This window comes from Nakamurella deserti, assembly GCF_003260015.1.
Classification (GTDB): domain Bacteria; phylum Actinomycetota; class Actinomycetes; order Mycobacteriales; family Nakamurellaceae; genus Nakamurella; species Nakamurella deserti.
The window spans coordinates 1-57671 of record NZ_QCXS01000001.1 but is presented as its reverse complement, the minus strand read 5'-3'; the positions used below and the strand labels follow the sequence as shown (position 1 = coordinate 57671).

Here is a 57671-nt window from a genome sequence, read left to right as displayed (position 1 = left end):
AGGGTCCGCACTACCGCGAGATCCCGCTACGGTCCATCACGCCTAATCCGAGCAACCCGCGCACGGTCTTCGACGAGGACGCGCTCGCCGAGCTCGAGCACTCGATCCGTGCGTTCGGTCTCCTGCAGCCGATCGTCGTCCGAGAACGACCCGGCGGATACGAACTGGTGATGGGGGAGCGGCGATGGCGTGCGGCGCAGCGTGCGAACCTCGAGGTCATCCCGGCCATCGTCCGTCGAACCGAGGACGCGGATCTGCTGCGCGACGCGCTGCTGGAGAACATCCACCGCGCCAACCTCAACCCGCTGGAAGAGGCCGCCGCGTACCAGCAGCTCCTCGATGAGTTCGGTGTGACCCACGACGAACTGGCCACCAGATTGGGCCGGAGCCGTCCCGTCATCAGCAACACCATCCGGCTGCTCAAGCTGCCGGTCCCGGTTCAGCGGCGGGTGGCGGCCGGCGTGCTGTCCGCCGGGCATGCCCGCGCTCTGCTGTCTCTGGAGGAACCGTCGGTCCAGGAGGAACTCGCGGCGCGCATCGTCGCCGAAGGGTTGTCGGTCCGCGGCACGGAGGAGGCGGTGACCATGCTCGCGGGACGCCGGATCACCCAGCGGCGAGCGCCCGCAAAGCGTGTCATCACGCCCGGCATCGAGGACCTGGCGAATGACCTGGGGGACCTGCTGGACACGCGGGTCCTGGTCGACATGGGTCGGAAGAAGGGCCGCATCGTCATCGAATTCGCGACCACGGACGACCTGTCGCGAATCAGCGACGTCATCCGCGGCCGCCGCGACGGGTCACCGGCCTCGGTGCGATCCCGAGCCGATATCGAATGACACGCGTGTAACCAGCTACCCCAGGCACCTTCGTCACGGTGACGATTCCGTAGGGTGCGGACCGACAACCGTTGATAAGTAACTGTTCTCGTGTACTGAGTCGAAATCACCCGATAGCACGCCGGTATGGTCGCGACAGCCGCCCGACCGGCCCGAGGTCCCGTCTCGGGCCGGTCGTGCGGTGGACGACGAGCCGGACCGTGGAAAACCGGTGGAATCGTCCTGCCGACGCCGCTCACACTCCGGGGTATGACCGACGACGTGTGGACGGAGGAGGCGGCGCGGCACGACGACGACGACACCGCGGCGATGTTCGCGCCGGAGCTTCTGCAACGCACGGTCCGTTTCCTGCAAAACGAGGCGGCTGGTGGGCGGGTTCTCGAATTCGCAGTCGGCACCGGTCGTGTCGCCTTGGCGCTGGCCGCTCGCGGTGTCCCGGTCGACGGCGTCGAGCTGTCACAACCCATGGTCGACCGGCTGCGGGCCAAGCCCGGCGGTACGAACATTTCCGTCACCGTGGGGAACATGACGACCACACAGCTGCCAGATCGCTACAGCTTGATCTACCTGGTCTTCAACACCATCAGCAACCTGCTCATCCAGGAGGAACAGGTGGCGTGCTTCCGCAACGCCTCCGCACATCTCGTCCCGGGGGGCTCGTCGTCGAGCTCGGCGCACCTGACCTCCGCCGGTTGACACCGGGGGACGACGCCGTCGTCTTCGACCACGGTGACCGTCACGTCGGAGTGGACACCTTCGACACGGTACGCCAGTTGTTGACCTCGCATCACTACTGGGTCGGCGACCGGGAACGCCCAGCCGTTCGCTCCCGACATCGCTACGCGTGGCCCGCCGAACTCGATCTGATGGCCACCCTCGCCGGCATGCACCTGACCAGCCGATGGTCGGACTGGGAGCGGCATTCCTTCACCGCAGAATCGCGATCCCACGTCTCGGTGTGGCGCGCGCCCGTCCGACCGATGCGGACCGGCAGGTGAGAACGTCACGCGTCATTGCTCCGGAAGGTCCCCGTCGCCGGCTCGACACAGGCTCCGGCTATGACCCCGCTCGCGGGAAGCGCGCGATCGCCCGCTCGATGAGCTCCGAATACAACGCGCCCAGCTCGCGTCCGGACTCGGCCACCGCCATCGGGAACATCGACGTCTCGGTGAGACCGGGGGAGACGTTCACCTCGAGGAAGTGTGCGGCACCGTCGGCGTCGACGATCATGTCGGTGCGGCTCATGTCCCGCAGGCCGAGAGTCCGATGAGCCGCGACGGCGAGGGCGGATGCCTGCTCCGTGGTCGCCGCATCCAGGCGGGCGGGGGTGAAGTACGTCGTCATTCCCGCGGTGTACCGAGCCTCGTAATCGAAGACGTCGCCCGGGAACGCGATCTCGACCGCGGGCAGCGCCACGGGGCCGTCTTCGGTGTCGATGACCGAGACCGCCAGTTCGGTGCCGGTGACGAAACGTTCGACCAGCACGACGGATCCGTACGCGAACGCACCGACGAGGGCCTCCGGGAGCTGCTCGGGGCTGCGCACCACGCCGGCGCCGAGTGCCGAACCACCCTGGTGTGGCTTCACCATCAGCGGCAGGCCGAGGTCGGCGATGACCGCGTCGATCATCCCCGGAGCGCCGAGGTCCCGGAAGGTGTCATGGGCCAGGGTGATCCACTCGGGGGTCCGGTGACCGGCCCGGGCCATCAGCGTCTTGGCGGTGGACTTGTCCCACGCCAGACGGCAGTTGCGCGAGGCCGTTCCGAGGTACGGCACCCCGGACATCTGGAGAATGCCTTGCACCGCGCCGTTCTCACCGCGGCCGCCGTGGAGTGCGATCACCGCCGCGTCGGGCTCGGCGTCCCGCAGCCAGCCCAGCAGCGAGCCGTCGGCGTCGCGCAACGACACCTCGTGCCCCTGCCGACGCAACGACTCGGCGATCCGCGAACCCGACCGCAGCGAGACGTCGCGCTCATGGGTCAGTCCGCCGGCCAACACCACGACATGCCGCTCGGTCACCGGGGAACCTCTTTCCAGGTCAGCACAGCCAGAATTTCGACGTCCCCGGGTTCATGCCCCACGGGCGTTGCCGCGCACTCGATCACAGTGTGTCGTTGGACGGTGATCGGGGCCCGCCCACAGGACGCGGGCTGTGGGCACCGAAGGTGCGCATCACGTCGAGCTCGGCGTCGATGACGTCGGACAACCGCCGCACGCCTTCGACGATCCGCTCGGGTGTCGGGAAGCAGAACGACAGCCGCATCTGACGCGAACCGAGACCGTCGGCGTAGAAGGCGTTCCCGGGGACGTAGGCGATCCGGTTGGTCACCGCGCGGGGCAGCATGGCAGCGGTGTCGAAACCTTCCGGCAGCGTCACCCACACGTAGAAACCGCCGGTCGGATGCGTCCACGTGGTGCCGGCCGGCATCATCTGCTGGAGTGCGGCGAGCATCGTGTCACGACGCTCGGCGTAGGTGTGCTGATAGGCCTTGATCTGCGACTGCCAGTCGTAGGTCTCGAGGTACCGCGAGATCATCATCTGGTTGAAGACCGGAGGGTTCAGCGTCGCCGCTTCGTTGGCCAGCACCAGTTTCTCGCGCACGGCGTGGGGCGCCAGCACCCAGCCGACCCGCAATCCGGGAGCGAAGGTCTTGGAGAACGAGCCGAGGTAGATGACGTTGTCGGCGTCGTCGGCGCGCAGCGCCCGGTGCACCTTGTCGTCGAAGCCGAGCAGTCCGTACGGGTTGTCCTCGAGCACGAGAATGCCGGCGTCGCGGCAGATCTGGGCGACCACAGGCCGTCGTTCGGCCGCCATCGTCACGCCGGCCGGATTGTGGTAGTTCGGGATCGTGTACAAGAGCTTGATCCGCCGTCCGGAGGCCTGGACCGCGGCGATCGCCGCTACCAGCGCCTCGGGGATCAACCCGCCGTCATCCATCGCGACGTGCACCACGCTGGCCTGGTAGGAGCTGAACGTCGACAACGCCCCCACGTACGACGGCGCCTCGGCGAGGATGACCTCGCCCGGGTCGATGAAGATGCGGGTGGTCAGGTCCAGCGCCATCTGGGAGCCGACCGTCACGACCACGTCGTCGGGGTGGGCGTCGATGCCCTCCAGCGACATGACCTGACAGATCTGTTCGCGCAGCCGCAGGATCCCCTGACCGGAGCCGTACTGCAGAGCGACGAGCCCTTCCTCACCGACCAGTTGCGCCGCGTCGACGGCGAGCGCCTCGAGCGGCAGGGAGTTCAGGAACGGCATGCCGCCTGCGAGGGAGACCACCTCCGGCCGGTTCGCCACCGAGAACAGCGCCCGGATCGCCGACGCCCGCATGCCCGTGGTCCGTTGGGCGTAGCGCTGCAGGTGCTGATCGAGGCTGTTGCCGGTCATGGAGCGGTCCTCGGGGCTGGTCGGCGCACGCGGCAGTGCGCCGGGAGTTCTCCCCATTCTAGGTCGCCGCCACCCACGGACCGACGACCCGACGGGATGCGGAGCCGCTCACACCCCCGACCGTGCCGGGCGGCAGCGCCTATCCTGGACAACTGGCGAGAGAAAGGAGCGGTGCGTGGGCGAGAGCGCTCTGATACCGCTGAACCTCGACACGATCTCCCGGCTTCCCGCGCCGTGCCGGTCGTGCATCCGCTGGGAGCTCGGTCCGGATCGCTCGGGCAAGGTCGCCAACGCCGGTCAGGCGGAGTTCGAGAAGGAGGTCTGGCTGTCGGGGGTGATGTTGAGCTGGGGTGCCTGCGGACAGCTGCTGACCGTCGACGACGAGGTGGTGGGACACGCGGTGTACGCCCCGCCTACCGCCGTCTCCACCGCGGCCAACTTCCCGACCGCGCCGGTCAGTCCTGACGCCGTCCTGCTGATGACGGCGACCATCCAACCGGCCCACCGCGGGCGGGGGCATGCGCGGACGCTGCTGCAGGGCGTGGCCAAGCACCTCGCCGGCCGTGGTGTCCGGGCCATCGAGATGTTCGGCCACCGGGGGGAGCTGACCCACCTGCCGTCCGACGAGACGATCCCGCCGTGCCTGCTGCCGGCGGAGTTCGGGTTGCGGCTGGGATTCACCGAGGTCGGCCCGCACCACCGTTACCCGCGGCTCCGGCTGGAGCTCGAGTCGGCTCTGGGTTGGAAGGCCGACGTCGAGTCCGCGCTGGAGCAGTTGTTCTCGGTCATCGTGATCCCGGCCGGCCCGGCGCCTCAGATCGCGGCGGTCCGGGTCTGCTCGTAGGCCAGCAGGTCGGAGAAGGTGAACGTGCCGGTGTGCGGCTCGTCGCGGCCGTCCAGGTAGAGCCGCTTCACCGCGACCAGGATGCCGTCGGCGACGGTGTCGCGGAACTCCTCGCGCGCCAGCGCGGCCCGGTTGCCCGGGTTCGTGAGGTAGCCGAGATCGATCCGGACGGCGGGCATCTGCGTCAACCGCAGGATGTCCCAGGGCCGGTGCTGCACCCGGCAGTCCACGAAGTGCGTCCGGGCGACGACCTCACGCTGGATCAACGCGGCCAGCGTCTCACCCAGGGTGGAGGAGCCGCCCGCGTCGGTACCGAAGTGGAAGGCGGCGATCCCCTCCGCCAGCGGTGACGCGCACCCGTCCACGTTGAGGCTGATCAGCAGATCCGCGTCCACCGCGTTGGCGACCTCGGCCCGCTCCGCCTGCGTCGGGTTCTCGCGTTGGCCCCGGGTCAGGAACGTCTCCATGCCGGTGGCCGTCATCCGGCCCTCGAGGCGCCGGGCGATGTCGAACGACAGGTCGCGGGCGCACAGCCCGTCGACCTCCCACCCGGTGTCGTCCCCGCCGAGCGCCGGGTCGAGCACGATGCGCTTGCCGCGCAGTCCCGGCCCGCGCCGGCGGGCGGTCTGCTGCTCACGGAGGAACTGGGCACGGCCTCCGGTGACCATCCGGCCCATCCGGGTCAGTTCCTTGAAGGTCTGCGGCCCGAACACGCCGTCGTCGGACAGCCCGCGGTCGCGCTGGAACTCGCGCACACAGCGGTCGGTCTTGGGCCCGAAGATGCCGTCGGTCTGGCCGGTGTTGTAGCCGAGCTCGGCCAACCGCTGCTGCAGCGCCAGCACGTCGTCCCCGGTCATCGGGGCCGACAGGGTGTACGCCAGCATCCGGTCACCGACCCGCCAGCGGGCGTCGTTGAGCGACCGCAGCGTCATCGGACCGACGATGCCGTCGACGATCAGACCCCGCTGCTGCTGGAACGCCCGCACCGCCGCGTCCAGGCCGTCGTCGAAGACGACGGCCGAGTCGGGGGTGTCGAGGTCCGGCGGCAGCAGGGTCAGCGACGCCAGGGTGGACCGGACCGAGGCTACGAGTGAGCCGTGGTCTCCGCGCCTGAGCAACATCCGTTTACCGTAACCCGGCTCACAGGTACTCGGCGAACTCCGCCAGCAGCGCTGCCTTCGGCTTGGCCCCGATGATCTGCTTGACCGGCTTGCCGCCCTGGAAGACCAGCAGCGTGGGGATCGACAGGATCTTGTAGTCCTGCGAGACCTGCGGGTTGGCGTCGACGTCGATCTTGGCGATGGTCACCTTGTCGCGGTGGGCACCGGCGATCTCCTCGAGCACCGGGGCGACCATCCGGCACGGCCCGCACCACTCCGCCCAGAAGTCGACGATGACCGGCTTGTCGGACATCAGGACGTCGTCGGCGAAGCTCGCGTCGGTGACGGTGACGGTGTTGCTGGTTCCGGTGGCCATGGTGGCTCCTTCAGTTCAGGTGGTGCGGGGAAAGACGGGGGAGTGGGGAGATCAGACCGAGACCGGGACCGGGTCGGCGGCGAGCTCCGGTTCCGGATCGGTGGTGTGCGCGCCGTGCGACGCCAGGTAGTGCTGGGCGTCCAACGCGGCCGCGCACCCCGAGCCGGCGGCGGTGATGGCCTGCCGGTAGATGTGGTCGACCAGGTCACCACACGCGAAGACCCCGGCGATGTCGGTGAGCGAGGTACGACCACGGGTCTGCACGTAGCCCTCGTCGTCGACGGCGACCTGCCCGCGGAACAGCTGCGAGCGCGGATCGTGACCGATGGCCAGGAACAGGCCGGTCACGTCCAGGTCGCGGGTCTCTCCGGTGCGGGTGTCGGTGAGTTCGAGCCCCTCCACGCTGGAGTCGCCCCGGACCCCCGTGACGGCGGCGTCGGTGGCCCAGCGGATCTTCGGGTCGGCCTTGGCGCGGTCCAACATGATCGCGCTGGCGCGGAAGGTGTCACGGCGGTGCACGATCGTGACCGACCGGGCGAATCGCGACAGGAACGTCGCCTCCTCCATGGCCGAGTCGCCGCCGCCCACGACGGCGACGTCCTGGTCGCGGAAGAAGAAGCCGTCACAGGTCGCGCACGCCGACACGCCACGGCCGATCAGCCGCTGCTCGTCGGGGAGGTCGAGGTAGCGGGCGGCCGAACCGGTCGCCAGCACGACGGCGCGGGCGAGGTACTCGTTGCCGTCCACCCGGACCTTCTTGACCGGGCCGTCCAGCTCGACGGACTCGACGTCCTCGCTGCGCAGATCCGCACCGAAGCGCGCGGCCTGCTCACGCATCTTGACCATCAGGTCGGGACCCTGGATGCCCTCCGGGAAACCGGGGAAGTTCTCCACCTCGGTGGTCGTCATCAGCGCGCCACCCAGCTGCGAGCCCTCGAACACCAGCGGCTTCAGGTCCGCGCGCGCCAGGTAGATGGCGGCGGTGTACCCGGCCGGGCCGGATCCGATGACGATGACGTCATGAAGCGTGGTCACGTGACTCCTCACCGGCCTGACGCCGGGACTCACCCGACCGGCCGCGCATGTCGTGTACTACGGAAACGGTGCCTCCGGAGGTTCCCGGACGCACCCGCTGGAACGCCACGATACCGGCGTTCATTCCCCGTCCCGGGCATCCCGGGCGGCGCCGCGACCGGCGCGTACGGACGGTTCTCAGCCCGCCGCGGTCACCTGGATCTCGCTCAGCGACGCTTCCCAGTTGTTGCCGCCGCCGGTCAGCCCGGACACGAACACGATCAGGTAGCGCGAGGTCGGCGCGGTGTCGGGGATCGCGATGGCCGCGGGCGCGTCGCCGATCTGCGACTCGGCCAGCACGGTGGTGGCGTCGAGCGGGGCGTCGATGTCGCCGTCCGACGCGCGGATCTGGACCTTCATGCAGTTGTTCGTGGTGGCGCAGTCCGCCGTGCTCGGGGTGGTCGTCGCGACCGTGACGGTGAGCGGTCTCACCTCGCGGTCCAGCGTCAGCATCAACCCGACACCGGTCTTGAGCCCGTTCGGCCCGAACTGCTGGAAGTAGGCGAAGGTCTGCCAGGCCGTGCCGGGATCGCCGTCGAAGGCGCGGTCGATGTAGCTGACGTAGTCCTTCTGACCCCGGCCCTGCGGGTCGTAGACCTCGCCGGCGGTGATCGCCACCGGCACCGGGGTGACCGCAGCGCTCGTGGGCGGCGCCTCCGCGGTGGTCTCCGGCGTCGCGGTGTCCACCGGCGCCGACGTGTCGCCGGCCGTCGGGGCGAGGGTCTCGGGGGTGACGTCGAGAGCCTGGTCGGAGGTGATGACCGGGTCCTGCACCGAGTCCACCACGCGCTTGATCGCGCTGCCGATGACGATGGCGACCAGCACGGTCAGCGCGAGCAGCATGACCCCCGCGACGCCGAGCTTGGCGCGGCGCTCCCGGATCAGTCGGCGTTCGGCGAGCTGACCGGCCGTGAGCACCGGCTCCTCGTCGGGTTCCGCGCCGGCGGCGACCGGAACGGCCTCGGCGCTGTGCAGCAGCGCGGCGATGGCGGCGGCCGAGCGGACGCCGTGCGGTCCCTCCGGGTGCAGCGCGCGCTCGGCCAGCGCGGACAACCCGGCCGGGGCGGTGGTGCGCACCTCGTCGGCGGGCAGCTCGCGACCACCGCCGGTGGGCGCCGCGGTCAGCGGTGGACTCATCCCGTTCTGGGGCAGCGGGAAGGTTCCGGTGATCATCAGGTACAGCAGCGCGCCGACCGCGCGGATGTCCTGCTCCGGGGTCGCTCCGGGGTAGGCCAGGACGTGACTGAGCCGCACCTGTCCGTCGAAGTTGACCCGCACCAGCGAGGGGTGCAGCGCGCCGAGGGCGATGCCGTTGCGGTGTGCCTCGGCGACCGCGTCGGCCACCTTGGCCGTGACCGACCCGGCGACGTCGCCGTCGAGCGGACCGCCGGCGAGCAGGTCGGTGAGGGTGGCGCCGTCGACCCACTGGCCGACGACGTAGGACATGCCGTTCTCTGTGCCGAGGTCCAGCGTCTGCGGCAGGCCGATGTGGTGCAGGCGGCCGGCGCGCAGCGTGGTGGTCACCGTGGCGTTGGTGCTGGGCCCGTCGGGCAGCAGCGTCACGGCCATGTCCCGGGGGAGCACGGTGTCCTTCGCCCGCCAGAAGCGGTTCCCTCCGGCGTCCACCGCCACCAGGCTGACCAGGCGGTAGCGACCGCCGACCATCGAGCCGGGAGCCACCCGGGCGGCGTCGGACTCGGCGCGCGGAGCGCTGCCGGCCGGCGTGTCGTCACGGCCGGGCGGCACCTGCGACCCGGATGCCGGGGCGGGGGTCACGGTGGAGAGGTCGGGAGCGGTGCGGGTGGAGTCGGACTCGTCCGGAGCGGAGGGGTCGCGGCTCACCGGGATGCTCACCTGCTCTCTGCTCGCCACATCGGGGAGGTCGACATCGGTCGTAGCCACGCTACCTGCTGGGTCTCCTCCCGAACCCACCTGACGACCCTGGCGGCGCACGATCACCCGGAGTCGACGGACCAGGGGTTCGAACTCCTCGACCTTGAGCAGCACCGCGGCGACGGCGATGACCAGGGCGCCGACCGCGCCACCGGCCAGGCCCTGAGCCAGCGCCGCCCACCAGCCGTCAGGATGACCACCCCAACCGAGACGGACGACGCCGAAGGCGGCGCCGCCGGCCACGACGGAGGCCACAGCCATCTTGGCCAGGGTGCGCAGCATCCGACGGCTGCCCATCGGGCCGAAACGATGGCGCAGCCACAGCTCCCCGACCACGGCACCGACGATGTATGAGATCGCGGTCGCGCCGGCCAGACCCGGGATGAGCAGGTCCGGTGAGAGGGTGGCGGCGAGCAGGAACAGCGGGATCCTGATGCCCACCATGACCGCGTTGATGACGACCGGGGTCCGGCCGTCCTTCATCGCGTAGAAGACACGCATCTGGACCAACGTCATGGCCAGCGGCACGAGCCCCACACCGAGGGCCGCGAACGTGATCCCGATCTGGATGGCGGCGTCGATGGACACCTTGTTGTAGGCCGATGTGAGCACTCCGATCGCACCGGACAGCGCCAGCACGCCGGCGGTGATCGGCAGCAGCGCCACGGTCGACAGACGGTTGGCCAGCGAGACGTCGTCCTTGACCAACTCCATCTCGCCGGCTGCCGCGTGCCTGCTCATCCGGGGCATCACCGCGGTCAGCACCGAGACGCCGAGGATCCCGTAGGGCGTCTGGAACAGGAGATTGGCGAAGCTGAAGGTGCTGATGCCGCCGTCGACGCGGCTGGCGAGGTTGGTCGCGACGACGTAGCCGACCTGCGACACCACCACGTAGGCGACCGCCCAGCCCGCCAATCCACCGGCCTCGCCCATCCGCGCGTCCCACCGCAGACGCCACCGGAAACGGAAGCCGGCCCTGCGCAACGACGGCAGCAGCACCATCGCCTGGAGCACGATTCCCGCGGTGGTGCCGATGCCCAGCACCAGGATCTGGGTCGTGGTCGGCGGGCCGAAGAGGTCCCGGTCGCCGCTGCGGCCGACGACCCCGTTCAGGCCACCCGGCAGGAAGGCGAGGTAGACGGCCATGCCGATGACCACGACGTTGTTCAGGACCGGCGCCCAGGCCGGTCCGGCGAACCGCTCCTTGGTGTTGAGGATCGCTCCGAAGAGGGCGGCCAGCCCGTAGAAGAGGATCTGCGGGAGCAGCAGGTAGGCCAGCACCGTCGCGAGCCGGGTGTCGCCCTGGAACGAGGGGGACAGGTACAGATCGATGAGCAACGGTGCCGCCGCGACGGCGACGAGGGTGGTCACCGTCAGGGCCACGAGGGCCAGGGTCACCAGTTGCTGCGTGTAGGCGACGCCGCCGTCGGGATCGCTGCGCTGCGCGCGGGCCAGCAGCGGGATGGCCACCGACGTCAGCACCCCGCCGATCAGGAGCTCGAAGACGATGTTGGGCAGCGTGTTCGCGAGCCAGTAGGAATCGTTGACGGTGAGCCCGAGAACCCCGAGCAGCACCACCTTCGACAGCAGCCCGGTCACCCGGCTGGTGAGCGCGGCCACCGCCATCAGCGCACTGGCGCGGACGATCCCCCGCGGGGACGGGGTGGCCGTGGCGGTCACAGGGGGACTCCCCTCGGTGTCGGTGTACTGGGTGGTGTCGCTGCTCTCGGGGCGGCTCACTGGAGTCCGGCCGCGATCCGTTCCCGGCGCTGCCGGTACCGCTTGCGGATGCGGATCGCGGTGGTCAGCACCACGATCGCGCCCGCGGCGATGATCAGCACCACGGTGAACGAGCCGATCGCCGTCGACCGCAGCTGGAGTTCCTGCTCCGGGCCCCAGGCGGCGCCGTCCGGGGTGGTCAGCTTCACCTTCAGGCTCAGCGCGCCGGAGCGGGTCACCTCCGACGGCAGCAGCACCTGGATCACCCCGGCGGCCGGCACGGTCTGCACCCCGACGTCGGTGACCGTGATGCCGGCCCGGAAGGCGTCGCTGGCGTCGACGGAGATGCGGACGTGGGCGGCGTAGGGCAGCCGGTTCGCGATGGTCACCAGCAGCGGGGACGTGGCCGAGGTCAGGGTGTACACGCTGGCCGGTGGACTGATGCCGACGCCGCTCTGCACGGCGTCGACGAGATCCTGCACCGCGGCGTTCGACCGGTTGGCGGCGCCGAGGTCGGCCCGGAACCCGCCGGCCGCCTGCCGGGACAGTCCGGCCTGGGTGCCGGCGAAGATGTCGTCGGGTGCGATGGTCGTCCGGTCGTCGGTGGGCAGCGGATCGAAGGCGGCCTGGGTCGAGGCCATCAGTCCGGCCAGTCCCTGCACCTCGGCGAACAGTCGCACCGGCAGTTCCCGGGCGGCGGCGGCGTCCGGGTAGGCCAACCGGGCGGCCGCACCGTCACCGGTGGCCGCCCGCGACGCGACGCGGTCGATGGGAAGGCCGTCGACGAGACCGCTGCCGCCCAGGGTGCGCATCAGGTCGGTGAGGGCGGCGTACTCGTCGCGGTCGGGCTGCCAGCTGCGGGGTGGGGCGATCACGGTGGCGGCCGTGTCGCCGCTGAGCCACCGCTGGGCGGTGAGGGCGGTGAAGTGGTTGAGATCGACCGGGCTGTCCGGCACCGACGCCGTGGCCAGCACCGCGGTGACGTCGCCCGAGCCGGTGCCGATGGTGGCGCGGTCACCGGTGACGTCCTCGACCCCGGCCCGGTCGAGGACGACGGTGTCCTGTCCGGTGCTGCGCAACACGGACAGCGTCATCGGGTCGACGAGCCCGTCGATGGGCCATCCGACGTCGGTGATCAGCTGCGCCTGCGGGCCGAGGACGGCCGTGGCGAGCGCGCGGCCCTGCGCGACCGCCGACGTCACCTGCTCCGGATGGTTCGCCCGCACCGCCGCCGTCGCGTCGATGTCGGTGTAGGGCAGGACGAGCACCGGCGTGGTGGTGGCCAGCGCCCGCAGCCGTCCCAGGAAGTCCGCCGCGGCGCCCGCACCGGCACCGGGCACCGTGTCCGGGCCGGGCACGGGCTGGAAGGCGGCGTCCGACGCCGTCGCGGACGTGGTGGCCGCCCCCGCACCCGAGGTGGTGGTGGCTGTGTCGAGGCCGGCCGAGGACGGGGCGACCGGGGAAGAGGGCGCCGCACCCGCGGTGTCCGGGGAAGTGGCGCCGCCGGTCGGCGGGGGAGCGGCACCGGTGGTCGACGACGCGGTGGTGGACCCGGCCGGGTCCGCGGGACCGAGGGTGACGACGGAGGGTCCGACGACGTAGCCCTGCGCCATCAACCGCAATTCCTCGAGCAGCTCCGGGTCCACGGCCAGGGTGACCGCGCCGGCGGGCAGGTCAGGGGCTTCGGCGGCGGACAGCACGTCCTCCAGCCGCCCGCCGGTGCTGATCAGGGCGGCCAGGTCGTCGTCGAAGAACGCGCCGGTCGGGTCCCGGTGCGGCCGGTCCACCAACGGCATCAGCATGCTCACGGCCTGCCGGGTGCCCGTGGCGGGAGTGCCGCCGGGCACCGAGCCGACGGTCAGCAGGGTGTGCAACTCGCCGACCCGGGCCCCGTCCTCGGGGCCGGAGTCGAAGCCGGCGTTGACGTTGACCATCACCGGGTACACGCCGGGGGCCGTGACGCCGAGGCCGACCCGGGGGCGGCTGAAGGCGTCGGTCTCCAGGGTGAAGTCGACCGTCTGGCCGGCCGCGATCGTGTCGGTCACCGGAGTGAACCCGGTCAGCACGCTCTCCGGCTGGCCGGGGTCGTCGATCGCCCGGCGGACCTCGTCGGTGCTGCTCAGGGCCTCGCCGCGCTGGAACCGGGCGACCACTCCGGTGAGCTCCTCGCTGCCGGTGTTGACCATCGAGCCGCGGATCACCACGGTCGACTCCGTCGGTGACACGAGCGCGGGGGTGAGGCTGCGGACCTCGAAGCGCAGGGTGCCGGCGTACTCACCCTGCGGTGCGGCCGCCCCGGCCGGCGGGGGCGTCGTCACCAGCGGCGTGCTCACGGCGACGGCGAGCACCGCGGCCAGTAGCCAGCGGATCCGTCGCACCGGACGCGTCACGCGGACTCCGCGAGGATCTCCGTCGCGCGGGCCACCAGCCGACGTTCGCCGGCGTAGGCGAGCCGGCCCGGCAGATCGGTCAGCGGCACCCAGGCCACCTCGGTGACCTCCACGTCGGCGTCGGACAGCTCACCCGAGACCGCCTCCATCAGGAAGTGGTGCACGCGTTTGTGGATGCGGCGGCCGGCGGCGGCGAAGGAGTAGTCGACACTGCCCAGCCGTGCGGTGATCCGGCCGGCGATGCCGGTCTCCTCCTCGACCTCGCGGACCGCCGCCTGCTCGGTGGTCTCGCCGGCTTCGAGGTGCCCCTTGGGCAGTGACCAGCGCAGTCGGCCCCGGCGGTCCAGCCGTCCGATGATCGCGGCGACGGCGATCCCGTCGTCGACCCGGACGACGAGTCCACCTGCGGAAACCTCATCGGTCCGGCGCGCCGCGGCGCGGACGGCGGGCCGCCGACCAGGCACGGGACGAGGAGTGGACACCTGGTGATCTTAGGTGGGCGGGCAGACGCCCCCGATGTCCGTGGAGCGCGTCGAGGGGGAGTTTCCGCTCACCGGAGCCGGCACTCGAGCCGGTTGAGCGGAGCCCTGAAGGGGTACTCCTTTACGTCCCGTTTGACCACTCCATCGCCAATACCCCCTGTGTGGGTGATCCCATGTGAGCTCTCACATCGGACATTCATCCCCTCCACATATTTCTGTGTGGTGTCGTGATGTCCCTTGTGAGGTCTTTGTGCACCGTCGCGCGCATCGTCGTAGCTCCCACAGCGTGAAGTCGGCCATGGTCATGTTCCTGACCATGGCTCTGACGGTGCCGCTGGCGGTGATCACCTCGACCCCGGCCGCTGCGGACCCGACCCCGCCGCTGAGCGTGAAGGTCAGCTTCCAGCCGGCCGCCACCACGACGGCCGGGTACACGCCCGACACCGGCGCCGCCTACAGCGACGCCGCGGGCATGGGCTGGATCCGGCAGGACAGCCTGGCCGGAGCGCACGTACCGTTCGCGCTGCCGCTGAACACGCGCGACCGGTCCGCGTGTACCGCGCTGCCCGCACCGCAGCGCTCCTTCATCCACATGCAGGCGCCGGTCACGAACGCGACGAACAACAACACCCCGGGCGCCTGGGAGTACAAGCTGCCCAACGGGCGCTACCAGGTGTCCGTCGGGGTCGGCGATCCCAACTCCGGCGCCGACGCGGAGCGACACGTCCTCAACGTCGAGGGCGTCCGGGCGGTCAACGGCTTCCCCGGGAGCACGACCGCCAACTGCACCCCGTCCCGGCTGAAGACCGCGACGGTCCTGGCCACGGTGACCGACGGGCTGCTCACCGTGGACGCGGTCGGCGGCATGAACACCAAGCTGTCGTTCGTCACCATCGACTCGGTGTCGGTGTCCGACGTGTCGGCCACGCCGTCGGCCTCCGGCATCGCGCTGAACTGGCCGGACTCCGCCGACGCGACCGGCTACCGCATCTGGCGCAGCACCAACCTCCCGGTGAACACCACCGGTACTCCGCTGGGCACCTCGACCGCGTCCGAGTTCCTCGACTCCTCCGCGGTCAAGGGCACCAGCTACTTCTACGCCGTGGCCACCGCCACCGGTGCCGGCGCCGACAACACGACCGCGCCGGTCCAGATCGACGACGCCACTCCCGTCAGCGTGCCGTTCCCGGCGAAGTTCGACTTCGCCGAGATCCCGAATACCACCGGTGGCACGAACCCCAGCGTCACCCCGGCCGGCTTCATCCGCGACTACGGACAGAACTACGCCAACGTCCGCGGCTACGGCTGGATCACCCCCGGCACCAGCCTTCCCGCCAGCCTGGTCGGCAACGGACGCTCCCGGGTCGCCAACAGCAGCGACCCGATGAACAGCCCGATCCACATGCAGGGCGACACGGTGCCGAACTTCGCCAACGTCGCCGAGCCCGGCGCCTGGCAGCTGGCCGTGCCCAACGGCAGCTACGACGTCGAGGTCGCCGTCGGCGACGCGCTGCCCGGTTCCGACCCGACCGTGCACCGGATCAACGTCGAGAGCGTCAACGTCATCAACAACTTCACCATCACGGGGACCCCGGCCGGTGCCGCGCGGTTCCAGACCGGTACCAAGACCGTCACCGTCAGCGACGGGTTCCTGACCGTGGACGCCATCGGGGGCACCAACACCAAGATCAACTACGTCACGGTCACCCCCACCCCGACCGACCCGCCGCCGGCCGCCCCGACCGCGCTGGTGGCCACCGCCGGCGACAGCAGCGTCGCCCTCGACTGGGCGGACAACGCCGACACCGACCTGGCCGGCTACAACGTCTTCCGCGGGACCACCGCCACCGTCGCCACCAACGGCACCCCGCTCAACGGAGCCACCCCGGTCACCGCGTCGGCCTTCGCCGACACCACGGCCGTCAACGACACCACCTACTTCTACGTCGTCGTCGCCGCCGACGAGGCCGGCAACAAGAGCGCGGCCTCGGCGAACGCCTCGGCCACGCCGAGCGCGGCCAACCCGACCTTCGCGGCGCTGCCGCTGAAGATCAACTTCAACGACAACAGCACCGCCGCGAACAACCTGCTCACGGGCGGCATCGTCGGTGACTACGGTCAGCCGTACACCAATGCGCGTGGTCGTGGCTGGGTCACGCCCGGCACGAACAACGGCCTCAGCCTGGTCGGCAACGGCCGGCTCCGCGTCCGTCCGGCGGTGACCGTCGACCCCCGCCAGCAGGGCCTGATGCACATGCAGGGCCAGGACGTCGCGGGCAGCTTCGGCGGGATCAAGCTCCCGGGCGCCTTCGAGGTGGCGGTGCCCAACGGCCGCTACAACGTCACCGCCAGCGTCGGTGACCAGATGGGCGCGACCAGCTACGACAGCCTGCACACCGTCAACGTCGAGGGCGTCAAGGCCATCGACAAGTTCCAGGGCACCGCGGCCGCCGAGTTCAAGACGGCCACCGTCACCGTCACCGTCACCGACGGCAAGCTGACCGTGGACGCCACCGGCGGTACCAACACCAAGATCAACCACCTCGACATCGACGTCGCCGACGTCACCCCGCCGGCGGTTCCGGCCGATGTCACGGTCGCCGCCGGGGACACCACGAACACCGTCACCTGGGGCCCGGTCACCGACACGGGTGCCGTCTCCTACACCCTGTACGCGGCCACCGGCGACACCGTCGCGCTGACCACCGAGAACCGGAAGTACTCCGGCACCGCCACCACGTTCGAGCACACCGGCCTGGCCAACGGCACCAAGGTCAACTACGTCGTGACCGCGACCGACGCGGCGGGCAACGAGTCCGCCGGCTCGGCCGTCGCCGCCGGCACCCCGCAGGACGCCACCGCCCCGGCCGCCCCGACCGGGGTCCTCGCCCTCGCCGGCGACGGAGTCGTCTCCCTGCGCTGGACCGCCAACACCGACGCCGACCTGGCCGGTTACCGCATCTACCGCTCGACCACCACGCCCGTGGCGCTGAACGCGGCCAACCGGATCGCCGACGCCGTCACCGACGTCGAGTACACCGACGCCGACCGGGTCAACGACACGGCCCTCTACTACGTCGTCACCGCGGTCGACAGCAACGGCAACGAGTCCGTGGCGTCCGCCGAGAAGACGGCGACCCCGACCAAGGCCGCCGACGTCACCGCCCCCGGCGTCCCCGCCGGGCTCACCGCCGTCGCCGGTGACGGCCGGGTCACGCTGACCTGGACCGCCAACGCCGACCCCGACCTGGCCGGTTACCAGGTCTACCGTTCGTCCTCCGCGGGCGTGCGGGGCACTCCGCTGACCACCAGCCCGGTGCCGGCGGCCACCTACGTCGACACCACCGCGGTCAACGGATCGGCGTACTTCTACGTCGTCACCGCCGTGGACGTCGCCGGGAACGAATCCGCCGCGTCGAACGAGGCGTCCGGGACGCCGTCCGACACCACCGCTCCCGCCGTGCCCGCCGCCGTCACCGCGACGGCCGGCCGGCACAGCGTCACCCTGCGCTGGACCGCCAACACCGAGGCCGATCTGCGCGGCTACCGCGTGTACCGCGCCGAGACCGCGACCGTGCCGACCGACGACGACGCCCTGGTGGGCATCGTGATCCGGCCGGGCCGCACCTTCCTGGACAGCGACCTGGTCGCCGGCACCCGGTACCACTACGTCGTCGTCTCCTACGACGCGCTGGGCAACCGCTCCGCCGCATCGGCCGTCGTGAACGCGGTCCCGCTGGACGACCCCGACACCACCGCGCCGAACACGGTCACCGGCGTCACCGCCACGGTCTCCGACAGCCGGGTCGTCGTCGGCTGGTCGCCGACCACCGCCGCCGATCTCGCCGGCTACAACGTCTACCGGTCGACCACCGCCGGCGGAACGCGGGTCAAGCTGACCAGCACCCCGCAGGCCGGCACCACCTACACCGACCTCTCCGCCCCGACGGGGGTCCCGTCCTTCTACACCGTCACCGCCGTCGACACCGCCGGCAACGAGTCCAACGCCTCCGCGGAAGCCACCGTCACGGTGCCGGCCGCCGGCGTCGACGTGAAGTTCGTGTTCCAGCCCGCCACCGCCACCGTGCTCACCGGCTGGACCCCGGAGAACGGCGCCGCCTACTCCACCACCCGCGGCTACGGCTGGGTCCGCCAGGACACCCTGGGCACCGCCGCGCCGACCCCGCTGGACCTGGGCGCCAACACCCGCGTCCGGACCCGCCCGGCACCGGTCACCGACCTGCAGAACCGCGCCATCCACCTGCAGTACGGCGACATCGTCCCGACCCCGACCGCCAACGGTTCGCTGATCGCCGGCGCCTGGGAGTACGGCCTGCCCAACGGCCGCTACACGGTGTCCGCGAGCGTCGGTGACCAGCCCGGCGCGGCCAAGACCGGCTGTGCGGCTCCGTGCTACGACAGCCAGCACACCATCCGCGCCGAGGGCGTCACCGTCATCAACCGCTTCCAGGCCACCGCCGCCGCCGAATACGGCACCGGCACCGCCACTGTCGACGTCGTCGACGGCAAGCTGACCATCGACGCCGTCGGTGGCGTCAACACGAAGATGAACTGGCTGACCATCGTCAGCAGTGGCCCCGTGGTGCCCGACACCACGGCGCCGGGTGCCCCGTCCGGTGTCCTGCCGGCCGCCGCTAACGCCGCAGTCACCCTCACCTGGACCGCACCCGCCGCCACCGACATCGCCGGCTACCACGTCTACCGCTCCACGACCGCGCCGTTCGAGCCGACCGTGGGCAACCGGGCCAACACCTCCGGCCTGATCGCCGCCACCAACTTCACCGATTCCGGCCTGACCAACGGCACCCGCTACTACTACGTCGTCACCGCCGTGGACCAGGCGGGCAACGAGTCGATCGCTTCGGCCGTCCAGAACGCCGTCCCGACCGACGCCGCCCCGGCCGCGCTCAGCGTCAAGATCGACTACAGCGACGCGACGAGCGCTCCCGCCACCGGCTACCTCCGCGACTACGGCCAGGCCTTCGGCCCCCGCAGCGGGGCGAACCAGGGGACCGGTCTGTCCTACGGCTGGCTCGCGCTCGCCACCGACACCCCGACCTCGCTCGAGGGCAACGGCCGCAACCGCAACGTGGTCGGCCCGGGCACCACCACCCCCGTCAACCAGCCCGACCAGCGCCTCGCGAGCTTCGTGCACATGCAGCTGGGTGCGGCCACCAACGGCGGCAGCATCACGCCGGGCAAGTGGGAGATGGCCGTGCCCAACGGTGCCTACACGGTGACCGTCGCCGTCGGTGACGCCGGCGTCCCGGTGGACAGCGTCAACTGGGTCAACATCGAGAACCAGAACGCGGTCGCCGCGTTCGCCCCCACGACCACCAGCAAGTTCGCCACCGCCACCCGCACGGTGGTCGTCGCCGACGGCCGGCTCACCCTGACACCGACCGGCGGCACGAACACCAAGATCGCCTACGTCGACATCGACTCGCTCGACCTGGCGGGCCGGCCGTTCACCTCGGCGGTCAACCCGGGCAACGGTGCGGTCAACGTCGTCACCAACGCCTCGGTCACCGCCGACAACAACCTCAACGCCGAGACCGGCGCGGTCGACGAGACCACCCTCGGTGGCGGCACGGTCAAGGTCACGCGCGTCGCCGACGGTGCCGCGGTCCCGGGCACCGGAGCGACCTCCGGCGGCGGCGACACCGTGTCGTTCCAGGCCTCCGCGCCGATGGCGGCCAACACGCTGTACCGCTTCGAGATCACCGCCGACGTCAAGGACAAGAGCGGCCGCGCCTTCATGCCGTTCTCCTCGGTGTTCACCACCGCGGGAGCGGGCACCGGCGGCAACACCGGGACCATTCCCCCCAACGTGGCCTTCGACCGTGTCGACAGCGGTGCCGCCAAGGGCGCCATGTACACCTCGGTCGTGATGGGACCCGACGGCAAGCTCTACGCCGGCAGCATCACCGGTGAGATCTACCGCTGGACCGTCAGCCCCACCGACGGCACCCTCAGCAACCGCCAGACCATCAACACCGTCCGCACCCACGCCTCGACCCGGGGCTGGGAGGGCGCTCCGAACCGGACGATCATCGGTCTCACCTTCGACCCGGCGTCCACCGCGACCAACCTGATCCTGTGGATCACCGACAACTACGCCTACCTGGGCTCCGACGTGCCCAACGCCACCGGTGCCGTGTCCAAGCTGACCGGTCCGAACCTGGAGAACTACCAGGAGGTCGTGGTCAACCTGCCGCGGTCCATCAAGGACCACGAGACCAACTCGATCGCCTTCCGCGACGGCAAGCTCTACATCACCCAGGGCTCCATGAACGCCATGGGCAACATCGACGGCACCTGGAAGCGCGCCGAGCACCTGCTGTCGGCCGCCATGCTGGAGCTGGACCCGGCGAAGCTGCCGGCCACCCTGCCGCTGGACGTGGCCACCCCGGATCTCACCGCCCCCGCCCGCGGCGGCGTCCCGCAGCACGTCGGCACCTACGACCCGTACGCCGCCGGCGCCCCGCTGACGCTCTACGCGACCGGTATCCGCAACGCCTTCGACCTCGTCTGGCACAGCAACGGGCACCTCTACACCGGCACCAACGGTTCCGCCGCGGGTGGCTCCACCCCGGCGACGCCGGCCACGTTCCCGGCCTCCTGCGCCAACCGGCCGGAGGGCGGCTACACCGGCCCGTCAGCCCCCGGCATCGCCAACAACCAGCAGGCCGAGACCGACTACATCTTCGACGTGACCAAGGGCAAGTACTACGGCCACCCGAACCCGGTGCGCTGCGAGTACGTGCTCAACGCCGGTAACCCCACCGGCTACACGGGCAACCCGCTGTACAAGGTCAATCAGTATCCGCTGGGCCAGCTGGCCGATCCGAACTACGACCTCGCCGGGGTCAATGACGCCGGCCTGCACGCCTCCGCCAACGGCTCCATCGAGTACCACAACACCGCGGCCTTCGGCGGTGCCCTGGCCGGCAAGCTGATCACCGTCCGGTACAGCGCCAACCAGGAGGTCGTCGCCTTTGTCCCCAACCCCGACGGCAGCCTGTCCAAGGCGGTCACCGGGATCACCGGGTTCACCGGCTTCAAGCAGCCGCTGGACGTCGCCGAGAACGTCGAGAACGGTTTCCTCTACGTCACCGAGCTCACCGACAACCCGGCGACCACCGGCATCCAGCTGCTGAAGCCGCAGGGCGGCAGCGGCAGCACCGGCAAGGCCGAGGCCACCTCCCGCCTGGTCTTCACCGACGCCATCGGTGGCGCGGTCAGCGGCACGCAGAACGTCGCGGTCAAGAACGTCGGCGGTGCTCCGCTGACCCTGAGCGCGGCGACGATCACCGGCGCCGACGCGGCGCTGTTCGCCCGGTCCGGCGGGCCGACCCTGCCGGTCACGCTGTCCCCGGGGGACACGGCCACCTTCCCGGTGACCTTCAACCCGACGACCGCCGGTCCGCGCGGGGCGACGTTCAGCGTCACCACCAACGGCCCGACCACCCCGACCGTCAGCACCACGCTGCGCGGCCTGGGCACCCTCGGCGCCGGCGGCACCAACGAGCCGTCCCTGCAGTGGATCCTGGACACCCTGCAGATCCCGGTGAACGTGGGCGACCCCAACCCGGCCAACAACGACCTGCCCGCGAGCAGTGCGCTGATCGGTGAGGAGGTCGCGCTGACCTCCTTCACCAAGGCCGCGTTCGACCACGTCGTCGAGGTCCAGATGATCTCGCTGTTCGGGCCCAACGGACCGACCGCGAACCCGAACGTCGTCACCGTCGGTGTCCACTCCACCGCCAACCCGGCGGAGCGCACCACCCTGATGCGCGGACCGAACACCTCCAACCAGACCGTGCTCCCGACCGTCACCCCGATCGGTGAGTACGACCTGGAGACGCCGTTCGGCTTCGACTTCACCTGGCACGGCCTCACCGACCGGGTCGCCTACAGCGAGGACGCCCTCAACACCTGGGACGCCACCAACAAGCACAAGGTGCGCGTGTTCCAGATGAAGAACGCCGACGGCAGCATCGAGCCGAACGCCTACATCGTGGCGCCCGAGGACGTGGCCTCCCCGGTCGACTTCCAGGACGCCGTGGTCATCGTCCGCAACGTCAAGCCCGCCGCGGTCAGCGGCGCCGGCAGGATCTCGGTCAACCCGACCGAGCTCGTGTTCAGCGGCGTCCGGGGCAGCACCATCCCGGCGAAGACCGTGACGGTCACCAACACCGGCACCACCCCGCTGGTGATCAGCGACGCCCGGGTGTCCGGCACCAACGCGGCCTCCTTCGTCCTCACCGGAGGGCCGCAGAGCATCGCCGCCGGCGCCACCGGCACCTTCTCGGTGCGGTTCGCCCCGTCGACCACCAGCACGGTCGGCTACCAGAACGCCGCGCTCGTCCTCAGCTCGGACGACGCGACCCGGCCGACGCTGTCCGTCGGTCTGTTCGGCCTGGCCACCACCGGCGAGCAGGGCAACAACGAGCCGCCGCTCAAGGCGGTCGTCGACACCCTGGGCCGCACCATCGACGTGGGCGGGACCGGGCTCATCCTCGGCATCAACCCGTCGCCCATCGGTGACGAGGTCGTCGCGCCGCTGTTCGTCAAGGCCGGCACCGGCGAGGTCGGCATCACGCCGCTCGCCCGGTACTCGCCCGACGAACTGCTGCCGTTCGGCTGGTACACCTCGACCACCGGTGACGCGGTGACGCACCCCGTCGCCACCATCGCGCTGGACAACGAGCAGACGCTGAACCCGGCGATCGTCGCCGGCGGCGCCGCCTCCTTCGACCCCGGTGCCGAGTCCTTCGGCATCTACGTCGACTCGGTGTCCTTCGGCCGCAAGAGCTACACCCAGGACGGCCTGAACACGAACATCCCGCACGCCGCGCGGGTGTACCCGTCCAAGGACCGCACCGGGACGATCATCCCGAACACGTACCTCGTGACGTTCGAGGACGCCCAGAACGGCGACTACCAGGACTACGTCTTCGAGGTGCGCAACGTCCGGCCGGCCTCGGCGACCGGATCCACCACCCCGGTGGCGCGGATCGACTTCGCACCGGCCGCCGCCGCGGTCGCTGCCGGCTACACGGCCGACACCGGCGCCGCCTTCACCTCCGTGGCCGGACGCGGCTGGGTCATCCCCGGCACGTCCACCCCGCTGGACATGACGGCGCAGACCCGTGACCGCGCCGGCAGCATCGACCAGAAGCTGCGCACGCTGCTGCTGATGCAGCCCACCGCCGCGCAGTCGCCCAACGGACCGGGCGCCTGGGAGTACATCGTGCCCAACGGGACCTACGTGGTCACCGTGGGTGCGGGCGACCCCGGCTTCACCGACTCGGTGAACAAGGTCCAGGTCGAGGGCGTCACCGCGCTCAACTTCACCCCGGCCGGCACCGACCTGTACCGCACCGGTGCGGTCACCGTCGCGGTGAACGACGGCCGGCTCACCGTCGACGCCATCGGCGGGACCAACACCAAGATCCAGTTCATCGACATCGACCGGCCGAGTGTGGAGACCGACACCACCGCACCGACGGTCAGCGCGAGCCTGAGCGGCCTGCAGTCCAGCGCCGGCGTCTACAAGAACACCGTCGACGTCTCGGTCGTCGCGACCGACGCCGGCAGCGGGGTCGCCAGCCGGGCCTACAGCCTGGACGGCGCCGCGTTCACCGCCTTCACCACACCGGTGACGGTCAACACGGTCGGCGCGCACACCCTCCGGGTGCGGGCGATCGACGTCGCGGGCAACGTCGCGACCAGCGGCGTGCTGAACTTCAGCATCGTCGCGGCCGGCGCCAGCAAGGCGGAGATCTCCCTGGAGAACGCCGACGGCGTCCCGTTCGCCGATCGCCTGGCGATGAACCGGATCCAGAACCCGGAGACCGGCACCCGCTGCCGCGACACGGCCGCCTGTGATCCCGTGACCGGGCCGTTCTTCCCGGTCAACAAGGTCCACGACGTGGCCACGCTGACCATCCGCAACACCGGGACGGATCCGCTCAACATCACGGGTCTGCCGATCACCGGACCGTTCGCGCTGGTCAACACCACCGCCCTGCCCGCGCTGGTGCCCGTCAACGGCACCCTGTCGGTGCCGGTGCGCTTCACCGCCACCACCCTGGGCACCGCCGGTGGCCAGTGGACGGGCACCCTGACCGTCGCCTCCGACGACGCCGACGAGCCGGCCCTGCCGGTCGAGCTGGCGGGCTTCTGGCAGAGCCAGTCGGAGAACAACCAGGAGCCCAACGTCGCCGAGCTCGCGCGGCTGTTCGGTTACGGCACGCAGATCACCGCCGCCGGTGTCCCGTTGAACGAGAACGGCCTGGTTCACGCCTCGGGTGACGAGGTGCTCAGCCCCTACTGGCTGCGCGCCGACACCACCCGGCCGGTCACCGTCCGTCAGCTCGCCGCCTACCACACGCAGGGCAACACGGCTCAGTTCCGGTGGTTCGTCAAGGGCACCAGCAACTTCCTCAACACGGTGACCCACGCCGGCGTCGAGGGGCAGTCGATCCTGCCGCACGCCAACGGCTCGACGACGAACTACGCGGCGGGTACCTACACCCCGGCCACCGCCACCACGGCGTTCGGCATCAACATCGACGGGGAGTGGTCCGATCCGACGAGGAACAACCAGACGGTCGACCAGACCAACGGTTGTGCCGGTCCCTGTGGACACCACGTCCGCATCTGGGCCGCCCGTGACCGGGCGGGGTCGATCATGCCCGACACCTGGCTGGTCGGCATGGACTACTCGGGCATCAACTACGACTACAACGACAACGTCTACCTGGTGACCAACATGAAGCCGGAGACGGCGGTGAACCCGGGTGCCCCGGCGCCGCTGCCGGGTGCGGCCCAGCTGCGGCTGGACTTCGACACCACCTACCCGGGGACGTTGGCCGACAAGGACAACGAGACCACCGGCTTCGTGTCCACCCAGCCGAACAAGCTGGACCTGGCCGCGGGCAGCAACTCCTACAACAAGGCGCTGCTGGACGTCGTCATTACCGGGGGGGGCACGCTGGCCGTCAGCTCGGCCGGCACCGCCACCGCGGGCACCAACGGTTCGAACGACAACACGCTGGTCAACGGCCTGCGGTTGCCCTTCGACGCCACCGGCGGCACCTTCACCGTCAGCGGCCGCATGCTCGGCGCCGTCACGCAGTTCGACGCCGGCAGTGAGCAGCAGGCGGTGCAGTTCGGCCCCGACCAGGACAACTTCGTCAAGGTCGCGGTCATCAACCGTGGCGGTGTCCCGGGCGTGGAGTTCTACGCCGAGCAGGGTGGCACCGGCGTCACGGTCGGCAGCACGGTCACCCTGGCCAACCCGGCCGCGGTCACCTCGGTCGAGCTCGCGCTGATCGGCACCCCGTCGGCGCGCACCGTCAAGGCGGCCTACCGGACCAACGACGGGGCCTGGACGGTGCTGCCCACCGTGCTGACCCTGCCCACGGTCAACGCCGGGAAGTTCTTCGGCACCCAGGCGCAGGCCGGCATCCTCGTCTCGCACAAGGGCGGGGCGCCGCTGGTCGCCACCTTCGACCGCTTCATGGTCGACGACGGGGACGTCACCACCACCGCACCCGTCCAGGAGGCGCTGTACCGCCTGGACGTCGCCGGAGCCGGCAACTACACCGACTCCAAGGGCGCGGTCTGGACCCCGGACAACGGCCGGTTCTCGCCGGCCACCGCGATCGCCGAGGGCGCCACCACGACGCCGCAGGAGATCGCCGGCACCGTCGACGACGCGCTGTTCCGGACCTACCGGGGCAACGTCGGGAACGTGCCGCAGGCCCAGCGGGTGCTGACCTACGCGCTCCCCACCCGCGGGGCCACCACGGTCGACGTCCGGCTGTACTTCGCCGAGCGTGCCGCCGGTAACAACACCGCCGGCAAGCGGCTCTTCGACATCTCCGTCGAGGGCCGGACCGTCCGCAGCAACTTCGACATCTTCGCCGCCGCCGGCGGCCAGAACACGGCGACCGTGCTGCCGATCAACGACGTCACGGTCACCGGCGGAATGCTCGAACTGGGCTTCAGCGCCTCGGTCGACTACCCGTCGATCGCCGCGATCGAGGTCCTCTGCGACGGCACCTGCCCGGTGGACACCACCGCGCCCGGGGCCCCGACCGGACTGACCGCCGTCGCGGCCACCTCCGGCGTGACCCTGGACTGGGCCGACAACACCGAGGCCGACGTCGTCGGGTACGACGTGTTCCGCTCGACCACCGCGACCGGCACCTTCACGAAGCTGAACGCGACCCCGGTCACCGCCTCCACCTACGTGGACGCCGCAGCGGCGGCCAGCTCTTCCTTCGCCTACCAGGTGAAGGCGGTCGACTCCTCCGAGAACATCTCGGCGGCGTCGAACACCGTCACGGTGACCACGCCGGCCCCGCCGACGCAGGCGCCGATCTACATCAACACCGGTGGCCCGACGCAGACCGTCGGCGGCATCACCTGGCAGGGCTGCACGTCGCTGACCGCCTGCAACAACTGGGTCAGCGGGGGCAATCCCTACTCCGAGGCCGACACCATCACCGGCATCCCGGCCGGGCTGAACAACACGATGTTCCAGTCCGAATGGACCGGCGGCGGCACCACCGGGGCGCGGGCGTTCGGGTACCAGATCCCGGTGCTCAACGGCTCCTACCAGGTGCGGCTGTACTACGCGGAGCTGAACAAGACGGCCGTCAACGCCCGGACCTTCGACGTCCGGCTGGAGAACACCACCGTCACGGCCAACTTCGACGTCTTCCAGCAGGCCGGTGGCATCGACCGGGCGATCGTCCGCTCGTACAACGCCACGATCACCGACGGCAACGTCACGATCGACTTCATCCGTCGCATCGAGAACGCCAAGATCAGTGCCATCGCCATCGTCCCGGTCGACACCACGGCACCCTCCGGGGTGACCGGCGTGACCGCGACCGGCGTGGCCACCGGCGTCGACCTCGGGTGGGCCGCGAACACCGCGACCGACCTGGCCGGCTACAACGTCTACCGGTCGACCTCGGCCGCGGGCACCTACACCCGGGTGAACACCACCCTGGTGACGGGCACGACCTACGCAGACACCACGGCTCCGGCCGGCACGGCGTTCTACCAGGTCACCGCGGTCGACCAGGCCGGCAACGAGTCGGTCCGGTCGGCGACGGTGAGCGCCACCCGCGTCGACGTCACCCCGCCCGCCGTGGTGACGGGGGTGACCGCCACCGGCTCCGCCACCGCGGTCACCCTGGGGTGGACGGCATCGACGGCGACCGATCTGAGCGGCTACAACGTGTACCGCTCGGCCACGGCGACCGGCACCTTCGTCAAGCTCAACGCGACGCCGCTGTCGGGCGTCGCCTACGCCGACACCACGGCCCCGCTGGGCCAGTCGTTCTACCAGGTGACCGCGGTCGACCTGGCGGGCAACGAGTCGGTCCGGTCGGCGACGGTCGCCGGCACCCGGGGTGACACCACGGCACCGGGTGCGGTGACCGGGGTGACCGCCACCGGCACCGCCACGGCGATCAACCTGAGCTGGGCGGTGAACCCGGCCACCGATCTGGCCGGCTACAACGTCTACGCGTCCACCAGCGCCACCGGGACGTACACGAAGCTCAACGCCGCACCGTTGACCGGCACCACCTTCGTCGACACCGCGTCGGCGGCCGGAGTGCCGTCCTTCTACCAGGTCACCGCGATCGACCAGGCCGGCAACGAGTCCGTCCGGTCGGCGACGGTGAGCGCCACCAAGACCGACGTCACGGCACCGAACCAGGTGACCGGGGTGACGGCGGCAGGTGCGGCGTCCGGGATCAACCTGGGCTGGTCGGCGTCCACGGCGACCGACCTGGGCGGCTACAACGTGTACCGCTCGAGCAGCGCCACGGGCACCTTCACCAAGGTCAACGCTGCGCTGGTGACCGGTACGACCTACGCCGACACGGCGGCCCCGGCCGGGGTGGCGTCGTTCTACCAGGTCACCGCGGTGGACCGGTCGGCCAACGAGTCGGTCCGCTCCGCCACGGTGAGCGCCACCCGGCCGGCCGCGCCGGCGGGAACCACCGTCCGGATCAACACCGGCGGTCCCGCGCAGACGGTCAACGGCGTCACCTGGTCGGCATGCTCCTCCCTGACCGCCTGCAACGGGTGGGTCAGCGGCGGCGGGGCCTACGCGGAGGGCGACACCATCACCGGCATCCCCGCCGGGATGAACAACACGATGTTCCAGTCCGAGTGGACGGGGACCGCCGCCACCGGTGCCCGCGCCTTCGGTTTCCAGATCCCGGTCGCCAACGGCTCCTACCAGGTGCGTCTGCACTTCGCGGAGCTGAACAAGACGGCGGCGGGAGCCCGGACCTTCGACGTCCGGCTGGAGAACGGGACGGTGCTGTCGAACTTCGACGTCTTCGCCCAGGCGGGCGGCATCGACCGGGCCATCGTGCGGTCCTTCACCACCACGGTCACCGACGGCAACGTCACGCTGGACTTCATCCGGCGGGTCGAGTACGCCAAGATCAGCGCCATCGAGATCATCCCGGCGACCGTCACCAACCCGCCGGCGGCTGTCACGGGCGTCACCGCGGCGGGCGTCGCGACCGGGATCAACCTGGGCTGGTCGGCCTCCACCGCGGCCAACCTGGGCGGCTACAACGTCTACCGCTCGGCCAGTGCCACCGGCACGTTCACCAAGGTGAACACCGCGGTGCTGACCGGCACGACGTACGCCGACACGGCGGCGCCCGCGGGTGTGGCGTCGTTCTACCAGGTGACGGCGGTGGATCAGGCCGGTAACGAGTCGGCCCGCTCCGCCACGGTCAACGCCACCCGGCCGGCGTCCACCCGGCCGACCGTCCGGATCAACGCCGGCGGTCCGGCGGTCACCACCGGCGGGGTGGCCTGGTCGGCCGACCAGTTCTTCACCGGCGGGAAGACCTACTCCAACCCGCAGGTGTCGGCGATCGGCGGCACCACCGACGACGTGCTGTACCGCACCGAGCGCAGTGGGGCGTCCTTCAGCTACGCGGTCCCGGTGGCCAACGGCACCTACGACGTCCGGTTGACCTTCGCCGAGATCTACCACGGCGCCACCGGGGGTGGCCCCGGCGGGACGGGTCGGCGGGTCTTCTCCGCCAACATCGAAGGTGGCGCGGTCGAGTTGGCCAACTTCGACATCAACGCCGCCGTGGCGCCGATGACCGCCGTCAGCCGGACCTACCGGATGACGATCACCGACGGTGTCGCCAACATCGCCTTCACCTCCGGCGTCGACCAGGCGAAGGTCAGCGGCATCGAATTGCTTCCCGTGGGGTAGCGGCAACCCGTCGGGGGACTGCCGAGCACTGTTCGGTCCGCCGACACCCCGGGGACGTCCACCGCCCTGCCGATCCGCATCCGCGGACCGGCAGGGCGGTCGGGTACCACCCGTTTTCAGAGCACGACTCAGCCCCCGGCCTGTGGCCGGGGGCTGACGTGTGTGGTGCCGGAGTTCGTGGGTGGGCCGCTGGCCGACGTGGGGTCGGGGTCGCACGGGCCAGGGCGCGTAGCACGCTGCCAGGCACGACTGCGCCCGCCGGTCGGGGGCTCAGGGATGCGGTCCGGTCAGATTGCCGGTGTGGGTCGTGCGGTGTGCCGGGACGGTCGGGCGTGGCACGTCGCTGGGAACGGTTGTGCCGCCCGCCTGGGGTTCGGGAATGCTGTCGGGTCTCGTCGCCGGTGTGGGGTCGGGTCGTGCGGTGTGCCGGGGCGGTCGGGCACAGCACGTCGCTGGGAGTAGCTGAGCTGCGCGCCGGCGGCCGGGAGCTCAGGAGTGCGGTCCGGTCAGGTCGCCGGTGTGGGGTCGGGTCGTGCGGTGTGCGGGGACGGTCAGGCGCGTCACGTCGTCGGGGACGAGTGAGCCCCGGCCGGCGGCCGGGGGCTCGGGAGTGCGGCCTTGACGCGTGACCGGCGAAGGGCGGGTCGTGCAGTGCGCCGGGCGGTCGGGCGTGGGACACCGCTGGGTGTCGCTGAGCAGGCGTCCGGGGGCTCGCGATATGTGGTCCGATCTCGTTGCCGGTGTGTCGTCGGACCGTGCGGTGCGCGGGGACGGCTCGGCGCGGCGCACCGCTGCGCACTCCTGAGCCGCCGGCCGCGGCTGAGCAGTGCGGTCCGGTCCCGTCGCCGGTGTGCGGTCGGGTCGTGCGGTGCGCCGGGACGGTCGGCAGTGGCACGTGGTCGGGAACGACTGAGCCCCCGGCCGGCAGCCGGGGGCTCAGAGTGCGGTCCGGACGCGTGACCGGCGAGGGTCAGGCCGTGCGGTGCACCAGGACGGTCAGCTCGACCCGCGAACGCACACCGAGCTTGGTGAACGCGCTCTTGAGGTGCGAGTCGACGGTGTGCTTGGACAGGAACAGCTGTTCGGCGATCTGCCGGTTCGTCAGACCCTGGACGACGAGCTGGACCACCCGCTGTTCACTCCGCGGCAGCTGTCGCCAATTAGGTGCCACCGCCGGGGCGGGCGCGTCGGCCGCCGGTGTGCCGGACCGGCGCGGGCCGCGGACCGAAGCCGCCGTCCCGTCACCGCGGACCGCGGTGACCTCCGCCGGGGCCGGCCGGTCGAGGGGGATCGACGTGACCGGCCGTTCGGCCGGGGCCTGCGGGCCGCCGTCCGCTACGTCACCGGGCCGCCCCTGGCGTCCGGCGAGCGCGGCGAGCTCGAACCGTGAGGCGACGCCGAGTTTGCGCAACAACCGGGAGGTGTACCAGCGCACGGTGACCTCGCTCAACGACAGCTGCCGCGCGATGGACTTGACCGTGCCCTGACCCGCGAGGGCGACCAGGATCTCGTTCTCGCGCGGGGTGAGCGACGCGACCGCGTTCTCGTCCGGCGGTGGCGTCGCGGCCGCCGGCCGACGGAGGAACGCCACCAGCTCGGTGACGTGCTGGCGGGACAGGCCTGCCTCCCCCCGGGAGGCGCCGCGGATCGCGCGGATCAGCACCGACGGCGCGAGATCGATGCTCAGCCACCCGTCCGCGCCCGCCGCGAGGGCCGACACGAGCGCGTCCCCGGAGATCCGTTCCGGAGGTGACAGCACCATGACCGCCCGGACGATGCCGGCCCGGCGGAGTTCGCTGATCATCGCTACCGGCGACTCGCCGGTCGGCGCCACGATCACCGCGATGTCCGGGGCGCTGTCGGCTGCCGTGTCGACCGCATCGGCGACCGTGGCCGCGATGTGCGTGACGTCGAGTTCGGCTCCGTGCAGGGAGGCATGCAGGTCCGAGCGGATCGCCGGATCGGCGGCGATGATCAGCAGCCGGACGTCCGCCGGCACGGACAGGGCGGCGGGGACAGTGGCGGCCCCGTTCGCGACACCGACCACCGGCGGCAGGTTGTCGGCTGCCACGCCCCCGGGTGCCTCCTCGGACTCGTCCGTGGGGTCGATCAACGGCGGAACCAGGTTGAGCAGGATCTTGACGGGGGCCGACTCGGGGTAGGACAGCTCGATCTGTGCATGCGGCTGCACGGGTATCTCCTCGGCTGTGAGGACGGACGCGACGGGAGCAACGCTCGACCGGGAGAAGCCCCCGCGCTCCCATGGGTCGAATCAGCGTTCGTGTGAACGATAGCCGATCCGTCCTACCCATTCGTGTGTAAACGGGTCCCGATGAGCCGAACTTCCGGGTGGGTGCAGTGAAATTATTCACTGAGGGTCACACCAGGCCCACCAGCGGTGGACGGACGCAGCTGTCTGTGGTGCTGCGCGTGCCGCGCAGGATCAGTCGTCGTCGACGCGTCGTGTGCGCAGGAAGGTCGCTGCGGCCCCGGGCGGCCCAACGGGACGGCCGACACCTCAGGCCCCGTGACGTCAGCGTCGGTCGAGAACGGCGGCGGTGCCGGGATGACCGGCGAACCGGGCCCACTCCGCCGGTGTCGCCGCGAACCGCCGGTCCCGCACCGAGGGATCGGCCCCGGCGTCCAGCAGCAGCTCGACCAGCTCGGCGGCTCCATCGCCCGCGGCGTGGTGCAAGGCCGTCTCCCACTCCTCCTCGACCGGACTGTCCCCCCGTCCACGGGCGTCGACGTCGAAACCCAGATCGACGAGGAGTCGTACCGCAGCCGGACGCGACCGCGCGGTGGCCCACACGATGAGCCCCGGCCGGCGCCGGCGTGCCCGTTCCACGACATCGCCGTCGGCCCGCATCGCCTCGACCGCGGCGACGTCCCCCGCCATGACCGCGGCCACCAGGGTGTCGACGGCGTCCAGGACGGGTTCCGGCGCACCCGCCTCGCGCAGCAACCCGGCGATCTGGCCCTCACCGGTGACCAGCGCCGCCGCCAACGGCGTCCGCCCGCCCGGCAGCGGCGACCCGACGTCGACCCCGTGGGCGATGAGCAGCCGCACCCGCGCCGCCATGCCGTGATCGACCGCCCAGGCCAACTGGGCGCGCAGCAGTTGGGTGGGGCCGTCGAGGGCGGTACCGAGGCGGCGGCGCCACGGCCCACCGTCGCCGGTTCCCAGCCCGTGGGCGAACAGCAGCTCGAGGTGGTCGTCGTCGGCACCGAACATCCGGTTGTACAGCGTCTGTGCGTCGTTGGGATCGGCGCCGGCGGCGAGCAGCAACCGGGCCAGCGGCACGCCGTGCGGGTGCGCGGGCTGCCGCTCCGGGCCGCCCTCCCCGTCGCCGAAGGCGCCGGTGATCAGGGTGAACGGTGTCGGCTGCCCCGCCCAGAGGTAGCCCTCGTGCGGATCGGCCCCCGCTGACAGCAGTATCCGGGCGAGGTCGACGACGTCGTCCTCGGAGGCGTCCGTCCGGGCCCGGGCGTAGGCGAGGTGGTAGAGCGGGCTCCACCGCTGGGGCCCGCCGCGCCGGGCGGCCAGCCCGGGGTCACGGTCGAGGTGCCGCCGAACGGCAGCGACGTCGACGGCGGCCGCCGCGGCCCACACCGAGTCGTCCACAAGATCGGGACAGTCGGCGAGCAGGGCCCTGGCCTCGCGCCACCGGCCGGGGTCGTCGCGGTCGTAGCGCAGCGCCGCCAGCCGGCAGAAGCGGTCGGCCGGCGGCTCGACCTCGGGGTCCGGGACGACGTCCCAGCGCAGGTCCACGGCGAGGTCGAAATAGTGCTTGAGGGCCGGCCAGTCGGCGAAACCGTGCGCTCGGGCGATCACCTGATGCGCCACGTACAACGGCAGCGGCTCGTGCGGATCGTGCCGGGCACCGTGATCGGTCAGCAGGGCAAGCGCCGACGGGTGCCGATGCCGCACCGCTTCCTGGAGCTCCCGGGCTTCCCGGCGCGCACCCGACAGCGTGGCGTGGTCGGGCAGTGACACCGTCGACACAGGACCTCCCTCGGGCCGGAGAGGACCGCGGACGCGGGCATCCGCAGCGCACGGACCACGCTACGCGCGGGCTCCCCGAATGCGGCCGACTAGACTCGCCCCCCGTGACCGACCCCCGAACCGCCGTGGACGCCCTGCTCACGCGGCATCCGGTGGTCGTCGAGCTGGGCGAGCGGTTCCGGGCTGCCGGCCATCAGCTGTACCTGGTCGGTGGGCCGGTCCGGGACGCACTGCTGGGCCGTGACGCGAGCGACCTGGACTTCACCACCGACGCGCGTCCGGAGCAGATCCTGCGGGTGGTCGACGGTTGGGCCGAGTCGATCTGGGACATGGGCATCGCCTTCGGGACGGTGGGCGTCGGCCGGCGCGGCGCCTCGCTGGAGATCACCACGTTCCGGGCCGACGCCTACGACGGGGATTCCCGCAATCCCGCGGTCAGCTTCTCCGACACCGTCGAGGACGATCTCGTCCGGAGGGACTTCGCCGTCAACGCGATGGCCGTGTCGCTGCCCGACGGCCGGCTCATCGACCCCCACGACGGGCAGGCGCAGCTGACCGCCAAGGTGCTCGACACCCCCGCCGCACCCGAGACCTCCTTCCGGGACGACCCGCTGCGGATGATGCGGGCCGCCCGCTTCGCCGCCCAGCTCGGTTTCGAGCCCGCACCGCGGGTCCGGGCCGCGATGACCGCGATGGCCGGTGAACTGCGTCGGATCACCGCCGAGCGGGTGCAGGCGGAGCTGTCGAAGCTGCTGCTGGGGCGGTTCCCGCGCAAGGGCCTGACCCTGATGACCGACACCGGCCTGGCCGACGTCGTCCTTCCCGAGCTGCCCGCGCTGCGTCTGGAACGCGACGAGCACCACCAGCACAAGGACGTCTACGAGCACTCGCTGACCGTGCTGGAGCGGGCGATCGCCTTCGAGCCCGACGGGCCGGACCTGACGATGCGGCTGGCCGCGCTGCTGCACGACATCGGCAAGCCGGGGACGCGTCGCTTCGAGTCGGGCGGCGGGGTGAGCTTCCACCACCACGAGGTCGTCGGGGCCAAACTCGTGCGCAAGCGGATGAAGGCGCTCAAGTACGCCAGGCAGATCACCGAGGACGTCGCCAACCTGACGTTCCTGCACCTACGCTTCCACGGCTACTCCGGCGGCGTGTGGACCGACTCGGCGGTGCGGCGCTACGTCACCGACGCCGGGCCGCTGCTTCCCCGGCTCAACCTGCTCGTCCGGGCCGACTGCACGACGCGCAATCGGCGCCGCGAGATCGCCCTGCAGAAGTCCTACGACCAGCTGGAGGAGCGGATCACCGCCCTGCAGGCGGCGGAGGACCTCGCCCGGGTCCGGCCGGACATCGACGGCAACGCGATCATGGAGCTGCTGCAGGTGCCGCCGGGACGGATCGTCGGCCAGGCGTGGAAGCACCTCAAGGAACTCCGGCTGGAGCGCGGACCGATGTCGCGCGACGAGGCCGAGGCCGAGCTGTTCAAGTGGGCGCTGGAACGTGGCCTCGTCGATGTCCACGGCAACCCCGTGACGCCCGCCGCCGATACCGCTGCGGACAGCACTTCTGCGAACGCCACTCCGGCAGCCGGTACTGCTGCGGACGGCACCGCGGCGGTCGGCAGGGCGGCGCACGTCACTGCGACGACCGATGTTGCAGCGGACGGCTCTGCGAAGGCCGACACAGCGGGGGACGACTCTGCGACGACCGGCACGGCGGCGGACATGCGGTCCGCACCCGCTGCGACGCCGGACGGGTCCCCGCGGTAGCGCTGCGGGGTTTCGACGCTGGACCTGGGCCTAGGGCACGGCACCGTGGCGAACGACTTCGCGGCGGACGGGTCCCCGCCGTAGCGCTGCAGGTGTCGACGCTCGGACCTCGGCCCCGGCTGCCGGCGGCCGACACGGCAACGACCGTGACCGCGGCGGACGGTGCCGCCACGACCGACACGGCGGCGGACATCCCGTCCGCGGCCAGCAGCGACTCCAGGAGCCCCACCCCAGCGCTGAGCGTCCCGACGCTCGGTGACGGATTGCCCACTCCGGTCAGCCGGGCCGACCGCCGTCGCTGCCGATGGTCCGGAACGTCTCCGACGGCAGTTCGGGCGGGAGTTCGCCGCCGGCCGCGAGGTAGGCGTCGAGGTCGTCGACCCGCAGCGCCACCAGTTCGTGGGCGTTGGCGTTCGCATAGAGCATCAGGGTGTGCGGCCACTGCCGGGCGACCTTGCGCAGCGCCTCGAGCGCACGCTCCTCGGCGTGGTTGAAGCCGTCTCCGGACCCCTCGTCGGAGCTGGGGGCGGGGCGGGCCTTGCGCTGGAGTGCCATGGCCCCCCAGTGTGCGCCCTGCTGGTCGCGGTACACCCCGGGCAGCGGCGCCGCTGTGCGGCGGCGCCGGCGAACCGGGTGGCGCTCAGGGGCCGTTACGGGGCGGTGTCGGCCGCGCCACGGCACCGGCCGCCGACCGGGCTGCTGCGGGCGGGCCTGGGCGGCGCCGGCGGACCAGGGTGGCCCTCCGGGGCCGCGACGGGGCGGTGTCGGCCGCCCCGGCACCGGCGGTCGGCCGGTCTGCGGCGGGCCTCGTCGCCCCTCGGCGGCGCCTGCGAACCGGGGTGCGCCTGTGGGGCCGTTACGGGGCGGTGTCGGCCGCCCCGGCACCGGCGGTCGGCCGGGTGTGGGCGGCCTCGTCGCCCCTCGGCGGCGCCTGCGAACCGGGGTGGGCCTGTGGGGCCGTTACGGGGCGGTGTCGGCCGCCACGGCACCGGCGGTCGGCCGCGCCACGGCTCCGGCGGTCGGCCGCGCTGTGGGCGGGCCTCGTCGGCTGCCTCGCCGGCGCCGGCGAACCGGGGTGGGCCGGCCGTTACGGGGCGGTGTCGGCCGCCACGGCACCGGCGGTCGGCCGGGTGCGGGCGGCCTCGTCAGCCGCCTCCGCGGCGACGACGGTGGGATGGGTGGCCAGCCGCTTCATCGCGTAGCGGAAGCCGATCGCGGTGAGCAGGTACATCACGCCGAGGGCGATGATCAGGCCGGTGCCGGCCCCGCGCTCACCGAGGACGGCGGCTCCGACGACGAACGCCAGCACGTACAGCACGTTGTTGGTGGTGTCGTACAGCGCGTAGACCCGGCCGATGTGGGCGTCGTCGGAGTCGGACTGGACGAGCGCGTCCGCGCAGATCTTGGTGCTCTGGTAGGCGAACCCGAGCAGGAACGCGACCCCCATGGCGATCGCCGGCCCGATGTGGACGGCGCCGCCGAACGCGACGAGGCCGGCGCCGACCAGCACCGCGGTGACCCACGCGGTGCGTCCCCACTTGGCCACCGCCGGAGCGGTGATGAGGGCCGCCACGAAGACGCCCGCGGCGCCGAATCCGAGGACCTGGACGATGCCCGCCGCGCCGGCCCGGAAGAAGCCGTGCGGCTTGAAGTGGCTCTGGAACAGCACCAGGACGAGCAGCGTGGCCAGGCCGAAGCAGAAGCGCACCAGCATCACCATGGTGACCGCCACCGCGACCCGGGGGCGTGCCCTCATGTGCAGGAACCCGGCGGACAGACCGCCGAGGATCGCCTTCATCGTCTGGGCGGGTTCGTCGGTCTCGTCCGGTCCGAGGCTGCGGCGGCCGAACTTCATCGCCACCAGCGCGGCCGCGGCGTAGAACGGCACGACGCAGAGCGTGATCAGGGCCAGCGACATGTCGGACTTGCCGATCAGCGCACCCGCGCCGAACGCGGCGGCGCCACCGATGGCGGTGCTGACCGCACCGGCAGTGGCGGCCAGCGAGTTCGCGCCGACCAGCGAATCGGCGGCCACACAGTGCGGCATCGCCGCCGACAGGCCGGAGCCGATGAAGCGGCCGGCGCCCAGGACCAGCAGGGCGGTGCTGAACTCGAGCCACAGCGGCGCGCCCACCGCGATCTCGACGGCGACCAGCACGACGAACAGGCAGCGCAGGGCATTGGCCCAGACCAGCACCTGCCGTCGGCTCCACCGGTCCAGCAACGACCCGACGAACGGGCCGATCACCGAGTACGGCAGCAGCATCACGGCGAAGCCGGTGGCCAGCTGCATCGGGTTGGCGGCCCGCTCGGGGCTGAACAGCACAGCGCCGACGAGGGCACCCTGGAAAGCACCGTCGCCGAAGGAGTTGATGACCCTGACCAACACGAGCAGCCGCAGCCGGGCGACCCGGAGCAGTGCACGGAGCCCGTGCGCCGACGGCGGGGCAGTCGTCGGCACGGTGGTCACCCCGAAAACGGTACCTGCGGACGACAATGGGCACCGAGGCCCACCCGTGTGAACTGTGTGTGCATGCAGATCACGGAGCGTCACGTCTGGGGTGATACTGCACCTGTGGGTGTTCGCGGGGTCCTCCGCGGCGTCCGGGAGCCGCACGCAGCACCGCCATCGCAGCACCGCCACCGCACCACCGGTCACCGCAGCACCAGTCACCGCAGCACCAGTCACCGCAGCACCAGTCACCGCAGCACCAGTCACCGCAGCACCAGTCACCGCAGCACCAGTCACCGCAGCACCAGTCACCGCAGCACCAGTCACCGCAGCACCGTCACGCCGCCCACCGGTCGGCGGGCACGTCCGGAACAGCCGGAACCACCAGCACGAGAGCACGAGGAGCAACCCGGCGATGAGTACGGACGAGGACTTCGTGGCGGAGCTGCGCACCGGCGCCCTGCTCGTCGCGACCCCGGATCTGACCGGCCCGACGTTCGAGCGCACGGTCATCTACCTGGTGTCGCACAGCGACGGCGGCAGCCTGGGAGTGGTGCTCAACCGGCCCAGCGAGGTCCCGGTGCACAACGTGCTGCCCCAGTGGAACGCACTGGCGGCGCGATCGCAGGTCATCTTCGTCGGTGGGCCGATGCGCCCGGACGCCGCGATGTGCGTGGGGGTCGCCCTGTCCGGCCGGCGGCTGCGTGAGCTCTCCGGGATCGCCCCGATCCGCGGGCCGGTGTGCCTGGTCGACGTCGACGCCGAACCGGACGAACTGGCCCCGTCGCTGCGCGGGGTGCGGTTGTTCGGCGGCCATGCGGGCTGGGCGCCGGGCCAGCTCGAGAACGAGGTCGAGCGCGGCTCCTGGTTCGTGGTGCCCGGCCTGCCCGACGACATCCTGGTGCCGCCGAAGGTCGACCTCTGGTTCGAGGTGATGCGCCGCCAGCCCTTCCCGCTGAAGTGGCAGGCCTGGCACCCGGGCGACCTGACCCGCAACTGACGGTCCGCGAACGGGTACTGCACGACACGCTGGACGCCACCGGCACCCACCACCCCCGGGAGCCCGATGTCGCACCGCCCCGTGTCCGACCGCCCCGTGTCCGACCGCCTCGGGCCTGAGCGCCCCGTGTCCGACCGCCCCGGGCCCACCCCCGCGCTGCCCGATCCGGCGGTGTCCGCCGCCGGCCGTCCCCGGGAGCGCGCGGGCGCCGCGGCGGAGGTCGCCGGCACGGTGCTCGGCGCGGTGTCGTCGGTGGCGGCCCGGCTGCGCCGGACGGGCCGGCCGCTGCACCCCAGGGGCGCGTTGTTCACCGGCACCCTGAACCGCTTCGGCTCCGACCCGGCGTGGGGCGTCCCGTGGCTGGACGGGACGGGCAGCTCGCCGGTCCTGGTGCGGCTGTCGCGCAGCGCCGGGTTGCCCACCGGTCTGCCGGACGTCAACGGCGTCGCGATCCGGCTGCTGGACGGCCGGGGCGGCGACCTGCTCCTGAGCAACACCGGCGCCGGTCGGCTCGGCCGCTACCTGTTGGTGCCACACCGTCACGTCGGCGGTGTGCACACCACGATCATGCCGTTCGCCACCGCCGCCGGACCGCTGCTGCTGCGGGCCGACCTCACCGGTGCCGACGAGGGCGGCGCCCGCGCCCGGGCGGTCGACCGGGTGCGGCTGCCCCTGACGATGACGCTGTCCGCGGCCACTCCGCGCGGCCCGTGGCGGCCTTTCGCGCACCTGACCGTGACCGCGCCGGCCGGTCCCGTCCCCGACCCGCCCATCGCCTTCGATCCGCTCAGCGACACGATCCCGGGCCTCGCGGCCTACCCGTGGGCCGCGGCGCTGCGCGGCCGGTCCTACGCCGCCGCCCGGGCGGTCCGCGCGAGAACCACCGGCTGAGCCGGTCACGACACACTGTCGGTGCCGGCTGGTACCTGTGGAGGACGTGACGATCCCCGCCCAGCGCCTCCTCGACGTCCGCCGACTCTGGGCCGAGCCGGCCGCGCTGGACACCGACCGCGGCCGTCAGGTGCGGTCCCGGTTCCCCGACGCCGAGATCATCGAGGTCGACTCGCACTGGGCGATCCCGGAGCTGCACGGCAACGAGGGCAACCTGCAGCGCTGGGTGCGGGTCAAGACCGAGGATCTCGTCGTCGGCACGAAGAAGAGCATCGCCACCCGGGTCAACGGCCGGTCCGCGGACTTCATCGCCCCGTCGACCTCCAACGGCTGCGCGATGGCCTGCGTGTACTGCTACGTCCCGCGGCGGAAGGGCTTCGCCAATCCGATCACCGTGTTCACCAACATCGAGCAGATCACCGCCCACCTGCGGCGGCACGTCGCCAAGCAGGGGGTGAAGCCCGAACCGAACCAGTGCGACCCGACGGCCTGGGTGTACGACCTGGGCGAGAACAGCGACTGTTCGGTGGACGCGCTGGTCAGCGACAACGTGACCGATCTGATCGACACCTTCCGCGCGCTGCCGACGGCGAAGGCGTCGTTCGCCACCAAGTACGTCAACCGGGACCTGCTGGCCGCCGACCCACAGGGCCGGACCCGGATCCGGTTCTCGCTGATGCCGCACGCCGACGCCCGGCAGCTGGACGTGCGCACCACGCCCATCGCCGAACGGATCGCCGCCATCGACGACTTCGTCGAGGCCGGGTACGAGGTGCACCTGAACTTCTCGCCGGTGGTGCTGCGCGGCGGCTGGATCGAGGACTGGACGGAGCTGCTGCGCAAGCTGGACGACGAGCTGTCCCCGGCGTTCAAGGCGCAGGCCGCGTGCGAGGTCATCTTCCTGACCCACAACGAGGGCCTGCACGAGGTCAACCTCGGCTGGCACCCCCGCGCCGAGGACGTCCTGTGGCGCCCGGACCTCCAGGAGGCCAAGGTGTCGCAGAACGGTCAGCGCAACGTCCGCTACGACCGGAACAACAAGGCCCGCGGGGTCCGGGCGCTCACCGCGCTCATCGCCGAGCACACGCCGTGGCTGCCCGTCCGCTACGCGTTCTGAGGCCCGGCAGCCGCCCCTCCGCGCCGGTCCGGGACTTCAGACCCCCGGAACGATCCAGTCGCTGCGCCCGAAACCACCCTGGATGCTGTCGTAGTCCACGGTCGGACGCCCCAGCAGGTACCCCTGGGCGGCGTCCACCCCGAGATCGCGCAGCACCTCGAGATCGGCGAGCTGCTCCACGCCCTCACCGATCACGGTCGCCCCGATGTCGTCGGCGAGGCTGACGAAACCGCGGATGACGCTGCGCCGCGCCCGGTCGGTGGCCGCCCCGTGCACCAGCGACCGGTCGATCTTGATGATGTCGGGCTCCAGTTGCACGATGTGGAACAGCGAGGCGTACCCGGCGCCGGCGTCGTCGATGGCCAGCCGGATGCCCTGCCGGCGCAGCGCGCTCAGCGAGCCCCGCAGGTCGTCGTACTCCTCGACCGCCTGATGCTCGGTGAGCTCGAAGATCAACCGGGCCGGGTCGATCCGCGCGAACCGCCCCACCAGCCGGGCCGCCGACCGGAAGGTCCGTGGCGACAGGTTGATCGAGAGGAACTCGTCGTGTTCGAGCAGGCCGGCCAGCGCCAGCGCCCGGGTGGCGGCCAGCTCCTCCAGCTCGGTGCCGAGCCCGACGGAGGCGGCCGCCGGGAACAGCGTGGCCGGTGATCCGACGCTGTCGGGGAAGCGGGAGAGGGCCTCGACGCCGATGCGGCGGCCGTCGCGCAGGTCGACGACGGGCTGCAGCGCGACGGCGAGCTGCGAGTTGGTGAGGACCCGCTCGATGAGCCGCCGCGTCTCGTTCCACTCGTACTCACGGTCCAGCTCGGTGGTCAGCAGATCGGCCAGCACCTCGAGGAAGTGCACGTCACGGGCGGTCAGCTCGGGATGGGCCTCGTGGCTCGCGCAGCAGAAACTGCCGAACACCGTCCCGTCGGACAGCCGCAGCGGCACCCCGATGTAGGACCCGATGCGGGCGCGGGCGGTGACGGGCAGGTCGCTGACCCGGGCGTCGGTGCGGGTGTCGGGGATGAGGCGGGGGAGCTGACCGGAGGCCATCTGGGCGCAGTAGGTGACGCCCAGCGGCAGCCCCGGTCCCGGGTCGACCCCGAACGACGCCGGATCGCCGGCGACCCCGTGGAAGTACTGCCAGTCGCCGACGAACTGGGAGACGTAGGCGACGTCCATGCCCAGATGCCGGTGGGTCAGTTCGACGACGCGCTGGATGATGGCCGGGGCGCCACCGCGTGGGGTCTCGTCCGGACGGAACAGCGCACCGGTGGACGGCGCGTCGGGCATGGCGATGGTCACCCTCCGATCCGGGGGATCGACGGGTCGGTCGCCGACTGGTTCGCCGGTCAGGATCGGTCCCGTGTGACACAGAGCTACTGACTACATGCGAAAAGTAGCACTGATCGGTGACGAGGTCACCCGTCATCCGTCGGCACCCGTGGAGCGGGCGGGGCAGGTCAGCTGGTAGCGGTCTCCGCCGGCGCGGTCCGGGTCAGTCCCGAGCACCCGCCGCCGCCACACGCGCACCCGCCGCAGCCGCCGCCCCCACCGGGCTTGCGGGCCGGTCGCGGCACGGTGCGGGCCGCCCGGTCGCCCAGCTGCGCCGCCTTGACCAGCAGCACCACGGTGCCCGCCAGGGCCACCACGAAGACCACGATGCCGGTCGGCATTCCGAGAGGAGCGACCGCCAGCACCACTCCGCAGACGCCGGCGATGACCGCGGCGCCGGCCACGATGGGCCAGGCCACCCGGTTGGCCAGCGTGAACGCGTCCGCGCTGACCAGTGCGGCCTCACTGCGGACGCCGAGGCGGCCCCCCCGGTCGAGCGTGCCGGCGCGACCGCGGATCGCGGTGACAGCGGCGGTGGCGGCGACGACGAGCAGGACGAGGGCGAGCGGCAGTGCGACCAGCCAGTGCGACAGAGGCATGACCAGAATCGTACGGCTCGCGCGACGGTAGAGTCGTCGAGGATCGTGACACGGGAGAACTGAAGCTGATGAGTGACAACGGAACCACTGCGCCCCCCACCACCGGGACGCCGCCGTTCCGCTACACCGCAGCGCTGGCCAACGCGATCGAGTCGCGCTGGCAGGATCGCTGGGACGCCGAGCGCACCTTCGAGACGCCCAACCCGTCCGGCCCGCTGGCCGCCCCGGACGGCGTGGTTCCGCCCGAGAAGATGTACATCCTCGACATGTTCCCGTACCCCTCCGGAGCGGGCCTGCACGTCGGGCACCCGCTGGGCTACATCGGCACCGACGTGCTCGGCCGCTACTCGCGGATGAACGGCCGGAACGTGCTGCACACCCTGGGTTACGACGCCTTCGGGCTGCCGGCCGAGCAGTACGCCGTCCGCACCGGCACGCACCCGCGGACGACGACCGAGCAGAACGTGCAGCGCTACCGCGAGCAGCTGCGCAAGCTGGGCTTCGCACACGACCAGCGGCGCTCGGTGGCCACCACCGACGTGGAGTTCTACCGCTGGACGCAGTGGATCTTCACCCGCCTGTTCAACGCCTGGTACGACACCGATGCGCAACGCGCCCGGCCGATCGAGGAGTTGGTCGCCGAGTTCGCGTCCGGTGCGCGTCCGGTGCCCGGCGGTGCCCTCTGGTCCGAGCTGGGCTGGGCCGAGCAGCAGCGGGTGCTGGCCGACCGCCGGCTGGCCTACATCTCGCAGGCGCCGGTGAACTGGTGCCCGGGCCTGGGCACGGTGCTGAGCAACGAGGAGGTCACCGCCGACGGCCGCTCCGAGATCGGCAACTTCCCGGTGTTCCGCCGCAACCTGCGCCAGTGGATGATGCGCATCACCAGCTACGCGGACCGCCTGGTCTCCGACCTGGACCGGCTGGACTGGCCGGAGTCGGTCAAGGCCATGCAGCGCAACTGGATCGGCCGCAGCGTCGGCGCACAGGTCGGCTTCGACGTCGTCTCCGGCGAGGCGGAAGCCTCCATCGAGGTCTACACCACCCGCCCCGACACCCTGTTCGGCGCCACCTACATGGTGCTGGCGCCGGAACATCCGCTGGTCCCGTCGATCACCACGATGGACTGGCCGGACGGGGTCGACCCCCGGTGGACCGGCGGGGCGGACACCCCCACCGAGGCGATCGAGGTCTACCGTGCCGCCGCCGCCCGCAAGTCCGACCTGGACCGCCAGGAGAGCAAGGACAAGACCGGTGTGTTCACCGGCGCCTTCGCCCGCAACCCGGTCAACGGTGCCCGTATCCCCGTCTTCATCGCCGACTACGTGCTGATGGGCTACGGCACCGGCGCCATCATGGCCGTCCCCGGCCAGGACACCCGCGACTGGGACTTCGCGACCGCCTTCGGACTGCCGATCGTGCGCACCGTGCAGCCGACCGAGGGCCATCCGGACGATGCGCCCTTCACCGGCGACGGGCCGGCGATCAACAGCGCCAACGACGCGATCGACCTGAACGGGATGGGCGTCGCCGAGGCGAAGGCGGCGATGATCGCCCACCTGACCGAGGCCGGCACCGGCCGCGCCCAGGTGCAGTACAAGCTCCGCGACTGGCTGTTCTCGCGGCAGCGCTACTGGGGTGAGCCGTTCCCGGTCGTCTACTCGACCGAGCCCGGCCAGGAGGACGTGGCCATCGCGCTGCCCGACACGATGCTGCCGGTCGAGCTGCCGGAGGTGATCGACTACGCGCCCACGTCCTTCGACCCGATGGACGCCGACTCCTCCCCGGAGCCGCCGCTGGGCCGGGCCACCGAGTGGGCCACCGTCACGCTCGACCTGGGTGACGGCCCGCGGCGCTACCGCCGCGAGCTGAACGTGATGCCGCAGTGGGCCGGCTCCTGCTGGTACGAGCTGCGCTACCTGGACCCGACCAACACCGAGCGCTTCGTCGACGCCGACGTCGAGAAGTACTGGATGGGCAAGGACCCGGACCGGCCCGGCGACACCGGTGGCGTCGACCTGTACGTGGGCGGTGTCGAGCACGCCGTGCTGCACCTGCTGTACGCGCGGTTCTGGCACAAGGTGCTGTTCGACCTGGGTGAGGTCAGCAGCGAGGAGCCGTTCCGCCGGCTGTTCAACCAGGGCTACATCCAGGCGTACGCCTACACCGACGACCGCGGCTTCTACGTCCCCGCCGAGCACGTCGTCGGGGTCGAGGACCACTTCGAGTACGAGGGCAACCCGGTCCGGCGTGAGTACGGGAAGATGGGCAAGTCGCTCAACAACGTCGTGACCCCCGACGAGATGTGCGAGCGCTACGGCGCCGACACCTTCCGGATGTACGAGATGGGGATGGGGCCGCTGGACCTGTCCCGGCCGTGGCAGACCGCCGACGCCGTCGGCTCGCAGCGCTACCTGCAGCGGCTGTGGCGCACCGTCGTCGACGAGGAGACCGGCGCACTGGTCGTCTCCGAGGACGCGCCCGACGCCGAGACCCTGACGCTGCTGCACCGCACCATCGACGGTGTCCGCACCGACTACGCGGCCATGCAGTACAACACCGCGATCGCCAAGCTGATCGTGTTGAACAACCACCTCACCAAGTCCGGGGTGCCGGTGCCGCGGGCGGTGGCCGAGGCCAGCGTGCTGATGACGGCGCCGCTGGCGCCGCACATCGCCGAGGAGCTGTGGGAGCGCCTGGGGCACCGCGGTTCGCTGGCGTACGGCCCGTTCCCGGAGGCCGACCCGGCTCTCCTGGTGGACTCCAGCGTCGAGTACCCGATCCAGATCAAGGGCAAGGTCCGCGGCCGCATCACCGTCGCCGCCGATCTGACGCCCGCCGACATCGAGGCGGCGGCGCTGGCCGACCCGAAGATCGTCGAGGCGCTGGCCGGGGTCACGCCGAAGAAGATCGTCGTCGTGCCGGGCCGGATGGTGTCGATCGTCGTCTGAGGCCCGAGGCCCGTCACGCAGAGAGGCTGCGCATGCTCCGCATCGCCGTGGGTCAGTTCGTTCCCGGTTCCGATCCGGTCGCCAACCTGGACCGCATCGACGGCCTGGCCGCCCGGGCGGCGGCCGGCGGTGCCCGGCTGTTGGTGCTCCCGGAGGGCAGCCTGGTCGAGTTCATCGACGACAAGGGCGCTTCCACCCGGTGCGCCGAGCCGCTGCACGGACCGTTCGCGGCCGGCCTGGCCGCGGCATCCAGTCGGCACGGTCTGACCGTCGCGGCCGGCAGCTTCGTGCCGGTGGGCGACCGGGTGGCCAACACCCTGATCATCGCCGGCGGCGGTGACATCGTGGCCGCGTACCGCAAGATCCACCTGTACGACGCGTTCTCCTTCCTCGAGTCCGACACCGTCGCGCGCGGCGACGCAGCGCCGCCGGTCGTGGAGATCGACGGGGTACCCGTCGGTTTCGCCACGTGCTACGACCTGCGCTTCCCGGAGCTGTTCCGCAGCCTGGTGTCCCGCGGTGCGCAGGTGCTCGCGCTGCCGGCGGCCTGGGTCAGCGGGCCGCTGAAGGAGGAGCACTGGCTCACCCTGCTGCGGGCCCGCGCCATCGAGAACACCTGCTACGTCGTGGGTGCCGACCAGGTGGGTCGTCGCGTCATCGGCCGGTCCGCCGCGTTCGACCCGATGGGCCTGCCGTTGCTCGACCTGGGGACGGCGAAGGACGCCGTCGGGTTCGTCGACGTGGAACCCGACCGGCTCGCCGAGGTGCGCGCCCAGCTGCCGAGCCTGACGCACCGCCGCTTCCCGGTCGGCGAGCGTCCGGCGTGAGCACCGTCCTCGGCCCGGTGGTCGGTCTGTTCGTCCAGCGGCAGCCCGTCAAGCAGGGCCGGGCACCGCTGCGGCGGTACCGCACCGACGACATCGTCGGGGTTCCGGCGCTCACCGTCGATGTCGACGGCGTCATCGGCCACCCGGGGGTCGGGGAGCCGATCCTGGACGTGCACCACCGGCTGCACCCCGCCAGCCGCGACCGCCGGGGGACCGGCGGTATCTCGGTGATGGCCACCGGTGACCACGTCCGACTGCGCCGGCGTTACGGCGACCACCTGGTCGACGGAGCCGCCGGGTGCACCCTGCTGATCGACGAGCCCGACGGGCTGGCCGGTCTGGACCTCGGCGCGGGCCTGGAGGTGCACGGCGCCGCCGGCGTGCTGGTGCTGACCGGCGTGCGGGTCGCGGTGCCCTGCGTGGAGTTCAGCCGGTTCTGCCTCGGTGAGCCGGCGTCGGCGGAGGTGTCGCCCGCGGTCCGGACGGCACTGGCGGAGCTGGACGGTGGTGCACGGGGGTACCGGGGTGCGGCCACCGGTCCGGGCCGCATCGAGCTCGGTGACGTCCTGCACCTCCGCGAGCCGCACGCCCCGTCCTGAGGCGCCCCTCCGGCGCCGTCCGCAGGCGGTCTCCGCGGCGAGTTGCCATCGGAGGCACGACGCACCGGGGGCGGCAACCGCAGGGCCCGACCCGCGCCCCGGCCCCCGCCGCTGCGCCGTGGTCGCCCCGCCGTGTCGAGACCGCCCGCTCCCCGATGGTCTTGACTCCCATCCCGCAGCCTGGCGATCCGCTCGGTCGCCCGGACCCGCCGGCCACGGCCACGGCGGTGGGCCCCAGGGACGCGACAGCATCACCGCCCCGGTGGGGCGCGGTTCCCCGAGGGTGTGATGCGGGGGCGCCGACACGGCCTCGGAGGGCCCGTCGTCACGCGCCGGAGTACCCGTTCGGGTTGATCGTTCGCTCGAATGGCGACCGAGTCGACGAGTGGCATCGGGGACAATTCACCCCATGACTGGGGGCGGGCGGTGCGGCGACGGCCGCCCGATGCGGCGTTGACGGCCGACGCCACGTCGGGCGCCGACGGCGCCGTGGCCGATCCGGCGTTCGAGTTGCTGCCGCGGGGCACCGCGCTGGAGGCCCGCCTGTTGCGGGAGTTCGCCGATCACGCGGCGATCGGCTTCTCGCTGTACGAGGTGCCGGTGGCACCCGGGGAGCCGGGTCGGTTCAGTTTCGTCAACCGCACCTACCTGAAGCTGCTCGGACTGCCGTCGGAGTTGGCGATCGCCGAGGTGGGGGACGCCGTCCTCGAGGCGGTGCACCCGGACGACCGTCACCGCACCGCCCAGATGGCGGCCGACTTCCTGGCCGGCCGGCCCACGCACCAGACGCTGCGGATGATCCGACCGGACGGCAGCGTGCGCTGGGTCCGGTCGCGCCGGACACCGATCCTGGACGACGACGGCGGTCTGGTCCGGGTGGCGGGCACCGTGGAGGACATCACCGAGTTCGTGATGACCTCGACGGCGCTGCGGGAGAACGAGGAGCGTTTCCACCAGCTCGCCGACAACGTCCCGGTCGGTTTCACCCTCACCGACGTGGGTGATCCGCCGCGCATCGTCTACTGGAACCCGGCCTTCCTGCAGATCCTCGGCGTGGACCCGGACGCGGCGGACGAACCCGTCGAGCGCCTGCTCGTGAGCCGCACCCATCCCGACGACGTCGCCGCCTGGTCCCGGAGCCTGGACGACATCCGGGCCGGACGGCCCTTCGACGGCGAGATCCGCATCATCCGCCCCGACGGCGAGCTGCGCTGGCTGCGGATCCGCCGGCATCCGGTCCGCGACGAGCACGGCGTCGTCTTCCGTGCCGCCGGCACCGACGAGGACATCACCGACCGCAAGTCCGCGGAGGCGGCGCTGCGGTTCGCCCAGTCCGAGGCGGACCGCGCCAACGCGGCGAAGAACGAGTTCCTGTCCCGGATGAGTCACGAGCTGCGGACGCCGCTCAACGCGGTGCTCGGCTTCGCCCAGCTCCTAGAGATGGACCAGCTCAGCGAGTCCCAGGCCGACTCGGTCGGCTACATCGTGCGCGGCGGCCGGCACCTGCTGGCGCTGATCAACGACGTCCTCGACATCGCCTCGATCGAGGCCGACCGGCTGGAGCTCTCGATCGAGCCGGTGCACGTCGGCACCGCCCTGAACGACGCCGTACGCCTGGTGCAGCCGCAGGCCCGCGACGCCGGGGTGGCGCTGTCCTTCGACCCGATGACGCCCGCGGCTTCGCTGTTCGTGCAGGCCGACCAGCGCCGGCTGCGGCAGGTGCTGATCAACCTGTTGACCAACGCGGTGAAGTACAACCACCGGGGCGGCCGCGTCGAGGTGTCCGCCGAGCAGGTGGGTACCGGCCAGATCCGGTTCGTCGTCTCCGACAGCGGGATGGGCATCCGGGACGAGGACATGGCGCGGTTGTTCGTGCCGTTCGACCGGATGGGCCAGCAGGCGTCCGGTATCGAGGGGGCGGGCATCGGGCTCGCACTCTCGCAGCGTCTGGTGTCGTTCATGGGAGGTCATTTCGACGCCCATTCGGTGCACGGGACCGGCAGTGTCTTCGGAGTGACGCTGCCGCGCTCGGAGCACGTCGACCACCCCGTGGTCGCGCCGTCCGCGACGGCGGAGGCGGTGGGGCCGCCGGAGCGGGTGTGCACGCTGCTCTACATCGAGGACAACCACTCCAACGTCCGGTTGCTGCAGCGCATCCTGGCGCGCCGCCCGGGGTGGGAGCTGGTGCACACCGACCGCGGCCGGCGCGGCCTGGAGCTGGTCGGGGCCTGTGATCCCGCGCTGATCATGCTGGACCTGCACCTGCCGGACATGAACGGCATCGACGTGCTGCGCGAGTTGCGCCGGCAGCCCGGTGGTGAGACGCGGCCGCTGGTGATCGCCAGCGCGGACGCGAGCCCCGGGCAGGTCAGCCGGTTGATCGCGGCCGGGGTCGACGCCTACATCACCAAACCGCTGGACGTCCGGGACGTCCTGAGCCTGCTGGACCGGTTCGCCGCCGACCCGCAGACGGTCGCGCCGCCGCGCGCGGTCACGTGACGGGGACCACGTTGGAACTACGTTCAGTGAAATCCCGTGCGCTTTCTGTCATGCTGAGACGGTATGTGCATGCGCCGCTGACGGGGGGTTGAGGTGTCGATTTCCGAGCAGGAGCCGCAGCTCTTCGCGCCGACTGCCGGACGGACGCCCCCGCAGCAGCCGGCGCCGCCCCCCGCCCCGCTGCCGACGGTCTTCCTGGTGAGCCGGCTGTCACCGCCCCGCCACCTGTCGGTCAGCGACGGCTTCGAGACCGTCACCGGGATCCCCGCGAGCACGATGCTCGACGACCCGACCACGTTGATGCGCCTCATCCATCCCGACGACCTCGAAGCGACCGCGGCCTGGGTGCAGCGCAACTGGTCGGGACACCCCGGGCAGATCGAACTCCGACTGGTGCGCCCGGACGGCGGGACCCGCTGGATCCGGCTCGCGTCGGCGCTGCTGCCGCCGGATCCGGCCGACGGGCAGCGGATGGTCACCACCATCGACGACATCACCCCCCGGGTGGCCGCTGTCGAGGCGGCCCGCACCGCGGAGGCCGCGGCCCGCGCGGCGCACGAGGCCAAGAGCGCGCTGATCTCCCGGATGAGCCACGAGCTGCGGACCCCGCTCAACGCGGTGATCGGCTTCGCGCAGCTGCTGGAGCGGCGCATCACCGACCCGGACGACCAGTCGTCGGTGCAGTACATCCTGTCCTCGGGCCACCACCTGCTCGCCATGATCGACGAGGTCCTGGACGTGGCGCGGATCGGCGCCGGCAGCCTCTCGCTGACCGTCGAGCCGGTGGAGGCGCCGTCGCTCGTCGACGAGGTGGTGCAGCTGATCCAACCGGCGGCCGACCGGGCGCGGATCGCCGTGGCCGTCGAGGGCGGTCCCGCGGGGTTGCGCCTGCTGGGCGACCGGCAGCGGCTCGTGCAGGTGCTCCACCACCTGCTGGACAGCGTCATCGAGCACCACCGTCCGGGTGGGCACGTCTGGGTCTCGTGGTCGGCGCTGGGCGGCGCGTCGGTGACCGTCCGCGACGACGGTCCGGGCCTGCCGGCGGAGGTCCGGCGGCGGCTGTTCACCCCGGCCGGGGGAGCGGACCCGGGCAGCGCCCCACCGGGCGGCGGCGTCGGGCTGTCGGTCACCCAGGCGCTGGTCGAGCTGATGAGCGGGACCATCGCGGTGGACTCGGCGCCGGGGGCGGGGACGTCGTTCACCGTGAGGTTGCCGGCCGCCGCCGACCGGTGGGCCGACGTCGGGTCCGCGGACGCCGCGTTCGTGCCGACCCAGCAGGGCATCGGACCGACGACGCTGCTCTACATCGAGGACAACGAACCCAACGTGCGGGTGGTCACCTCGCTGCTGCGGCTGCGGCCCGGGTGGCAGCTCGTCCACGCCGGCCTGGGTACCACCGGCCTCGCGCTGGCCCGGTCGCGCACCCCCGACCTGATCCTGCTGGACCTGCACCTGCCGGACTGCTTCGGCCAGTCGGTGCTGGAGACGCTGAAGGCCGATCCGGTGACGGCCGAGATCCCGGTCGTCATCCTCAGTGCCGACGCCAGCCGGACCCAGGTGGACCGGTTGCTGCAGGCCGGGGCCGCCCAGTACATGACCAAGCCGCTGGACGTGCGGGAGGTGCTGATGCTGCTGGACGGCATCACCGCCGAGCAACTGACCCGGATGGTCGATGCCTGACACCCTCGAGCGGTTCTCGACGATGTGCGTGCTGATCGTCGACGACAACGCCGCCAACGTCGCCCTGCTCAAGGCCCTGCTGCGCGACGCCGGGCTCAACCAGGTCATCACCGAGACCGATCCGCGCCGGGTGTTCGGGCTGCTCCCCGTGGTCAATCCCGACCTGGTGCTGCTGGACCTGCAGATGCCGCACGTCAACGGCCTGGAGCTGCTGGGCGCCATCACCCGGTTCGCGGCCGGCAGCTACCTGCCGGTGATGGTGCTGACCGCGGACACCTCAGCCGACACCCGTAACCAGGCCTTCGAGCTGGGGGCCCGGGACTTCCTGACCAAGCCGCTGGACATCGTCGAGGTGGTGCTGCGGACGGCGAACCTGCTCGAGACGCGCCAGCTGCACCAGCTGCTGCGGTCGCCGCCGCCGACGGGCCAGGCCGCCACCCCGTCCATCCCGCAGCCGGCCACCGGGGCGCACGACCAGGCCGAGGCGGCCGGGCAGCGGGTGCGGACGGTGCTCCGCGACCGCAGCATCGTGCCGTTCTTCCAGCCGGTGATCGATCTGACCTCGATGGCGATGGTCGGCCAGGAGGCGTTGGCGCGGTTCCCGAGCCCGCACCCGCAGGGACCGGCCGGCTGGTTCAGTGACGCCTTCGCCAGCGGCATGGGCTCGGAGTTGGAGTGGCTGGCCGTGATGAACGCGCTGCCGATGCTCGACACCGCCGACCACGACACGTTCCTCGCGCTGAACATGTCGCCGGCGACGATCGAGCTGATCCCGGAGCGGAACATCTTCACGCCGGCGATCTGCCCCCGCATCGTCATCGAACTGACCGAGCACGTCCCGATCGAGGACTACTCGGCGATCCACCGGGCGCTGTCGGTGCTGCGCAGCCACGGCGCGCGGCTGGCCGCCGACGATCTCGGCTCCGGGTACGCCGGGTTCCGGCACCTGGTGGCGCTGCAGCCCGACGTGGTCAAACTCGACATCTCGCTGATCCGGGGCATCCACCGCAGCCGCCCGCAGCGGGCGCTGGCCAGCGCGCTGGTCGCCTTCGCCCACGACATCGCGGCCGAGGTCATCGCCGAGGGTGTCGAGGAGGCGGCCGAGGTGGAGGTGCTGCGCGACATGGGCATCCGCTGGGCCCAGGGCTACTACCTCGGGATGCCGGCGCCGGCGCGCTGAGCGAGCCGACCCGGGCTCCGTCGACCGCGGTGCACCGCCGGCGCCGGCGGAGCCGGTCGAACAGGTCACCACCGATGTGCCGTTCGGCGAGGAAGATCCTTGCCGGGGACGACCTCCCCCCGGCCGGCGCCGGCCCGCCGCCGGAGCTGGCTGCCGGCCAGCAGCTCCGACACCGGCGTGACGTGCGCGTCGGGAGAGAAGCAGCTGCTGCCGTCGGTGAACCCGCTCAGGACCGTCCCGACTCCGCCGCGGTCAGCCCCAGTTGGCGGCGAGGGTGAGGCAGAACGGGTGCCCGGACGGATCCAGCAGCACCCGCCAGCGGCCCTCCCCCGGCTGGTCGTCCGGAACGGCGGCGCCCAGCTCGACGCAGCGTCGTTCGGCGGCGGCGAGATCCTCGACGGCCAGGTCGAAGTGGAACTGCTTGCTGCCGTGCGGGTTCGGCCACGCGGGCGGCTCGTAGCCGGGGGTGGTGCCGAACCCGAGGGCACTCGTCGGTCCCGACACCATGGCCGCCTCCGGGGAGTCGTAGGTGATGTCCCAGCCCAGGACCGCCGACCAGAACGCCGCGTCGCGGGACGCGTCGGCCGAGTCGAGGGTGACCATCTTCAGGGAGCCGACCGGGTCCGTCATCACGGGTCTCCTTCCGCGGGTGCTCGCGCCACGAGTGTCGTCCGTCGCGGCGGACGCCGCCACCTGATCCGCCGCGACCTACGGGAGAGCGGCGCCGCGGGCGGTGGTCCACAGCCGGTACCACTCGTCGTGGGTCAGCTCCGGGCGACGGTCGACGGCGTCGGCACACGCGGCGATCCGGTCGGTGTCGGTGGTGCCGATGGTCGGGGCGATCCCGGCCGGGTGACGCTGCAACCACCACAACACGATCGTCTCGGGTGTCGTGTTCTTCGCCTCGGCCAGCGACGCGACCAGTGCCGTGGTCGCCTGTGCGGCGGCGTCGCCGCCGGCCCGGCCGGTGTAGCGCCCCTGGGCCATCGACCCCCACGCCTGCAGCGCGATGCCGTGGGCGGCGCAGTACTCCAGCGTCCCGTGCGGGAAGCCGTTACCGGTGGCCGCCGTGGTGTTGACCAGCACGCCGGACTCCACCCAGTCCCGCCGGTACAGGCTCATCTCCAGCTGGTCCACCACCAACGGCTCGTCGAGATGGACCTGCAGCGCGCCGATCTGGGCGGCGCTCATGTTGGACACGCCGAACGCGCCGACGAGGCCCTCGTCCCGCAGGGCCGTCAACGCCTGCGCCACCTCGGCCGGTGGCGTCAGCGGGTCCGGCCGGTGCAGCAGCAGGACGTCGATCCGGTCGGTACGGAGCCGGTCGAGGCTCTGCCGCACCCGGGTGGTGATGGTGGCGGCGCGGAGGTCGTACAGGCCCGCCGCGTCGCCGGCCGGCAACCGGATGCCGACCTTGGTCTGGAGGGTGAGCGACCTCCGCAGCTCCGGCGACCGGGTGAGCACCTCGCCGAAGACCGCCTCGGCCTTGCCGGCGGCGTAGATGTCCGCGTGGTCGAAGCAGGTGATCCCGATGCCCAGGGCCGCCTCCACGACGGCCTCGGCCTGCGCGAGGTCCGCGGCGGTCAGGTCGGGGACGTCCCACGGGCCGCCGAGGCCCATGCAGCCGTACAGCGGACGGGTGGACACGGTGGGAGAGGTGGCGGTCATCAGAAGAGGATGCGGCATCGGAGCCGCCCGGGTGGGCCGGTGGCGGCGACGGCGCGGGTCGCGGTGGGCACCGCGTGCGGGCCGCGTGGTCGCCGCGGCGGCGCGGTCGGGCGCGGAACCGGCGAGCGGTCGGTGTCAGTCGGCGGGCCTGCGTCCGGCGTGCGGTGGGCCGGTGGTGGACCGGACGACCAGGTGCGGCGTGGCGACCTGTTCGCGCGGGCCGTCGCGGTCGGCGCCGGTGGCGCGGTCGACGGCCCGGTGGACGGCGAGGTGGGCGAGCCGGTCGACGTCCTGGGCGATGGTGGTCAGGTCGATGAAGGAGATCCGGGCGAGGTGGCTGTCGTCGTACCCGATGACGCTGATGTCGCCGGGCACGTCGAAGCCGGCGGCGCGGACGATCTCCAGGACTCCGGTCGCGCAGCGGTCGTTGAACACGGTGATGGCCGTGGGTGGCCCGTCGGCGAGGACCGTCCGGGCGGCGCCGGCCCCGTCGTCCTCGGTGAGACCGCCCGGGTAGACGCGGATGTGGCCGGCGAGGCCGTGGCGGGTCATGGCGTCGCGGTAGCCGCGGCGGCGTTCGGCGGCGCCGGGCGCACGCCCGCCGTCGATGTGGGCGATCCGGGTGTGACCGAGCCCGACGAGATGGTCCACGGCCTGCGCCAGCCCGTGGGCGTCGGCCGTGCGCACCACGTCGACGTCGGAGTGGCGCACCGCGCGGGCGACGGCGACCACCGGCACGATGGCGGCGAGCCTGCCGAGCTGCGCCGGCGGTTCCTGGGTGCCCAGGAGCAGCAGCGCCTCGCAGCGGTCTCCGAGAAGATCGGTGATGGCGGCGGTTTCGCCCCGATCGGCGGTGACCGCACTGAGGGTGAGCTGGTAGTCCAGCGGTGCCGCCGCCCGGTAGAGACCGGCGAGGAGGTCACCGTGGAAGGCGTGCTGCACACCGAAGACCACGCCGAGCAGGCGGCTGTTCCCGCGGCGCAGCAACCGCGCCCGGGTGTCCGGCCGGTAGCCCAGTTCGTCGGCGATCCGCAGGATGCGCTCGCGGGTCGCGGCACCGGCCCCCGGCGCGTCGCGCATCACGATCGACACCAGGGACTGTGAGACCCCGGCCCGGGCCGCGACGTCGTGCATCGTCGCCCGCCGCGCGCCGCCACCCACCATCGACACCACGATACCCACCGTCCCTGCAACGAACCAGTTCGTATGTCTTGACAAGTCGGGCGCTGCCCGCGACGATTCGTTGCAACGTACTAGTCGGTGCGGCGGATAGCTCGAGGAGGAGCCGTCATGGGTGCAGGAGCAGGCAACGGTCCGGTACGGGTCGCGTTGATCGGATCGGGTCGGATGGGTGCGTTCCACGGCCGGACCCTGGCGACCGGATTGCCGCAGGCGCGGCTGGTGGCGGTCGCCGATCCGGCGCCCGGGGCGGCGGAGCGGCTGGCGGGGGAGCTCGGCGCGGACCGGTTCTACACCGACGCCGCGGAGGCCTTCGCCGACCCGGAGGTCGACGCGGTGGTGATCGCCGCACCGGCCCGCTTCCACGCCGACCTGGTGGTGGCGGCCGCCGCCGCCGGCAAGGCGGTGTTCTGCGAGAAGCCGATGGCCACCACGCTGGCCGACGCCGACCGGGCGATCGAGGCCGCCCGCGCGGCCGGGGTGCCGCTGCAGGTGGGCTTCAACCGCCGGTTCGCGCCGGACTGGGCGGCCGCCCGTGCGTTGCTGGACGACGGGACCGTGGGCTCGCCCCGGTTGCTGCGGTCGGTGACCCGCGATCCCGGCGGCTTCGACCCGTCCCGGGTCCCGGTCGACACCATCTTCCTGGAGACGTTGATCCACGACTTCGACACCCTGATGTTCCTCAACCCGGGGGCCGCGCCGGTGGAGGTGTACGCCACGGCCGACGCACTCGTCGAACCGGACTGGAAGGACCGCGGTCTCCGGGACACGGCGGTGGTGATGGTCAAGTTCGACAACGGTGCCGTCGGGGTGGCCGAGGCCTGCTTCGAGGCGTCCTACGGCTACGACGTCCGCGGCGAGGTGTTCGGGTCCGCGGGCATGGCCACCATGGGCGACGGCCGCACCACCGGGATGGCGTTCTCGGGTGCGGTCGGCCGGGTCGTCGACACCGCCCGCAGCGACCAGGCCCTGCTCGCCGGCGCCTATGTCGCGGAGCTGTCGGCGTTCGCCGACACCGTCCGCGCCGGCACCGACGCCGCGGTCGACGGCCAGGACGCCCGTGCCGCGCTCGCGATCGCCCTCGCCGCGGCACAGTCCGCCCGGACCGGACTCCCGGTGCGGATCGCGGAGCTGTCGGCATGAGCGGCTACCGGCTCGCGGCCTCGGCCGAGATGCTGTTCACCGAGCTGCCGTTCCTGGACCGCGTCCGCCGCATCGCCGATCTCGGCTTCGAGGTCGAGATCTGGGACTGGACGGCCAAGGACGTCTCCGCACTGGCCGGCAGCGGGGCGACCTTCTCCTCGATGACCGGCTACATCAGCGGCACCCTGGCCGACGAGGACGGCGCCGCGGAACTGCTGCGCACCGCCGCCCTGTCGCTCGAGGTCGCCGACCGCCTGGACTGCCCACGGCTGAACGTGCACGGCACCGGCCTGGACGACCGGGGCCTGCCGGTCGTGGCGACCGAGGTGGTGTCGCCGGCGATGTGGCTCACCGCGCTGCGGACCCTGGACCGGCTCGCCGCGCTGGGCGAGCGGGCCGGGCGGGTGTTCACCCTGGAGAACCTGAACCTGCCCGTCGATCACCCGGGCACTCCGTTCGCGCTCGCCGCGGACACCCTCGCCCTCGTCGAGGCCGTCGACAACCCGCACCTGCGGATGAATCTCGACCTGTACCACGCGCAGATCGGTGAGGGGAACCTCACGGACCTGGTTGAGCGGTCGCTGCCGTTCGTCGGTGAGATCCAGGTCGCCGACGTCCCGGGTCGCCGCGAGCCCGGCACCGGGGAGATCAACTACCCGCACATCGCACGCACCCTGGACCGACTCGGCTACACGGGTGTCGTCGGGTTGGAGGGCTGGGCCTCCGGCGACTCCGACACCGCACTCGACCGGTTCCGGCAGGCCTTCACCACCACCTGAGCACCCGATACGCCCCCTGAACCCACCCCCTGAACCGACCCCCCGCCCCCCCGAACCCGATCGCTGCGCACGATCCCGCCACGGAACGGACACCAACCATGAACCGCAACCCCGGCCCTGCCGACGATCCCGGCCGGTCGAGGCTGGTGCTGGGGACCGCCCCGGATTCGTGGGGGGTGTGGTTCGCCGCCGACGAGCACCAGGTCGGGTGGAAGCAGTACCTCGACGAGGTCGCGAGCGCGGGCTACGTGTGGACCGAGCTCGGCCCGCAGGGGTTTTTGCCCCAGGACCCGGCCCAGCTCCGCGACGAGCTCGGATCCCGCGGCCTCGAGGTCGCCGGCGGCACCGTCTTCGCCGGGCTCCATAAAGGCAAGGAGGGGCTGGACAAGGCGCTGGCCGACTTCGGCCGCGAGGCCCGACTGCTCGCCGCGGTCGACGCGAAGTACCTGGTCCACCTACCCGAGCAGTACACCGACCTGCACACCGGCGCCGCCACCGGCACCGCCGACCTCGACCCCGACCAGTGGCGCCACCTCGTCACCGGCACCGACACCCTCGGCAAGGCCATCTACGAAGAACACGGCGTCCAGCTGGTCT

32 protein-coding genes and 2 pseudogenes (1 of these 34 running past the window's edge) are annotated in these 57671 nt (G+C 71.8%); 17 read left to right on the top strand and 17 right to left on the bottom strand.

Going from position 1 to position 57671, the window contains the following annotated elements; all coding sequences use genetic code 11:
- Together DB033_RS00175 and DB033_RS21750 are read left to right on the top strand one after the other, a co-directional pair.
- On the top strand, positions 1-836 hold the 3' portion of the coding sequence (locus DB033_RS00175; RefSeq protein WP_111764921.1) for a ParB/RepB/Spo0J family partition protein. 253 nt of this gene lie to the left of the window's left edge; only the last 836 of its 1089 coding nucleotides appear in the window; its start codon lies beyond the left edge, outside the window; the stop codon is at positions 834-836.
- 249 nt (positions 837-1085) lie between these two features.
- Positions 1086-1834, top strand: a pseudogene (locus tag DB033_RS21750) (class I SAM-dependent DNA methyltransferase).
- Between the two features lie 58 nt (positions 1835-1892).
- Here the strand turns inward: DB033_RS21750 and DB033_RS00165 are convergent.
- The gene (locus DB033_RS00165; protein WP_111764920.1) at positions 1893-2855 is read right to left on the bottom strand and encodes a D-alanine--D-alanine ligase family protein; all 963 of its coding nucleotides are present in this window, start codon (positions 2853-2855) and stop codon (positions 1893-1895) included.
- 82 nt (positions 2856-2937) lie between these two features.
- Complete coding sequence (locus DB033_RS00160) at positions 2938-4227, bottom strand: aminotransferase-like domain-containing protein (protein WP_111764919.1); 1290 nt, start codon at positions 4225-4227, stop codon at positions 2938-2940.
- Between the two features lie 175 nt (positions 4228-4402).
- Between DB033_RS00160 and DB033_RS00155 the strand changes: the two genes are divergently transcribed.
- The gene (locus DB033_RS00155; RefSeq protein WP_240615657.1) at positions 4403-5071 is read left to right on the top strand and encodes a GNAT family N-acetyltransferase; all 669 of its coding nucleotides are present in this window, start codon (positions 4403-4405) and stop codon (positions 5069-5071) included.
- Here DB033_RS00155 and DB033_RS00150 read toward each other — a convergent pair.
- The 6 genes from DB033_RS00150 to DB033_RS00125 form a co-directional block, all read right to left on the bottom strand.
- On the bottom strand, positions 5041-6192 hold the full coding sequence (locus DB033_RS00150; RefSeq protein ID WP_111764917.1) for an N-acetylmuramoyl-L-alanine amidase: 1152 nt from the start codon (positions 6190-6192) through the stop codon (positions 5041-5043). The genes DB033_RS00155 and DB033_RS00150 overlap by 31 nt on opposite strands.
- Before the next feature lie 19 nt (positions 6193-6211).
- Positions 6212-6547: a thioredoxin gene (gene trxA, locus DB033_RS00145; RefSeq protein ID WP_111764916.1), complete on the bottom strand. Its 336-nt coding sequence runs from the start codon at positions 6545-6547 to the stop codon at positions 6212-6214.
- Between the two features lie 51 nt (positions 6548-6598).
- Positions 6599-7582 (bottom strand): thioredoxin-disulfide reductase, encoded by a 984-nt coding sequence (gene trxB, locus DB033_RS00140; RefSeq protein ID WP_111764915.1) that lies wholly within the window; start codon positions 7580-7582, stop codon positions 6599-6601.
- Between the two features lie 177 nt (positions 7583-7759).
- Positions 7760-11194 carry a murein biosynthesis integral membrane protein MurJ gene (gene murJ / locus DB033_RS00135; RefSeq protein WP_157970418.1) on the bottom strand — a complete coding sequence of 1145 codons (3435 nt, stop codon included), beginning with the start codon at positions 11192-11194 and terminating at the stop codon, positions 7760-7762.
- 56 nt (positions 11195-11250) lie between these two features.
- Positions 11251-13623, bottom strand: coding sequence for a DUF6049 family protein (locus DB033_RS00130; protein ID WP_111764913.1), 2373 nt, complete (start codon positions 13621-13623; stop codon positions 11251-11253).
- Positions 13620-14105: an NUDIX hydrolase gene (locus tag DB033_RS00125; protein ID WP_240615656.1), complete on the bottom strand. Its 486-nt coding sequence runs from the start codon at positions 14103-14105 to the stop codon at positions 13620-13622. Before DB033_RS00125 ends, DB033_RS00130 begins: the two co-directional genes overlap by 4 nt.
- 286 nt (positions 14106-14391) lie before the next feature.
- Between DB033_RS00125 and DB033_RS00120 the strand changes: the two genes are divergently transcribed.
- Positions 14392-29412 (top strand): malectin domain-containing carbohydrate-binding protein, encoded by a 15021-nt coding sequence (locus DB033_RS00120; RefSeq protein ID WP_111764911.1) that lies wholly within the window; start codon positions 14392-14394, stop codon positions 29410-29412.
- Positions 29413-30382: 970 nt separating this feature from the next.
- On the opposite strand, the gene DB033_RS00115 is transcribed toward DB033_RS00120, so the two are convergent.
- Both DB033_RS00115 and DB033_RS00110 read right to left on the bottom strand, forming a co-directional pair.
- Positions 30383-31603 (bottom strand): response regulator transcription factor, encoded by a 1221-nt coding sequence (locus DB033_RS00115; protein ID WP_111764910.1) that lies wholly within the window; start codon positions 31601-31603, stop codon positions 30383-30385.
- Between the two features lie 342 nt (positions 31604-31945).
- Positions 31946-33418, bottom strand: a complete 1473-nt coding sequence (locus tag DB033_RS00110; RefSeq protein WP_111764909.1) for an ankyrin repeat domain-containing protein — start codon at positions 33416-33418, stop codon at positions 31946-31948.
- A 104-nt stretch (positions 33419-33522) separates the two neighbouring features.
- On the opposite strand from DB033_RS00110, the pseudogene DB033_RS00105 reads away from it, so the two are divergent.
- Positions 33523-34929 (top strand): annotated as a pseudogene (locus DB033_RS00105) (CCA tRNA nucleotidyltransferase); the annotation flags it as partial.
- A gap of 537 nt (positions 34930-35466) precedes the next feature.
- On the opposite strand, the gene DB033_RS00100 reads toward DB033_RS00105, so the two are convergent.
- Complete coding sequence (locus tag DB033_RS00100) at positions 35467-35745, bottom strand: hypothetical protein (protein ID WP_111764907.1); 279 nt, start codon at positions 35743-35745, stop codon at positions 35467-35469.
- 532 nt (positions 35746-36277) lie between these two features.
- On the bottom strand, positions 36278-37660 hold the full coding sequence (locus DB033_RS00095; RefSeq protein WP_111764906.1) for an MFS transporter: 1383 nt from the start codon (positions 37658-37660) through the stop codon (positions 36278-36280).
- Between the two features lie 397 nt (positions 37661-38057).
- Here DB033_RS00095 and DB033_RS00085 point away from each other — a divergent pair, with 397 nt between their 5' ends.
- The 3 genes from DB033_RS00085 (at position 38058) to DB033_RS00075 (ending at position 40650) form a co-directional block, all read left to right on the top strand.
- Positions 38058-38642 (top strand): YqgE/AlgH family protein, encoded by a 585-nt coding sequence (locus DB033_RS00085; RefSeq protein ID WP_111764905.1) that lies wholly within the window; start codon positions 38058-38060, stop codon positions 38640-38642.
- A 126-nt stretch (positions 38643-38768) separates the two neighbouring features.
- On the top strand, positions 38769-39533 hold the full coding sequence (locus tag DB033_RS00080; RefSeq protein ID WP_157970417.1) for a phosphodiesterase: 765 nt from the start codon (positions 38769-38771) through the stop codon (positions 39531-39533).
- Between the two features lie 46 nt (positions 39534-39579).
- Positions 39580-40650, top strand: a complete 1071-nt coding sequence (locus tag DB033_RS00075) for a spore photoproduct lyase family protein (protein WP_205843573.1) — start codon at positions 39580-39582, stop codon at positions 40648-40650.
- Positions 40651-40686: 36 nt separating this feature from the next.
- On the opposite strand, the gene DB033_RS00070 is transcribed toward DB033_RS00075, so the two are convergent.
- Positions 40687-41943 (bottom strand): sensor domain-containing phosphodiesterase, encoded by a 1257-nt coding sequence (locus DB033_RS00070; RefSeq protein WP_111764902.1) that lies wholly within the window; start codon positions 41941-41943, stop codon positions 40687-40689.
- Positions 41944-42101: 158 nt separating this feature from the next.
- Entirely contained in the window at positions 42102-42572 is a 471-nt protein-coding gene (locus DB033_RS00065; RefSeq protein WP_111764901.1) for an SdpI family protein, read from the bottom strand.
- Positions 42573-42640: 68 nt separating this feature from the next.
- Here DB033_RS00065 and leuS point away from each other — a divergent pair, with 68 nt between their 5' ends.
- The 6 genes from leuS to DB033_RS00035 all read left to right on the top strand — a co-directional run bounded on the left by leuS (position 42641) and on the right by DB033_RS00035 (position 52305).
- Positions 42641-45520 carry a leucine--tRNA ligase gene (leuS, locus tag DB033_RS00060; protein WP_111764900.1) on the top strand — a complete coding sequence of 960 codons (2880 nt, stop codon included), beginning with the start codon at positions 42641-42643 and terminating at the stop codon, positions 45518-45520.
- 32 nt (positions 45521-45552) lie between these two features.
- The gene (locus DB033_RS00055; protein ID WP_111764899.1) at positions 45553-46347 is read left to right on the top strand and encodes a carbon-nitrogen hydrolase family protein; all 795 of its coding nucleotides are present in this window, start codon (positions 45553-45555) and stop codon (positions 46345-46347) included.
- Entirely contained in the window at positions 46344-46946 is a 603-nt protein-coding gene (locus DB033_RS00050; protein WP_111764898.1) for a hypothetical protein, read from the top strand. The genes DB033_RS00055 and DB033_RS00050 overlap by 4 nt, the downstream gene beginning before the upstream one ends.
- Before the next feature lie 453 nt (positions 46947-47399).
- Positions 47400-49445: a PAS domain-containing hybrid sensor histidine kinase/response regulator gene (locus DB033_RS00045; RefSeq protein ID WP_170315444.1), complete on the top strand. Its 2046-nt coding sequence runs from the start codon at positions 47400-47402 to the stop codon at positions 49443-49445.
- Between the two features lie 93 nt (positions 49446-49538).
- Positions 49539-51125, top strand: a complete 1587-nt coding sequence (locus DB033_RS00040; protein WP_111764896.1) for a hybrid sensor histidine kinase/response regulator — start codon at positions 49539-49541, stop codon at positions 51123-51125.
- Positions 51118-52305: an EAL domain-containing protein gene (locus DB033_RS00035; protein WP_111764895.1), complete on the top strand. Its 1188-nt coding sequence runs from the start codon at positions 51118-51120 to the stop codon at positions 52303-52305. The genes DB033_RS00040 and DB033_RS00035 overlap by 8 nt, the downstream gene beginning before the upstream one ends.
- 252 nt (positions 52306-52557) lie before the next feature.
- On the opposite strand, the gene DB033_RS00030 is transcribed toward DB033_RS00035, so the two are convergent.
- The 3 genes from DB033_RS00030 to DB033_RS00020 form a co-directional block, all read right to left on the bottom strand.
- Entirely contained in the window at positions 52558-52935 is a 378-nt protein-coding gene (locus DB033_RS00030; RefSeq protein WP_170315443.1) for a VOC family protein, read from the bottom strand.
- A gap of 78 nt (positions 52936-53013) precedes the next feature.
- Positions 53014-53973, bottom strand: a complete 960-nt coding sequence (locus DB033_RS00025) for an aldo/keto reductase (protein ID WP_205843572.1) — start codon at positions 53971-53973, stop codon at positions 53014-53016.
- A 135-nt stretch (positions 53974-54108) separates the two neighbouring features.
- Entirely contained in the window at positions 54109-55137 is a 1029-nt protein-coding gene (locus tag DB033_RS00020) for a LacI family DNA-binding transcriptional regulator (RefSeq protein WP_111764950.1), read from the bottom strand.
- Positions 55138-55263: 126 nt separating this feature from the next.
- Between DB033_RS00020 and DB033_RS00015 the strand changes: the two genes are divergently transcribed.
- The 3 genes from DB033_RS00015 to DB033_RS00005 form a co-directional block, all read left to right on the top strand.
- Positions 55264-56295 (top strand): Gfo/Idh/MocA family oxidoreductase, encoded by a 1032-nt coding sequence (locus DB033_RS00015; protein ID WP_111764893.1) that lies wholly within the window; start codon positions 55264-55266, stop codon positions 56293-56295.
- Complete coding sequence (locus DB033_RS00010; RefSeq protein WP_111764892.1) at positions 56292-57074, top strand: TIM barrel protein; 783 nt, start codon at positions 56292-56294, stop codon at positions 57072-57074. The genes DB033_RS00015 and DB033_RS00010 overlap by 4 nt, the downstream gene beginning before the upstream one ends.
- 98 nt (positions 57075-57172) lie before the next feature.
- Positions 57173-57671 (top strand): sugar phosphate isomerase/epimerase family protein (locus DB033_RS00005; RefSeq protein WP_157970416.1); only part of this gene is annotated, 499 nt, incomplete at its 3' end.

Coding starts and splice junctions, on each gene's coding strand:
- DB033_RS00035 (WP_111764895.1), top strand. CDS start 51,118: ATGCCTGACACCCTCGAGCGGTTCTCGACGATGTGCGTGCTGATCGTC.
- DB033_RS00025 (WP_205843572.1), bottom strand. CDS start 53,973: ATGACCGCCACCTCTCCCACCGTGTCCACCCGTCCGCTGTACGGCTGC.
- DB033_RS00055 (WP_111764899.1), top strand. CDS start 45,553: ATGCTCCGCATCGCCGTGGGTCAGTTCGTTCCCGGTTCCGATCCGGTC.
- leuS (WP_111764900.1), top strand. CDS start 42,641: ATGAGTGACAACGGAACCACTGCGCCCCCCACCACCGGGACGCCGCCG.
- trxA (WP_111764916.1), bottom strand. CDS start 6,547: ATGGCCACCGGAACCAGCAACACCGTCACCGTCACCGACGCGAGCTTC.
- DB033_RS00150 (WP_111764917.1), bottom strand. CDS start 6,192: ATGTTGCTCAGGCGCGGAGACCACGGCTCACTCGTAGCCTCGGTCCGG.
- DB033_RS00010 (WP_111764892.1), top strand. CDS start 56,292: ATGAGCGGCTACCGGCTCGCGGCCTCGGCCGAGATGCTGTTCACCGAG.
- DB033_RS00015 (WP_111764893.1), top strand. CDS start 55,264: ATGGGTGCAGGAGCAGGCAACGGTCCGGTACGGGTCGCGTTGATCGGA.
- DB033_RS00020 (WP_111764950.1), bottom strand. CDS start 55,137: ATGGTGGGTGGCGGCGCGCGGCGGGCGACGATGCACGACGTCGCGGCC.
- DB033_RS00030 (WP_170315443.1), bottom strand. CDS start 52,935: ATGACGGACCCGGTCGGCTCCCTGAAGATGGTCACCCTCGACTCGGCC.
- DB033_RS00065 (WP_111764901.1), bottom strand. CDS start 42,572: ATGCCTCTGTCGCACTGGCTGGTCGCACTGCCGCTCGCCCTCGTCCTG.
- DB033_RS00160 (WP_111764919.1), bottom strand. CDS start 4,227: ATGACCGGCAACAGCCTCGATCAGCACCTGCAGCGCTACGCCCAACGG.
- DB033_RS00085 (WP_111764905.1), top strand. CDS start 38,058: ATGAGTACGGACGAGGACTTCGTGGCGGAGCTGCGCACCGGCGCCCTG.
- DB033_RS00100 (WP_111764907.1), bottom strand. CDS start 35,745: ATGGCACTCCAGCGCAAGGCCCGCCCCGCCCCCAGCTCCGACGAGGGG.